This window comes from Aquimarina besae (assembly GCF_042434905.1).
Taxonomy (GTDB): domain Bacteria; phylum Bacteroidota; class Bacteroidia; order Flavobacteriales; family Flavobacteriaceae; genus Aquimarina.
This window is the reverse complement of record NZ_CP170199.1, coordinates 290,858-348,528: the sequence shown is the minus strand read 5'-3', so window position 1 is coordinate 348,528 and position 57,671 is coordinate 290,858. Positions and strand designations below refer to the sequence as shown.

41 protein-coding genes and 1 pseudogene (2 of these 42 running past the window's edge) are annotated in these 57,671 nt (G+C 33.6%); 18 read left to right on the top strand and 24 right to left on the bottom strand.

Going from position 1 to position 57,671, the window contains the following annotated elements; genetic code table 11:
* From ACE94K_RS01525 to ACE94K_RS01505, 5 genes are all read right to left on the bottom strand, one after another.
* Window positions 1–246, bottom strand: the 5' portion of a protein-coding gene (locus tag ACE94K_RS01525; RefSeq protein ID WP_378178950.1) for a hypothetical protein. 54 nt of this gene lie to the left of the window's left edge; only the first 246 of its 300 coding nucleotides appear in the window; the start codon lies at window positions 244–246; its stop codon lies beyond the left edge, outside the window.
* Between the two features lie 125 nt (window positions 247–371).
* Window positions 372–1,751: a mannosyltransferase gene (locus ACE94K_RS01520; protein WP_378184192.1), complete on the bottom strand. Its 1,380-nt coding sequence runs from the start codon at window positions 1,749–1,751 to the stop codon at window positions 372–374.
* Window positions 1,751–3,223 carry a cellulose synthase family protein gene (locus ACE94K_RS01515; RefSeq protein WP_378178947.1) on the bottom strand — a complete coding sequence of 491 codons (1,473 nt, stop codon included), beginning with the start codon at window positions 3,221–3,223 and terminating at the stop codon, window positions 1,751–1,753. Before ACE94K_RS01515 ends, ACE94K_RS01520 begins: the two co-directional genes overlap by 1 nt.
* Window positions 3,223–3,915, bottom strand: a complete 693-nt coding sequence (locus ACE94K_RS01510) for a glycosyltransferase family 2 protein (RefSeq protein WP_378178944.1) — start codon at window positions 3,913–3,915, stop codon at window positions 3,223–3,225. Before ACE94K_RS01510 ends, ACE94K_RS01515 begins: the two co-directional genes overlap by 1 nt.
* Window positions 3,916–4,371, bottom strand: a complete 456-nt coding sequence (locus tag ACE94K_RS01505; RefSeq protein ID WP_378178941.1) for a toxin-antitoxin system YwqK family antitoxin — start codon at window positions 4,369–4,371, stop codon at window positions 3,916–3,918. It abuts the gene before it with no gap.
* A gap of 290 nt (window positions 4,372–4,661) precedes the next feature.
* Here ACE94K_RS01505 and ACE94K_RS01500 point away from each other — a divergent pair, with 290 nt between their 5' ends.
* Window positions 4,662–5,933: a sensor histidine kinase gene (locus ACE94K_RS01500; RefSeq protein WP_378178935.1), complete on the top strand. Its 1,272-nt coding sequence runs from the start codon at window positions 4,662–4,664 to the stop codon at window positions 5,931–5,933.
* A 156-nt stretch (window positions 5,934–6,089) separates the two neighbouring features.
* The gene (locus tag ACE94K_RS01495; protein ID WP_378178932.1) at window positions 6,090–7,373 is read left to right on the top strand and encodes a sensor histidine kinase; all 1,284 of its coding nucleotides are present in this window, start codon (window positions 6,090–6,092) and stop codon (window positions 7,371–7,373) included.
* An 85-nt stretch (window positions 7,374–7,458) separates the two neighbouring features.
* On the opposite strand, the gene ACE94K_RS01490 is transcribed toward ACE94K_RS01495, so the two are convergent.
* Window positions 7,459–9,042: a 4Fe-4S binding protein gene (locus ACE94K_RS01490; RefSeq protein ID WP_378178929.1), complete on the bottom strand. Its 1,584-nt coding sequence runs from the start codon at window positions 9,040–9,042 to the stop codon at window positions 7,459–7,461.
* Between the two features lie 29 nt (window positions 9,043–9,071).
* Window positions 9,072–10,373 (bottom strand): NAD(P)/FAD-dependent oxidoreductase, encoded by a 1,302-nt coding sequence (locus tag ACE94K_RS01485; protein ID WP_378178926.1) that lies wholly within the window; start codon window positions 10,371–10,373, stop codon window positions 9,072–9,074.
* A 319-nt stretch (window positions 10,374–10,692) separates the two neighbouring features.
* Here ACE94K_RS01485 and ACE94K_RS01480 point away from each other — a divergent pair, with 319 nt between their 5' ends.
* The 4 genes and pseudogenes from ACE94K_RS01480 (at window position 10,693) to ACE94K_RS01465 (ending at window position 14,665) form a co-directional block, all read left to right on the top strand.
* Window positions 10,693–11,403, top strand: a complete 711-nt coding sequence (locus ACE94K_RS01480; protein ID WP_378178923.1) for a DUF547 domain-containing protein — start codon at window positions 10,693–10,695, stop codon at window positions 11,401–11,403.
* Window positions 11,404–11,476: 73 nt separating this feature from the next.
* Window positions 11,477–12,363, top strand: a pseudogene (locus ACE94K_RS01475) (hypothetical protein).
* 35 nt (window positions 12,364–12,398) lie between these two features.
* Window positions 12,399–13,409, top strand: a complete 1,011-nt coding sequence (locus ACE94K_RS01470) for a glycoside hydrolase (protein ID WP_378178920.1) — start codon at window positions 12,399–12,401, stop codon at window positions 13,407–13,409.
* Window positions 13,406–14,665 carry an FtsQ-type POTRA domain-containing protein gene (locus ACE94K_RS01465; protein WP_378178917.1) on the top strand — a complete coding sequence of 420 codons (1,260 nt, stop codon included), beginning with the start codon at window positions 13,406–13,408 and terminating at the stop codon, window positions 14,663–14,665. The genes ACE94K_RS01470 and ACE94K_RS01465 overlap by 4 nt, the downstream gene beginning before the upstream one ends.
* A gap of 48 nt (window positions 14,666–14,713) precedes the next feature.
* Here ACE94K_RS01465 and ACE94K_RS01460 read toward each other — a convergent pair whose 3' ends face one another.
* The 8 genes from ACE94K_RS01460 to ACE94K_RS01425 form a co-directional block, all read right to left on the bottom strand.
* Entirely contained in the window at window positions 14,714–14,917 is a 204-nt protein-coding gene (locus ACE94K_RS01460) for a hypothetical protein (protein WP_378178915.1), read from the bottom strand.
* Between the two features lie 122 nt (window positions 14,918–15,039).
* Window positions 15,040–15,612: a YceI family protein gene (locus ACE94K_RS01455; RefSeq protein ID WP_378178914.1), complete on the bottom strand. Its 573-nt coding sequence runs from the start codon at window positions 15,610–15,612 to the stop codon at window positions 15,040–15,042.
* A 13-nt stretch (window positions 15,613–15,625) separates the two neighbouring features.
* Entirely contained in the window at window positions 15,626–16,114 is a 489-nt protein-coding gene (locus ACE94K_RS01450; protein WP_378178912.1) for a hypothetical protein, read from the bottom strand.
* Window positions 16,115–16,116: 2 nt separating this feature from the next.
* Window positions 16,117–16,506: a hypothetical protein gene (locus tag ACE94K_RS01445; RefSeq protein WP_378178910.1), complete on the bottom strand. Its 390-nt coding sequence runs from the start codon at window positions 16,504–16,506 to the stop codon at window positions 16,117–16,119.
* A gap of 123 nt (window positions 16,507–16,629) precedes the next feature.
* A complete protein-coding gene (locus ACE94K_RS01440) occupies window positions 16,630–17,745 on the bottom strand; it encodes a helix-turn-helix domain-containing protein (protein WP_378178907.1) in 1,116 nt (371 codons plus the stop codon).
* Between the two features lie 24 nt (window positions 17,746–17,769).
* Window positions 17,770–18,480 (bottom strand): TIGR04283 family arsenosugar biosynthesis glycosyltransferase, encoded by a 711-nt coding sequence (locus tag ACE94K_RS01435; RefSeq protein WP_378178904.1) that lies wholly within the window; start codon window positions 18,478–18,480, stop codon window positions 17,770–17,772.
* A gap of 66 nt (window positions 18,481–18,546) precedes the next feature.
* Window positions 18,547–19,287 carry a DUF547 domain-containing protein gene (locus tag ACE94K_RS01430; protein WP_378178901.1) on the bottom strand — a complete coding sequence of 247 codons (741 nt, stop codon included), beginning with the start codon at window positions 19,285–19,287 and terminating at the stop codon, window positions 18,547–18,549.
* Between the two features lie 193 nt (window positions 19,288–19,480).
* Window positions 19,481–20,197 carry a DUF547 domain-containing protein gene (locus ACE94K_RS01425; RefSeq protein WP_378178899.1) on the bottom strand — a complete coding sequence of 239 codons (717 nt, stop codon included), beginning with the start codon at window positions 20,195–20,197 and terminating at the stop codon, window positions 19,481–19,483.
* A gap of 231 nt (window positions 20,198–20,428) precedes the next feature.
* Between ACE94K_RS01425 and ACE94K_RS01420 the strand changes: the two genes are divergently transcribed.
* Window positions 20,429–21,664 (top strand): NADH:flavin oxidoreductase/NADH oxidase family protein, encoded by a 1,236-nt coding sequence (locus ACE94K_RS01420; protein WP_378178897.1) that lies wholly within the window; start codon window positions 20,429–20,431, stop codon window positions 21,662–21,664.
* 44 nt (window positions 21,665–21,708) lie between these two features.
* Here ACE94K_RS01420 and arsM read toward each other — a convergent pair whose 3' ends face one another.
* From arsM to ACE94K_RS01385, 7 genes are all read right to left on the bottom strand, one after another.
* Window positions 21,709–22,677, bottom strand: a complete 969-nt coding sequence (gene arsM / locus ACE94K_RS01415; protein WP_378178894.1) for an arsenosugar biosynthesis arsenite methyltransferase ArsM — start codon at window positions 22,675–22,677, stop codon at window positions 21,709–21,711.
* 47 nt (window positions 22,678–22,724) lie between these two features.
* Complete coding sequence (locus tag ACE94K_RS01410) at window positions 22,725–23,537, bottom strand: purine-nucleoside phosphorylase (protein ID WP_378178891.1); 813 nt, start codon at window positions 23,535–23,537, stop codon at window positions 22,725–22,727.
* Window positions 23,530–24,147, bottom strand: coding sequence for a TIGR04282 family arsenosugar biosynthesis glycosyltransferase (locus ACE94K_RS01405; RefSeq protein ID WP_378178888.1), 618 nt, complete (start codon window positions 24,145–24,147; stop codon window positions 23,530–23,532). The genes ACE94K_RS01410 and ACE94K_RS01405 overlap by 8 nt, the downstream gene beginning before the upstream one ends.
* The gene (locus ACE94K_RS01400) at window positions 24,144–24,644 is read right to left on the bottom strand and encodes a rhodanese-like domain-containing protein (protein WP_378178885.1); all 501 of its coding nucleotides are present in this window, start codon (window positions 24,642–24,644) and stop codon (window positions 24,144–24,146) included. Before ACE94K_RS01400 ends, ACE94K_RS01405 begins: the two co-directional genes overlap by 4 nt.
* Window positions 24,645–24,794: 150 nt before the next feature.
* Window positions 24,795–25,475, bottom strand: coding sequence for a DUF2064 domain-containing protein (locus tag ACE94K_RS01395; protein ID WP_378178881.1), 681 nt, complete (start codon window positions 25,473–25,475; stop codon window positions 24,795–24,797).
* 13 nt (window positions 25,476–25,488) lie between these two features.
* Window positions 25,489–26,544 (bottom strand): arsenosugar biosynthesis radical SAM (seleno)protein ArsS, encoded by a 1,056-nt coding sequence (gene arsS / locus ACE94K_RS01390; protein ID WP_378178878.1) that lies wholly within the window; start codon window positions 26,542–26,544, stop codon window positions 25,489–25,491.
* Between the two features lie 51 nt (window positions 26,545–26,595).
* Window positions 26,596–26,931, bottom strand: a complete 336-nt coding sequence (locus tag ACE94K_RS01385) for an arsenosugar biosynthesis-associated peroxidase-like protein (protein ID WP_378178875.1) — start codon at window positions 26,929–26,931, stop codon at window positions 26,596–26,598.
* Between the two features lie 655 nt (window positions 26,932–27,586).
* On the opposite strand from ACE94K_RS01385, the gene bglX reads away from it, so the two are divergent.
* From bglX to ACE94K_RS01365, 4 genes are all read left to right on the top strand, one after another.
* Entirely contained in the window at window positions 27,587–29,902 is a 2,316-nt protein-coding gene (gene bglX, locus ACE94K_RS01380) for a beta-glucosidase BglX (RefSeq protein ID WP_378178872.1), read from the top strand.
* A 3-nt stretch (window positions 29,903–29,905) separates the two neighbouring features.
* Window positions 29,906–32,182 carry a glycoside hydrolase family 3 N-terminal domain-containing protein gene (locus tag ACE94K_RS01375; protein ID WP_378178869.1) on the top strand — a complete coding sequence of 759 codons (2,277 nt, stop codon included), beginning with the start codon at window positions 29,906–29,908 and terminating at the stop codon, window positions 32,180–32,182.
* 140 nt (window positions 32,183–32,322) lie between these two features.
* Window positions 32,323–35,106 (top strand): two-component regulator propeller domain-containing protein, encoded by a 2,784-nt coding sequence (locus tag ACE94K_RS01370; protein ID WP_378178866.1) that lies wholly within the window; start codon window positions 32,323–32,325, stop codon window positions 35,104–35,106.
* Between the two features lie 21 nt (window positions 35,107–35,127).
* Window positions 35,128–36,141 (top strand): LacI family DNA-binding transcriptional regulator, encoded by a 1,014-nt coding sequence (locus tag ACE94K_RS01365; RefSeq protein ID WP_378178863.1) that lies wholly within the window; start codon window positions 35,128–35,130, stop codon window positions 36,139–36,141.
* A gap of 2 nt (window positions 36,142–36,143) precedes the next feature.
* Here the strand turns inward: ACE94K_RS01365 and ACE94K_RS01360 are convergent, their stop codons facing one another.
* A complete protein-coding gene (locus tag ACE94K_RS01360; protein WP_378178860.1) occupies window positions 36,144–38,195 on the bottom strand; it encodes a glycoside hydrolase family 65 protein in 2,052 nt (683 codons plus the stop codon).
* Window positions 38,196–38,356: 161 nt separating this feature from the next.
* Window positions 38,357–39,388 (bottom strand): LacI family DNA-binding transcriptional regulator, encoded by a 1,032-nt coding sequence (locus ACE94K_RS01355; protein WP_378178857.1) that lies wholly within the window; start codon window positions 39,386–39,388, stop codon window positions 38,357–38,359.
* A gap of 693 nt (window positions 39,389–40,081) precedes the next feature.
* Here ACE94K_RS01355 and ACE94K_RS01350 point away from each other — a divergent pair.
* The 7 genes from ACE94K_RS01350 to ACE94K_RS01320 all read left to right on the top strand — a co-directional run.
* On the top strand, window positions 40,082–41,752 hold the full coding sequence (locus ACE94K_RS01350; RefSeq protein WP_378178854.1) for an alpha-glucosidase: 1,671 nt from the start codon (window positions 40,082–40,084) through the stop codon (window positions 41,750–41,752).
* Between the two features lie 285 nt (window positions 41,753–42,037).
* Window positions 42,038–45,136, top strand: a complete 3,099-nt coding sequence (locus tag ACE94K_RS01345; RefSeq protein WP_378178851.1) for a SusC/RagA family TonB-linked outer membrane protein — start codon at window positions 42,038–42,040, stop codon at window positions 45,134–45,136.
* A gap of 11 nt (window positions 45,137–45,147) precedes the next feature.
* Window positions 45,148–46,686 (top strand): RagB/SusD family nutrient uptake outer membrane protein, encoded by a 1,539-nt coding sequence (locus ACE94K_RS01340; RefSeq protein WP_378178848.1) that lies wholly within the window; start codon window positions 45,148–45,150, stop codon window positions 46,684–46,686.
* Window positions 46,687–46,775: 89 nt separating this feature from the next.
* Window positions 46,776–50,099 carry a VCBS repeat-containing protein gene (locus ACE94K_RS01335; protein ID WP_378178845.1) on the top strand — a complete coding sequence of 1,108 codons (3,324 nt, stop codon included), beginning with the start codon at window positions 46,776–46,778 and terminating at the stop codon, window positions 50,097–50,099.
* The gene (locus ACE94K_RS01330) at window positions 50,092–53,415 is read left to right on the top strand and encodes a VCBS repeat-containing protein (protein ID WP_378178842.1); all 3,324 of its coding nucleotides are present in this window, start codon (window positions 50,092–50,094) and stop codon (window positions 53,413–53,415) included. Before ACE94K_RS01335 ends, ACE94K_RS01330 begins: the two co-directional genes overlap by 8 nt.
* Before the next feature lie 22 nt (window positions 53,416–53,437).
* Window positions 53,438–56,704 carry a VCBS repeat-containing protein gene (locus tag ACE94K_RS01325; RefSeq protein ID WP_378178839.1) on the top strand — a complete coding sequence of 1,089 codons (3,267 nt, stop codon included), beginning with the start codon at window positions 53,438–53,440 and terminating at the stop codon, window positions 56,702–56,704.
* Between the two features lie 37 nt (window positions 56,705–56,741).
* A protein-coding gene (locus ACE94K_RS01320) for a vanadium-dependent haloperoxidase (RefSeq protein WP_378184190.1) crosses the window boundary here: on the top strand, window positions 56,742–57,671 show its 5' portion. It continues 414 nt past the right edge of the window; the window shows 930 of its 1,344 coding nt (coding positions 1–930); its start codon is at window positions 56,742–56,744; the stop codon falls past the right edge of the window.

Here is a 57,671-nt window from a genome sequence, read left to right as displayed (position 1 = left end):
AAAACCGTTTTCTTTTTCATCAAAAAGTTTTACCGTATTCGACCCCAATAATTTTAAAATTTCATTATTAAATTCAGAGTAGAAATTTATCAAAAAGGTATTGTCATTATGACGTTCAATTTCAAAATCTCCAGTATCAATTTTTTCTAAATCTTTTACTAATATAAATTTATTTTCTTCAAAATTAATATGATAGGTACAGCTTAATCTACTATCATTGGACTCGCAATAGTGTGTATTTGTCATATATCTGCATAGCTTCCACTCGTTTTGTAGAGAATCTGATACCGCTTTAACATTTTGGCCAAAAGTAAAACTACTAATACATAATACTATAAATAAGCAGTATTTTCTGCGATGTAGTATAGGATTCAATTGTAAATCGATTTTACAGAGATTTTTTTCGTGTTCTTAATGACTTCAAAAATAAAAATACCAAATACAATACTATATTCCAGAGCAACAAACCATAAATTTTCTTTAAAATCAGGATGTATATATGCTGTATAACTCAATATAATAACAAAAGACCACCAAATCGGGAACTTATAGTTGGTAAAAACACAAAGTGCTAATGGAACGGCTAAATACCAAGGATGAACAGTTGTCGATAAGAAATAATAGCTACAAATACCAATAACCATCACCGTAATGAGTTCAGTTGTGGTGTTGTTTTTTCTGAAAAAAGTGAGTAGTAAAAGAATACCTATCACAATCATGGGCAAAATCTTCCCAACCGTCCCAATAATGTTCCATCCAATAGTTTGATAACCAATCCAACGGATGATATAATAAATACTGGCATTGAATTCAAAATTTTGAAACCAAAGCCCAATAGTTTCACTAAAGTTTGTAATAAATTCTGAAGATAGGAAAGGAGCAAAAAGAAGTATTGTCATTAGAATGATAATACCATAAAACCCTATGAGCTTCAGTAATGGGTTTTTAAGGTCGATGTTATTGAATCCAGTGATAAACTTCTGAAAAAATAGTGGTAAAAATAATAAAGGGATTAGTTTAACTGAAACAGAAAGCGCTAGAGCAATAGCTGCCCAATACCAATATCCTTTTTGTAATAAATACAAAGACCAAATAATGAAAAATATCATTACTGCTTCAAAATGAAGATTCCCGGTAAGTTCTATAATAGCAAAAGGATTCAACAGATACCAAAAGATTCTGTTTTCAGGAATATGGAGTATTTGTAAAAGTTTTCTTCCGAAGAAAAAAGTGCCGATATCTGAAAATATGATCAGAATTCTCATCACAATAACAGAACCTAGGATACTTTTTCCGGCAAAAACTCCAGCAATCAGATAACAAAATTGACTAATTGGAGGATAATTGGTATAATGACTACCGTTTAGAGCGCCCATTCCATCATATAATTCTTGAGCTTGAGTAATTGGTGCATTGCCTTGAGCAATCCAGCTTTCTGGTAATGATAGATATGGATTAAATCCTTCTAGTAGCATTCTACCATCCCAAATAAACCGATAAAAATCTTGAGAGAGATTTGGTATGGCAAAAAGAAATAGTATTCTAAATCCTAACGCGATAGCAGCTAAGAATTTGATATTATTAGGATTCGTTTTAATAATCTTATAAGAAAGAAAAAATAACCCTACCCAAAGACCAAAGATTTTGATGAAATCAGTACGTTCTAATTGATAAGCAAAACTCCAATAGAATAAAGCACAAACTATAGTGAAGATAATGGAAAACTTATGGTATTTCCATAAACTTGTCATCACAATTTGGAAGTAATGGATTTAAAAAACACGAATCCAAATCCAAGGAATAGCATAATATGAAATAAAAACAATCCAAAATCCTGAAGCTTAAAAGCACTGTATAAAGCAAATGCGAAATAACACATTAACAAGGCTTCTATTATTGTGTTTCCGGAGATGTTTTTGTTGACATATTTATTTCCTTTCCAGGAATCCTTAAGCGAATTGATATTAAATTTTGGTGTTCTCACAAATTCGCTTTTCTTTCCAAAATGACCTTCTAATACAGCCATAGAATTATGTACAGAAAACCCCATTGCTATAGAGAAAAAAGTAAAAAACATTTTTACATATTCAATAAAATTCCAAAACCCACCGCTGTGGATTTTCTTAAAAGTATGCCAGTAACAAAAGAAAAATATGACTGTACTCAATGCAAAAAAGGCAATTACATTAAAATACCAGCTAAACATAGGATTACTGTTTTTAATATACATTACCGGAACGCTTAATACAGCCACTAGTAATACTAATAAAAACATACTGCTGTTCAGTAAATGAAAGAAGCTATGAAATTTAGTTTTAAAAGAAACTGTTTTATCTTTAAGCAATTTCCAATATAATTTCTGGAAATTTTCTGCAGCTCCTTTATTCCATCTAAATTGTTGAGAACGTGCTGCGCTGATCACCACGGGTAATTCTGCCGGAGTTTCTACTTCTTCAAGATATTTAAACTTCCATTTCTTGAGCTGAGCTCTATAGCTTAAATCCAAATCTTCTGTAAGGGTGTCTCCCTGCCAGTTTCCTGCATCTTCGATACACTTCTTTCTCCAGACACCAGCGGTTCCGTTAAAGTTAATAAAGTGGTCTTTATAATTACGCCCTACTTGTTCCATGGTAAAGTGAAAATCTAATGCAAACGCCTGAATTTTAGTCAACATAGAATAATCTCTATTAATATGGCCCCAGCGAGTTTGTACTACTCCAATATTTTCGTTTTTGAAATATGGAATGGTCTGTAACAGCCATTTCTTACCGGGAAGAAAATCAGCATCAAAAATTGCAATAAATTCACCTTTCGCAGTTTTTAACCCTTCTTTTAAAGCTCCTGCTTTAAATCCTGTTCTATCTTCACGACGAATGTGTTGAATATCTAATCCTGTCTTTTGTAATTTTTCAATATGAGCGGCGGTGGCATCGACTGATTCGTCTGTAGAGTCATCTAATACTTGTATTTCTAACTTATCTTTTGGATATTCTAAAAGAGCAATGTTATCCAATAAACGTTCCATTACATACAATTCATTATAAACCGGCAATTGAACAGTGACATACGGGGTTTCTTCTTCTTTGGAAAGGTCAAAAGTAGGAGAATTGTCATCTAATTTGCTAGCTTTTAGATAGTTGAAAAGCAAATTCAACTGCGCTAAACTGTATAAGAAAATTATTAATAACGCTAATGTATAAATAACAATGATAGCAATATCCATTACTGAAAGCTATATTTAAAAATCCAACTTAAAATCTTAACGCCTGCAAAGATAGCACCTTTTATGGTTCCTGAAACTTTTGAGACACCTATTCTCTTTTTATAGCGAACAGGCACTTCTGTATATGAAAAACTTTTTTTTATGGCTTTTAATTGCATTTCTACTGTCCACCCATAGGTTTTATCTTGCATATTCAGCTCCAGAAGTTTATCATATTTGATAGCCCTAAAAGGGCCAAGATCTGTAAATTTTGCGCCAAAAAACAATCTCATTAGGCTCGTGGCAAGCCAGTTTCCAAAAATTTGAGGAACAGTCATAGAACCAGCTTCTCTTAGTTTTTTATCTCTTGCTCCAATAACTAGATCAATGTCTTGCTGGATAATAGGGGTGATAATTTTAGTCAGTTCCTCTGGATAATCACTATAATCTCCATCCAAGAATACTACAATTTCCGGGGTATTTTTTTTAGATGCAATATAATCCAGCGCTTTAAGACAGGCGTATCCATATCCCATTCTTTCTTCTCTTAGTACTATTGCTCCCGCTTTTTTTGCTATAGATTCTGTGTTATCAGTCGAGTTATTACTGACCACAATAATCTCAGAAACCAAATCAGGAATTTCGTTAATCACGTGACCAATTGATTCTTCTTCATTAAATGCAGGTATAATAACTTTGATAGAGAGATTCATTTATAAGGACGCATTGGGATTGTCTTTTTTAAAACTAAAAACATCAGTCCATTCTCCAGTTTTTTGATCATTGATGTATTTCTCGGCTTTAAAAAGTTTGTCATTTTTGTACAATAGACAGTATCCGTTTTTTTTGTTATTTCTATATTGATATTTTTTTGTAATCTTATCTTTCCGATTACTTGTGGCAATATCGTAAATAATCCACCATTTCTCTGCTTTATCGTTTATAAAATGCCCTTCTTTAATTAGATTGTTTTTTTGAGAATAGAAATACCAATAGCCATCTTTTTTGTTATTTCTAAAATGTCCCTGCTCCATAATATTTCCATTAGGATAGTACGTATACCAATAGCCTATCTTTTGATTTTCAATAATCCAGCCCTCAGCTTTGATTGAGCCATCATTATAAAACTCCTTTTGATATTTCTTTTCCACCAATACTTGACTATTCATAAAAGAATAAATCACTGTAAAAATAATAAGCTTCTGTATCATGGTATCTTTATATGATTACTTAGACGAAAAGCTTTATAAATACCAACAGGTAGAAATAAATAAAACCAATTATAAGTAGTTAAAAATATTCACATTTGTATTATTGACCCTTCTTTTTTAATGATTAATTGTTAAATAAATGCATTTCATCGATTATTTTGTTTGTTTTAACGATATTTTCATATGTTTGCTTACTCGTGATTTATGCACGTTCCTTTTTTATTTAAGATAGTAACCGTGGTGTTGTAATGATTAAACCTATAAACTTTTTAGAAAAAATTACGTACGATAGGATATTGGCACCTTTTTTTTGTGTCATTCTTCCAGGTACTACGCTTCACGGGTATATTGAATATTTAAGTAACGGTTTCAGTTCATATCTATGGAGGGATATAGTTAATGTCTCTATACTGCTCTTGGCAGTAGCTTTAGTAAAGTTTTCCGTGATCACAAAAAAAGGTTTGATTGTAATATCTTTATATACGATTAAACTTGCCATTGATGCAACATTTATTATAGGTTATTTCGATCCTAGTTTTGATTTTATATATAATTTCTTACACGTGCAAATGATTTTTGCCACTGTAATATTTGCAGCTGGTACGTTAATTCAAGCAAGACACCTTTTGATACTCAACTCGATGAATATTTTGTTTATCATCATTTGTGCATTTACAATAGGTAAAGACTATTCGGTTTGGAGATTTGTATTTTGCGCTGTTTTGGTATCTGGTGGAGGTTTTATAGCATATGCCGGGAAAAAATTTGTTCAATCTCTTTTTGTCAAAATAAAATCGGCAAGAGTATTAATCGAAAAGCAAAACGAGGAGTTGAGGAAAATGAATGCTTCAAAAGATCAATTGTTTAGAATTATTGGTCACGACCTAAGAACTCCTTTTCATCAACTTAATCTATTGGTCGAACTTATTGCAGAAAGTAAAGATGAGCAGGAAAGAAAGGAATATGCTGATCTTATTAAAGAATCTGCTTCAAAGGGGAATGAATTATTAGAAGATTTGCTTAGTTGGAGTAAGAAAAATATTGATCAATTGGATGTGAATTTTGAAGAAATTTCTATTGCAAAAGTGGTGGACAAAACTTTTGAATTTTTCAAGTTCAATAGTGGTGTCAAAGATATTCAATTGATTAATGAATTACCACAAGACTTAAAGCTGAAAATTAGTAACGCAATGATGGAGACTGTTTTCAGAAATTTAATAGGAAATGCCATTAAATTTTCTCACCCAAAATCAACCATTATTGTTAATTGTAGCGTAAAGAATGATTATATTGATATATCCGTTGAGGATTGCGGTGTAGGAATAAGTTCGGAACAGTTAGAAATTCTATTTTCTGATGCTCAAGTTGTCTCTACATTAGGTACAGCTGATGAGAAAGGAACAGGATATGGCCTTGGAATTGTAAAAAAACTAGTAGAAAAGCAAATGGGCTCGTTCTCGATTGATAGCGAACTAAAAAAAGGAACCAAAGTTATTCTTACTTTTCCTATGGTAGCGTAAAATTATTTATAACAGCTCTACTTGCATATTCTTACTTTTTGCAAAACATCTAATAAATTTGCTTTTTATCGTATTTTTTGATAACTTTAACGATATATGATGATATAAAATTATTGTATTTCTAATGTTTAACGGGGCTGATTAAATAGATGATTTATGAGTATTACTATGGCATCCCCAAAATTTTCCAAATTATTTCGATTTGATAAGGTGTTGTTTACTGTAATGTTTATAGCACTACCAGGTATTATATTAGATGGTGTTGTAGAGTATAATGAAGGAGGATTAAGTACCTATTTTTATAGGGCAGTGACTACTTTTACTATAGTGACCATTGGTTTGTTACTACAGAAAACAGGCTTGATCAGAAAGTCCAGATTACTTACACTTTCGGTATATACCATTGTCTTGGGTATGATGTCTTCGATTTTTTTCGGAGTTCAGGATTCGAGTTTCAGGTTTGAGTCATTTTTTCTAAAAGTCGAGGTAATCGTTTCACTATTATTTTTTGCAGTAGGAATGCTCGTTCATTTTAGGCATATAATTTTCTTAATATCCATTAATTTTCTTTTCATAGGATTATGTGCGTTTTACTATCCTAATTTTCCTATAGAGAAATTTGCATTCTATTTTGTGATCGTAAGTGGAGGTGGATTAATGGCATATTTTTGTCAACGATTGCTAGTACAATTATCAAAAAAAGTGAAGGAAGCCAATAGATTGATTAGTATTAAAAATGAAGAGTTAAAAGAAATGAATCAATCTAAAGATGACCTTTTTAGAATTATAGGGCACGATTTAAGAACACCGTTTTATCAGCTTAGATCGCTAATTGATATGGTTGAAGAAGTTGATAATGAAAAAGAGCGAGAACGTATTAGGGGTATGATAAAAGAAGCCGCTGATAAGGGCAACAATCTCTTAGAGGATTTATTGGAATGGGGTAATATATATAAAAAACAATCACAAGTATTATTAGAAACAAAAGAAATATCTGTTATCGTTGACAAGGTATTTGCATTTTCAGACCTAAAAACAAAAAATAAGGAAATTAGCTTAATCAACAAATTACCAAAAGACCTTAAGGTTACCATTAATCCTGCCATGATGGAAACTGTGATGCGTAACTTAATTGCAAACGCTATAAAATTTTCTCACCGAGGGTCTGATATTATTGTAAAATCTGAAAAAATGGACAGTCACATACGTATCGCCATAGAGGATAAGGGAATTGGTATGTGTGATCATAGTTTATATAATTTATTTACTACCGAAAAGAATAATTCTACAACTGGGACCGAAAACGAGAGAGGTACTGGTTTTGGATTAAGTATTGCTAAAAAGCTTGTAGAAAAACAAAACGGTATTTTAGAAATAAAAAGTGAACATAATAAAGGTACTACGATTAATTTATACTTTCCTTATACGTTAAGCGCATAAAATGAAGAACCTATTTTATCTAAAATCATAAAAAAACAGCTTGTCATTCAAGCTGTTTTTTTACTGTTTTCTAATACTTATATACTTATTTATTATTTACATAATCCATTAAATCTACATCATTACCTAGTAAAATTTCATTTGAACTAATTCTTCCTTCCAAATTATCATTTTCTAGTTTTAATACTCCTCTCGGACATACAGCAGAACATATACCACAACCTACACAGCTGGATCTTACAATGTTTTCTCCTTTTTGAGCATAGGATCTTACATCAATTCCCATTTCGCAATACGTAGAACAATTACCGCAGGAAATACACTGCCCGCCGTTAGTTGTGATCCTAAATTTAGAGAATAATCGTTGTTGTACTCCCAGAATAGCAGCCATAGGACATCCAAAGCGACACCAAACTCTATTACCCAAGATAGGATAAAATCCAGTTCCTACAACCCCCGAAAATACAGCCCCTATAGCAAAACCGTATGCCTTTTGTAAATTATAATCTTCAATAAAAAAGATCTGATTCCCTTCAGAAAAATGATTTAACAAAAGGATCCCGACAATAGTAATGAGGATAGCTCCTGCGGCAAACTTAGCGTCTTTATTTAAATTTTGACGTTTAAAAAACATAATGCCTGCAAACAATACAGAAAGAAATGCAATAACGCCAAAAATAAACTGATCTCTCGTAAAAACACTTCTATCAGGATTATTACCAATGTATGAATACAGAACGGCAACTGTCATAATTACTGCAAAAACTAAAACGGTATGAATGGACCAACGCTCAAATTTCCAGGCAGATAATTTTTTACTTGATAACTGGCGAAAAGAATCTCCGGCAGTTTCTGCTAAACCACCACAACCACAAACCCAGGAACAATACCATCTTTTTCCGTATTTGTATGTTAGAAAAGGGGATATAACAAAAATAGATACAATCCCAAATAACAGCATTAGAAAACCAATAGACCCACTATCTAAAAAACCATTGATATTCCAGTCATAAAAGAAGTAGTAATTAAGAGGCCACATATTTTTAAAATCATAATATGGATAATTGAGAGCCTGCATGAATTCAGGAATTAAAAAAGCAAATCCTAATTGAAAAAACATGACCGAAACTGTTCTTAATTGTTGATAACGATTATGACGATATTTCAAAATGAATTTGTATCCGAATGCCAATATAGCTATAGTATATAACGTTCCGTATACAAACCATTGACTGGCAGGTTTTCCTTTAAGGAGCATACTTAAAGGATCAAATAAGCCGATTAGTCCGGTATTAGCATCTCCGTTAGCTCCGGCTCCTAATAAACCTTCATAAAAATAAAGAACAATGTAAAAACCAGTTAATACCACACCGGCAATCCAACCCAACATTCCTCTAGAGGAAATAGACTTTAGCCAAACTCCGTCATTTTTAATCCCTTCTAGTTTAGTTAGATAAGCGTCATTTGCAAAGATGATGGTTCCAACTGTAATCAAAACTAGTGATAAAGCCAGAAAAACTCCTTGATTTGGAAAGTTGGTATTTAGTAAGGCAAGTACAAGAATGAAAAGCCCGGTGAAGCCTATGGCTACAGCTATTTTTTGTTTTATAGAAATCCCTTTAGGTTCAGGACTGGCAAGGGACATGCTATGGTCTAATTTATTACTCATATTTCATATTTTTGAAAACCCTGAAGGTTTTATACTGTTTGTAGTTTTGAATTTTTAAATGCCGAAAGGATATTAGCTTCGTGTTTTTTGTAGAGTTCTGGATCAAAGTTCGCTTCAGAAAGGTTTTCTAAAACGTAATCCACATCTCTCTTTTCGGTAAGCCAGCGATCAAATACTTCGTGGCGCATTCTGATACCAAAGTTATTAATACCTAAAAATGCATTGGTGTCTTTGTGATAAGAAACAGTAATACATTTGGTGTCATCTTCGTGTATCCAGTGAAATTGTTCTTCATATTCTTTGGGTTTACCAAACACCCAACCATATGTCTGATATTCGATATCTAAGAACTTGGCACTATTAAACCAATGTCCAGGTTTATATTCGATTTTGTTTCCGCAGATCGTTTGTGCTACCGTTTCTCCCATCATTCTGCCGGTATACCATACCGCCTCTATGGGTCTTCTATTACCAATAGCTTCGTGCTGTTCTGCACAGTCGCCTATCGCATAAATATCGGGAACATTAGTTTCCAGAAAACGATTTACTTTTACACCACGTCCTAGCTCGATACCCGAATCTTTTAAGAAATCAACGTTTGGGGATACACCAGCGGTTAGACCGACGACATCGCAATCGATCACCTCTCCTGTTTCCTTAATAACAACAGATTTTACTTTTCCATTTTCATCTGCAACAATCTCTTTAAGATTCGTACTTAAACGAAGGTCAATATGATGATTCTTAATATGTCTATTGATCATTGCACTTTCACCGGCGGGCAGTACACCGTTCCAAAAACTATTTTCTCTTACCAAAAAAGTTACAGGAATATCTCTGGAGCGTAACATTTCTGCTAATTCAATTCCAATAAGTCCTCCACCAACAATCACAGCTCTTTTACATACTTTTTTATTAGGAGCGTATTTTTCGAGTTTCTCCAGGTCTTGTTTGTGGTACATACCCATCACTCCATTAAGATCCTGACCAGGCCAACCAAACTTATTGGGTTTAGAACCTACAGCTATAATTAGTTTGTCATAAGATAAGTTTTCTCCACTTTCAAAGATCAATTGTTTTTTTTCATGATCCACTTTAGATACATAACCTTTTTTAAGTTCTATTTCATTTTTTTTCCAGAACCAATTTTCATAAGGTTGAGTATGTTCAAATTTCATGTGGCCCATATAGACGTACATAAGTGCCGTGCGAGAAAAGAAATAATCTGTTTCACCAGAAACAATAGTGATTTTTTTATCGGATATTTTTCTGATATGCCTTGCGGCAGTGACCCCAGAAATTCCGTTACCGATAATGACAATGTGTTCCATAAAGATGTGTGTTAGTTGAATTTGATTTTTAGTGTTGAAAATGAAGCTTCTGCCTGTAAGTCGTTTATAAATATAAGAACTTAAAAAGAATTAATAATTTAGAACTGGTCTAAAAAGCTGTGTTTCTGTAAGTTTTAAAAGTGAATTCGACACGCGCACGTGATCCTTAGAACTAAAAATATTGGTTTGAAAACAAATTGAAAATAATTTGTAAGTAGCTTATACCTCCTTCGACTTAATGCGAGTTACCAAGGTAAACGTTAACCTATTTGACTCTTTTTCACCATACTTCTGATAAGGAAGTTTAAAAAATTACATCATGAAAAAAATAATATTAGCTATTGCTTTTCTAATTGGAGCGATTGGCTTTGCTCAAGATACATCTAGTTTTTTTAGGAAGGCGGATGCTTTTTTCAAAAAGTACGTTACCGATGGAAGGGTAGATTATAAAACAATAAAAAATGATCCGGCTTTATTGAATGAGCTGTTAGATATAGCTTCGGGTATCAATGTTTCGAAAGACGACGCAAAGACTTTTCAGGCATTTTATATAAATGCATATAACCTGTCTGTTATTAAAGGGATTGTAGATAATTATCCAACAAAGTCACCATTAGATATTAAGGGTTTTTTTGATAAAACGAAATATTCATTAGGAAGTAAGACCACCACATTGAACGATCTTGAGAATAAAATACTTCGTAACAATTTCCCGACAGAAGCTCGTTTTCATTTTGCTTTAGTATGTGCAGGATTAGGATGTCCTCCTATAATTCCGGAGGCATATCAACCCAATACTCTTGAGGAGCAATTACAGCGTCAAACCATCATCGCATTAAACAATCCTAATTTTATCAAAGTAAGTGGTAAAAAAGTACAGCTTTCTCAAATTTTTGAATGGTATAAAGGTGATTTTACTCAGAACGGCTCAGAAATAGATTATGTAAATCAATACAGAAAAGAAAAAATACCTACCGGAGCTAAAGTATCCTATTATCCATATAATTGGAGCTTAAACGAAATTAAATAAACAACAAGCAACATTTATCCAAGGTAAGGAAATCATAGCCTTACAAGTATTAATCGTATCACATAACTATATTATGAAATCAACTAAGAATATTATATCTATACTTTTTTTATGCCTTACAGTCATTGTCGGATTTGCTCAGGATGATGACAGTCAGGGATCTGTAATTCAGACGCTGACTCCTTCTAAGTTAATCGGAAAAGGTCAATACGATATCAAATGGTTTAACAATTTATATACAGAAACTAAAGATCTTTTTGGTCCAGGAGGAGAAAAAGAGACATTCCCAGAAATACTTTTTTTACCTCTACCTTAGAAGCTTATACTGGTATAGGTAATAACAAAAGGTGGAATATAGGTGCAATTTTAGAATTTAGATCAAATGCTGTTGGAGGAAGAGATGCTTTAGATGTTTTTCAATTTGATGGAGAACGAGGAACTGCAAGATCCGGTTTGACTTCCATAGCACCTTCTGTAAAATTTGTACCTCTTAAAAATGTAAATAATTTCTCTATTCAGAGTTCGTTTTTTATTCCATTAGTAGACAACGAAACCGAGGATGGTGTTTTTTTAGATCAAAATGGATTTATATGGCAAAATAGGTTCTTTTATGACTATACGTTTCCAGGAAACAAATTTCAGATTTTTGGAGAGATCAATTCTGAGTTGAATTTTGGAAAAGAAGAAGATAGTTTTGCTAATAATAGTTTGCGTTTAACCCCCGGTGTATTTTTCAGTTATTTCCCAAGTTCTAAATTTACAGTATTGGCATTGGCGCAACATTCAGAACTCATAGATTTAGGAAGCGATTTTGATCAAAATTTCACCGCTCTTGGTGGCGGAGCCAAGTATCAATTGACTAAAGAATTAAATGTTGAAGCGCTATATACTAATTTTGTAAGAGGCAATAGAACAGGCTTAGGAGAGACTTTTAACATTGGATTAAGAGCTGTTTTCTAAGATAATATTGTATTTTCAGCAGTATAAAAATTAATATGAAACATTTTTTTATACTGCTGGTCATACTGATGAGTAATAGCTGTACTGGACAGCAACCTAAAATAAACGGGATTAGTTTTGTAGGTTCTCCAAAAGAAATAAATGAAACTCATATAGATCCTATTATAAAGGTCAATGCAAACTGGGCAGCGGTGATGCCTTTTGGTTTCCTAAAGAATTTAAAAGAGCCTACCGTTACTTTTAATATAGATCGACAGTGGTGGGGTGAACGAGTAGACGGCGCAAAACGTACGATTGAGTTATTAAATCAGAAAGGAATTAAAGTAATGATGAAACCCCAGATATGGGTTTGGAGAGGAGAGTTTACAGGCAATATCAACATGGATTCTGAACAAAATTGGCAAACTTTAGAGAAGTCCTATGAAGATTTCATCCTTTTGTACGCTCATTTAGCTCAGGAAATGAAGGTTCCAATTTTATGTATTGGTACAGAATTACACACTTTTGTGCAAAAAAGACCAAAATATTGGAGTAGGTTGATACAAAAAATAAGATCCGTGTATAAAGGAAAGTTAACCTATGCAGAGAACTGGGATCAGTTTGACAAAGCTCCTTTTTGGGATCAGTTAGATTATATAGGGATTGATGCTTATTTTCCGGTTTCTGATAGTAAAACACCAACAGTAGAGGAACTAAGAGAAGGTTGGCGATCTCATAAAAGTAAAATTATAGCATTGCAAAGAACCACAGGAAAACCTATTCTTTTTACAGAGTATGGATATAGAAGTGTTTATTATACAGGAAAAGAACCCTGGGATTCTAATAGAGTGAACGGTAATGTCGATCTAAAGGCACAAAGCAATGCCTTAACAGCTTTATATGAAGAGTTTTGGAATGAACCATGGTTCGCCGGAGGATTTCTTTGGAAATGGTATCATAATCATGAAAAAGTTGGGGGAGAAGAAAATAATAGATTTACCATACAGAATAAACCCTCAGAAAAGATTGTAAAAGACTTTTATTCAGCTCATAACACAAAGAAATGATATTTCGGCTTACTCTTATTTTTTTCATCTTGATTGCTCTGGCCACAAATGCTCAGGAGAAGCTAATTTCTAATGTACGGATACAGGGTAATAAAAAAACTAAAACAAAAGCGATAAAAAAGTTGAGTAATATTCGAGAAGGAATGGCGCTAGATTCGTTGGTGATAGAAAAGGATATTAAAAGATTAAAACGATTACCATCGATCGCTCATGCATATTATCAAGTTCACGAAAAAACTGAAGGTTACGAGGTAGTTTATGGTGTTGAGGAGAACTTTACAATCATCCCGGGTATCAATGTATATACAACCAATGATGATGAATTTGCATTTAGAGTTTCCTTATCAGAGTTTAACCTATTAGGTCAGAATATAACGCTTGGAGGATACTATCAAAATGATATCTACAACGCGTTTGGAGCCCAGATTAGAGCTCCTTTTTTATTTAATAAACATCTGGGATTAGCTCTCAACTATCAAAATCTTACTACGCTTGAACCGGTATTCTTAGAGAATGGAACAGCCGATTATAAGTATAACAATACCTCTTATGAAATTAGCGGATTATATCAAATCAATTTACAGCACAGAGTAGAACTTGGAATCAATTATTTCAACGAAGATTACGAGTACAAAACAGGAGTAACGAGTCCTGATGTACCACAAGATTTTGACGTAAATAAGCTACTGTATAAATTTATATATGAGTATAACAATCTAAATTTTTATTACCAATATGTGTCCGGTTTCAGAAGTGTATTGAATTCTCAATATGTAATTAGTACAGAAGATGTACTGCCAGACTTTTTTATTTGGTGGAATGATTTTTTGTATTATCAACGCATAGGAAAACGAGGAAATTGGGCAAATCGTTTACGAGTAGGACTAGCAACAAACGATGACACCCCGTTTGCTCCATTTGCAGTAGACAATAATTTGAACATTCGCGGTGTTGGGAATATTATAGATCGTGGAACCGGAGTGATTGTTTGGAATACAGAATATCGTCATACACTATATGATAAGGATTGGTTTGTGTTACAAAGTAATGTATTTGTAGATGCAGGTAGTTGGAGAAATCCTGGAGGAGATTTTGGAGATTTTGGAGATTCTCAGAATTTTAGAGTATATCCGGGAATTGGCTTACGATTTATGCATAAGCGGATTTTTAATGCGATTTTTAGGATAGATTATGGATACGGAATCACAAGAGATGCGACCAATGGTTTTGTGTTTGGAATAGGGCAATATTTCTAGGATAATTGGGATTCATTAAAAGAATGAACCCCAATTTTTTTACTGATATTATTCAAATATACCTGAAATACACATATGCGTTTCTCTTGTTCCTAAACAACACCCGTTTGGTAGAGGGTATCCTCCACAACCCAAACATTTCTGAGCGTTCACAGGATTTGGACAAGCTCCAAGATTACCACCATTTACAGATCTTTGTTCTTCTTTACTAAGTGCTTGAGCATTTTTTAAATTCAAAATGTTTTTTAACATAATTAAGGTTTTAATAATGATATTTCCCCAAACATTTAAAGACACTTGAGGTTTATGTCTGTAAACATTTATAACGTTAAAAATGGGGAAATTATTACTTTTTGCGTAACGTTCTTTTTTCATTATTCTGAAAACACTAACCTTCCCTCTAGTATAAACTCATCCGCTATTGCATTTTCTTTCATACGTTTAAAAATACTAGGTGAGTTATGGTTAATACCATATTTGGTTCTATCGATAGCATATTTAAATTTCAGAATAATACCAGATTTAGTTCGTTCAATCGTTACGGGAATATTTTCTGTATTTGTTTTTCCTTTGATAGTTAGTTTTCCCATTAAATCTATCGAATCGTTTTTAACAACTGCTTCATTATGAATAGAAAAAGTAGCTTCTGGATAGGTTTTTACTTCAAAAAAGTCTTCGTTTTTCAGATGGTCCTTAAGATCCTTGTTTTCGTGATCAATGCTTTTCATATTAATGATAATGTTTAAATCCGAAATTACAGCATCGGTCATAGAAAGAGTTCCTTTTTTAGGAGCTATCGTTCCTTTTAATGAATAAGAATTAAATGCCGCTTTTCCTGTCCAGAACATTGTTGATTTTTTGGTATTTAATATATAATTCTGACTATGGATTTCTTGCACACCAAGTATAAGGGAAAGAGTGAGAATGATTAACTGTACTATTTTCATTTTGAATATTTTTTCAATTTAAAAGTTTATCTGTTGTTTCTATTTTTTCATATCCGCATACAGTTTCGCCATCTTTTGTAATACCAATAAAATACCACATAGCCCATCCTCCATAAAGTAAGTTGTCTGAACGCCAATTTTTGGCCCAAGTGTAGGGTTCAGACTGTTTCATTACCTCCTTTTTAGTTCCAAAATTTTTGTTTAGTTCTTTTAGAGGATATGTTTTCCTGAGATTCCATTGATTATTGTAAAAAAGGAAGGCTCCATATTCAATGATTTTGATTTCACTCTGCTTGCACAAAATTGTTGTATTATGTTTCCAATAATATCGGTCATTAATTTTTATGGGATCAATAGTTTTAGGAAAGTTATTTACTTCAATTACTTTGCGTAAGCTTTTTAGTTTCTCAGGTAATTCATCGTTAATTGGAATCCCATAATTTATTTGTGCTGAAAGGGAAATAGAATAAGTTAGTAATAATAGTATGATAATTCTTTTCATGGCTATTTAGTTTTTTCGGCTATCCAAACCGCTAAAAACCCTCTATCTACTGCGTGGGTCGAACCATATAGTTTTCCATCTTTATAGTAAAAAGCTGTATTATAGCTTCCACTATTATCACCAGAGATTAGAGCAACGTAAATGATACCTAATTGTGTGTTTACTCTTCCTTCCTTTATTTTTACTCCTTCTCGATAAAAAGTTCCGTGAACAGAGTTGTTATCTATTTTATCTATTTGCATCAAAGCAAAATTGGAATCTGTTGTGTTTTGCGGACTCATATCTAATTTCCATTTTCCGACTATTGACTGTAAATCTATATTGTTTTCTTGTGCTATACTTGAAAAGAAAAGTATTAATAAGAATGATGTTAAGATTAAGGTACGTTTCATTTTTGCTGATTTTAAAATTTATATGACACAAATATTCATCAAATGCAGCAAAAAATCGTTTCAATTGGCTAAATGAGACTGATTTTTAGAAAAATGAACGGATCAATTTTTTAATTGAAACCTTTAATCTTTTGATTTTAGAGCGCTTGGAGGGTTTCCAGTAATTTTCTTTACAGCTCTGTTAAAAGAAGCTTTAGAATTAAAACCTGCTTCATAGGCTAGGGCTAGCAGTGTAAGATTATCATTTTTGGGATTTTCAAGCAATTTTTTTACTTCTTCAAAACGTAGCTCATTGATATAGTCATTAAACTTTTTCTGGTATAAAGTATTTAAACATTTAGTAACCAAATAAGGTTTTGTAGATAGTTGTTTGGATAATGATGCTAATGTAAGTTCTGGATCCCTAAATAACCGTTCTTTTTCCATTTTTGATTCCAATATTTTTGCAATTTTTTGTAGCTGTTCTTTTTCCTTGTCAGAGACGATTGTTATTTCCTTAAAAGCAGATTCTTTTCTTCGGGCAAACCCCTCAAGACCTAACCAGTAAGTTATAATTGCCATTCCAATAAAAACAGGATGCCCGTAAAAGAAATTACTGGCGAAATTGAAAAAGAAAAAATCAATTAATATCCCTAAAACATATAGAATCGAAAATATTTTCATCACTAAAACTACTCTTTTAATCCAATCAATTTTTTCAGGAAGAATTTTATAACCATCTAACTGAATAGTATGACTCAATATTTTTTCAGCTTTACTACTATAGAAAATAATTAATGCTCCAGAGATGACAAACATTGTAGGATAATGCATCCATACTACATACCCCCAATATCCCAACCAAGAAAGGCTTTCGCGAGTGCCGTCCCAATAAAAATTTTGTGCTTTTATAAAAAAGCTCCAAATAAATTCAATGAATACAGGAAGAAAATGGTTCCATTCTTTTTGGTGTAACTTAAATTTTGGATTAACGTAGCTTTTAACAAAAAAGTAAATGAGTGTTCCGTAAATCCAGTTGTATTCTAATAATATATGATACCAGAAATCATAACGCCCTAATCCAAAAATATTTAACGTTTCTACGATTAGTCGATATGAAAAAAAGAATAATATAGCGGCTAGAAATCGATTAGCAATGTAATGTAATCCTTGTTTTTGCCATAGTATAATTCCAAATATAATTCCTTGGATAGCACCAATACAAAGCAAAATGACCAAAAGTATTTCTATAGTTTTCACCTCAATAAAGATAAAGAAGAAGATTTAAGAAACAACTTTTTCCTTATAATACCTGTATAGCTCTTCTGATGAGGCACCCAGCCATCTTCTCATATGGATGTTTAAGAAGTGGTATTGTAACCGCCATACGCCAACTTCTCTGTAACGTCTAGCCGATGTGACCACATATTTCGGGATAATTACAAATTTATTTATTGCAAAGAGTCGGTCTACCAGATCATTATCTTCGTAGACGATATAAGCTTCGTCATAACCTTTAATTTCTTTAAATAAGGAAGTGGTAATGAATTGGCTTTGATCACCTCCACGACAGCGTTTACTTTCGAATTGTGTTAACCAACCCAGAAAACGAAGCCACCAATGATTAGAATCAAATTTCATGCGAAAACAGCCGGCTTCATTTCCATTGTGGATTTCTGCAAGAATATCTTTATCGTACCCATTAGGAGGAAAAGAATCAGCATGTAAAAAGTATAGTATCTCTCCAGATGCTTCTGCAGCCCCGATATTCATTTGTTTGGCACGTCCTTTTTCTGAAGAAATAAGTTGAATCGAAGTTTTTTGGGTATTTGCAAAATTCTCAATAATGTCTTGAGATCCATCTACGCTTCCTCCGTCTACCACAATAATCTCCTGAATGTTTGTTTCAGAATTGGCTATTTTTATCAAATGGGAAAGCAGCTTACAGATAGTAGCTGCTTCATTAAGAATAGGAATGATAATGGATATTTTCAATGTATTAGACGTTTACTTCTTTTATAAATTTACATATTTACTTTTTAACAGAATTGTTGGATTATTTTAATCAAGTACATACCCATCGTATAGAGTTTGAAATTCATTCAAGTTCCAGTTGTAATTTTTATATCCTTTTTCTTTCTGATTTGCAATTTTAATTCTTGCATAACGATTGATAAAACTTATGACATCTCCTCCATTTACCTTAAAATCTCTTCTATACCAGTCGAATATTTTAGAAACACTTACTTCGTATGGAGTTATGGTATTCTTAGTAGGATCATTAATAAATTTTTCGGTTTGACTATCTAGTGCTCTTTGTAAATTCTTTCCTGTATAGGCCCGGTTCCATACGACTGGACAAGAAATAGAGGCGCAATTAATTGCAAAATGAATTCGAGGGTCACCAAATTTTCTTAGGATCTTATGCTCTAGTTCGTTAAGACTAAACCATTCTCCGTCGATTTTGAAGAATTTTTTATCCCAAGGCTTTTTTAAGTCCTTAATACTTTTAACCGGGTAGCTATCAATAATTAATTTTACCGTGTATGCGTTATAGGCATTTATCCAATATGCGATTTTTTCATCTCTTGACCAACTCCTATTCGGTGTATTCTCTGATAGTTCTTGAAAATATTTATAAAGTAGAGAGCTATCCCTCATAAAACCATTATAATTAACATTGCCATCTGCTGAAACATTCAACAAAAGTGCCTGATCCCAAGTATCGTGGATGAACTTTTCTTGGCTAAATCCTAATACAGTAAAAAATATTGTGATGTATAAAGTAGTAATTGTTTTCATTGCGTATTGTTTTTATGAATAATATAATTCTAGTAAGCCAATTCTTTATTAGAATTAAAAACTTACACCAATACTTACGGTCTTGTTTTACTAATGGTTGTGAAAATTATGTTAATATAATTATTTCGATAAAATTACCCGAAAATACCTTTTGGGAGAGCTGCGGTTTTTTGTTATTTCATCTGGTCTAATTTTATTTTTCATTTAAACTCCAATCGTACGTTTTGTATCCTTTCTTTTTTTGTTTGTCTATCTTGATTGTAGCGTATTTATTAATAAAATCTTTTGCATCTTCTCCATTTACCTTAAAATCTTTCTTAAACCAGCTAAAGATTTTTGAGACTTCAACAACTTCTTCTGTAATTGTGTTTCTTTTAGGGTCATTAATAAAATTTCTGGTTAATGTTTCCAGGGCATCGTTCACGTTGTTAGCAGTAAAAGCTCTATTCCAAACAATGGGACAAGAAAAAGATGCACAGTTAATTGCAAAATGGATTCTGGGTTCATCTAGTTTTCTCAAAATTTTATGTTCTAGCTCGTTCAAGCTGTGTAAAACACCATTTATTTTAAAAAACTGCCTGTCCCAAGGATCTTTAATCTCTTTAATGCTTTTTAAAGGATAGTTATCGATGATCAATTTTATGGTATATGCATTATAGGCATTAATCCAATACGCCAGTTTTTCTTCTTTACTCCAATTTTCATTAGGAGGATTATCAGAAAGATATGCGAAATATTGATACAGTTGTGCACTATCTCTCATAAATCCTTTGTAATCTACCTTACCGTCTTCAGAAACATTAATTAATAAAATCTGATCCCAAATAGCGTGATCAAGGTTTTGTTGTGCTTTTGTCTGAAAAGAGATAAAACAGATCAGTATAAATACAATTATTTTTGGGGTTTTCATTTTTTAGTCTTTTAAAAAAACTTCAAATGTTTTTATCTACAAATGAAGGAAGTTCAACTTATAATTACTTTTTGATTATTTAAATAACGAAATCTTTTAATAAATATTCATTAATATCTGGTATTAGTCCAAAGTATATGCCAGACCTTACAAATACATTCTTTTAGGTCTAAATTTTAGGTTTTGTAGTTCACTTCTGATTCCGTATTATTGTGATCGAACTATTTTTATATGATTAGTACAGTTTTAACACTTCCTTGTGGAGCAACATTGAATAACAGGTTAGTGAAATCTGCCATGACAGAGCGTATTAGTAATAATAAGTTTGAACCGACCAAAGGACATGAACAATTATACAAAGATTGGTCAGATACCGGAGCAGGATTATTGATTACAGGTAACGTGGTCATCGATCGAAAACACTTGGAGTCTGCTGGTAATGTATGTTTTGATGATGAAAAGATGTTACCAAAATTAGAGTCGTGGGCAGAGGCAGGAAAAAAACAGGGTAATCATATCTGGGTTCAGATATCTCATTCTGGAAGACAAACCAATCGATTTGGCACCAATAGACCTTTGGCACCTTCTGAGGTGCAGCTAAAAAAATTAGGACTTTTCGGTAAACCTAAAGCAATGACTGAGGACGACATTCTGGATGTAATCCAGCGCTTTTTAAAAGCAGCCAGGCTTGCCAAAGAAGCTGGTTTTACCGGAGTTCAAATTCACTCGGCACATGGATATTTATTGAGTCAGTTTTTATCTCCTGTTACAAATATGAGACCCGATCGTTGGGGCGGAAATATTGAAAACAGAAGTCGCTTACTACTTACAATTCTTAGAGAAGTAAGAAAAGCTGTTGGACCTGATTTTCCCATTTCAGTAAAGTTAAATTCTGCCGATTTTCAGAGAGGTGGATTTACTGAAGAAGAATCGCTGGAAGTTATAAAAATGCTTGATCAGGAAAAGATTGATCTGCTGGAAATATCCGGAGGAACCTATGAGAAACTGGCTTTCTTTATAATGAATGAAGAAGGAGCTACTGTAAAAGAGAGTACAAAGAAACGAGAAGCATATTTTATTGATTTTGCTAAAAAGATAAGAGCTATTAGCAAGCTACCTCTTATGATCACTGGTGGTTTTAGATCTTATGATTTCTGTAATGAAGTTTTGATTAATGGCGAAGTCGATCTAATCGGTATGGCGCGACCGTTTATCACTAATAGAGAAGATATATCTTTGTTTCTCAAAGGAGAATTGACAACTCTTGAAAATCTGGTACTTCGTACTGGATTAAAGCAATTTGATGACGCCGCAGAAGGAGGTTTTTATGCCAGACAAATCATTCGCTTTTCTAAAGGAAAGAAATTAAAGACTACAATGAACCCACTTTGGTGTTCTATATTTTTGATTTTATATGAATTCAGAAAGGCAATGGCTAAGAAATTCACTCGAAAAAATAATCCCTAAAATAGTAAGCTACTTTAGGGATCTAAAATTATTACTTTTACACTCTAACAACACCCGCCGCCATCATAATGGTAGGTAGATTCACTAATAAAAATATCATCTCTTCCTAAATTTGCAATAGCATTGGCAGTCTTATCACAAACTGCAAGTGGCTGATTTTTTAGCAGTATGTGCCCTTTTTTATCATCAAAGTAATCTTGATCACCATAATAAATGGCGGCTTTACCTGTAAATATACACGGTCCATCATCTGGCATTGGATCTTTGATCGCAGCAACTTCTATAGACTCAATGTATATTAATTCATCGGTTTCATAGTTTTTAGGATCCAAAATTCGATAAGGCTTACGAGCTCTTATTTCTATGGTGCCAAAACCAACATCCGTTAATGCTTTAACGTATTCGGCTATGGGTAAGCTGCCGCTAAGACATAAAGCTCTCAGTCTTTCATCATTTCTTAGGGTGTCATTCATAGGCTGTTCACAAGTAGGGTCGCTCATCACTAATCTCCCGTGAGGTTTTAAAACACGATACATTTCTTCAATAGCTTTCTTCAGATCGTCTGCTTTAAAAATATTGAACAGACAGTTTTGAGCAGCAACATCGATACTATTATCTTCTACAGGAAGGTTTAATGCATCACCAAATCTAAGATCTACAAAATCACTCTTAAACCAATCATTTTGCTCTTCGGCTTCTATAAAATTTTTGCGAGAAGCTTCTAACATTTCTTGTACAACATCAATGCCAATAACTCCACCTTTTTGACGGGAGAAGTAAGAGAATTGTAATAATTCCATTCCTCCACCAACACCCACATAAAGAATTTTGGGATTATTGGTCAAGTCACGAGCGTTTACAGTGCTACCACAGCCATAATTCATCTCTTGCATGATTTTTGGGATTTTCAATCCCGGTAGTTCCCAAATCGGATTCGTTGTACAGCATAAACCTACATCAGGAGTTAATGCTGCTTCTTTGTAGACATCGTGGGTAGTTTCTAAATAACTCATATATTTTTATTTCTTCGTTTAAAAGTGATACGTTTTGATTGGTTTTACTAAAGAGATTTTATCAATTCTTTAAATAATAAAATCATTTCCGGTTCTGCTTTTCCGGCCATTGCTATGATTTCATCAATATCTACAGGTTGAAGATTGTCTGGATCACATTCATCAGTCAGAACAGAAACTGCGGCAACAGGAAGATGCAGGTGATTTGCAACAATAACTTCAGGAACCGTACTCATTCCTACGGCATCTGCGCCAATAATTTTTAAATAACGATATTCTGCGCGAGTCTCCAGTTGAGGTCCAACAACCGAGGCGTACACTCCTTTATGCAGATTGATTTTGTTTTCTTTGGCAATAGAAACTAGTTTATTGTTAATTATTTTGTCATAAGGAGCACTCATATCTGTAAAACGGGTTCCCAATTGTTCTACTCCTTTGAAAGCTAATGGAGAACCACCTTGAAGATTGATATGGTCATCTATAAGCATCAATTCTCCTTTTTTAAAGTTTAAATTAATAGCACCAGATGCATTAGATACAAGTAAGGTTTTAATACCTAATTGATGCATCACCCGCACGGGATAGGTTACGTCTTGTAGCGAGTAGCCTTCATATAAATGAAAACGGCCTTGCATCACTACGACCATTTTATTTTCTAGTTTCCCGTATATTAATTTCCCTTTATGGAATTCTACCGTAGCTGTTGGGAAATTAGGAATATGATTATAGCTTACTTCTTTGATAATTTCGAGTTCATCTATAAGTTGTCCTAATCCTGTTCCTAAGATGATACCTATTTCTGGATTATCAAATCCTTTTTCTTGTAAGTATTCGGTTGTTTCTTTAATGTATTTAGTCATTTTGATAGCTTAATAAATGTTGAAAAACGGGGATGCCTTTAATATCTTCATAATAATCAACATCATTACGTTCTTCTAATAATTTGATATTGGTTTGTTCTAAATCGTTTAATGTGTTCTTTAATACTGTAGCTGTCCCCCAGGATTTATTATTAAAAACCTGTGAATTTAGAGTTTTCATTCCTAATAAATAATAACCCCCATCTTCTGCAGGACCTATGACATAATCATGCGTTTCTAACATATCAAATGCTTGTTCCAAATCTGCTTGGCTTAGATCATACATGTCACTTCCTATAATAATTATATTGGTGTATCCAGCTTTAAATCCGTTTTGGAATGCATTATACATCCGATCACCAAGGTCTTCCCCTTCTTGTTGCTTTTTATCATAGCTATGAGAATCCCAGATATCGTTATCTCTAATCTTTTCAGAATAGTGAACCTCTTTGGTTAATGCCAGGTTTTTAGTAATCGTTACCGTGTGCTTTAGTAAAAGCTCATATACTTCTAAAGCGGCTTCATCTCCTATAGTTCCTGCTAGTCGGGTCTTGCATTTACCCAATTCCGGATTTCGGGTAAAAATCATTAGCAAATTACGTTTCTTCACTTTTTGTATACTTTTTTTCCATTATATAACCATTTTCCCCATTCTCTAGAAAATGCATGAACTTTGTTTGTTTCCTTTCCTTTAGAATCAACTACTTCAAAATCATTATTTTTCCATTCAAATATTCCTCCGTATAGATTGAATACATTATGATAACCAGCCTCTTTTAATTTTTCTGAAATATCTTCTGATCGTATTCCTAAGCTACAATAGACAACAATTTTAGATTCCTTTGTAATATTTTGATCAGATACAGTTTTTAATTTAAAATGATCATATCCTACATATATCGCACCTTTAAGATGACTTGTTTGGTATTCGTCAATTTCTCTGGCATCCAGTAGAATAACCTCATTTTGTATTTTATTTAGTTCTTTAACCGATATATAAGGTATACTCTCATTATTATACTGATCAAGCAATTCATCAAGTGAATCCTGACTCATAACCAAAAATGGCAAGGAAATAAATAGTAGTACTGAGGTTATTTTTCTCATATAAAAGTATGACCTATTATTGTCGCTATACAATGTATTATAATATTAAAATAAAGTTTAGCTTACAGAAGTCGATGATTTAAACTACATACGAATTTTTTATATAAGCTTGTTTTGATAGGAAAGGGCCTGGTTAGAATTGAAATGACCTTAGGCCCCGCAAAGAGGAGAACCCTTGTTATAAAAAGAAGGGAGATGATTATTATATTTTAGTATCTCTGTATATTTCGGTATCTCTATGGGAGAATGACAAATATGATATATAATTGCCCGAAGAGCATTTGAAAAAGTAAAACTTAGTCTACAAATTGATTTTAGATCTTCGGGATTGTCAATGTCTTGTAAAACTTCCAGCTGTGCTACTTCGATTTTTGCAGTTTTAATCAAAAGCGATATGCTCTTGGCTAAGTTTTTGGATTGCCAGGGAAGTTTTAAAAAAGTACTTAAACTAAATTGAGATTTATGTAATCCCATGAGATAAAATCCACCATCTACAGAGGGGCCAAGCACAAATTTATCATTTTCTAGTTGTCTGGCACTTTCTAATAAATGATGCTTCCTTAAATGAGGAGTGTCATTTCCTATTGTGATTATATTTTCGAATCCAAGATCATAGGTGGTTTGGATTGCATTAACAAAACGTTCCCCAAACGTTTTTCCATGCTGATCTTTTTCTGTAGAAATAAAATAAGGAATCCCCGAATTTTCTACAACTGCAATTGTTTTTTTAGTAAGCTCGGTAAATAGTTTTTCACCTCCAATAATAGGTTTATGCAGAAGCTCTTCCTTAGAAGAGTTCGCAAAAACTAATATGGCGGTTTTTTTGTTCATCTATCGATGTTTATTATGCTACGGTTCCTTGACAACTACTTCCTGCACCGGCAGTACAACCATAACAGTGCTGAGAAATAATAATATTTCTGTTTTGTAATAATTCTTCGTTATACTCACTAATATGTTTTACTTTACTTGCCACTTTAAGGTCTAACATTTGGTTAAAGTCACAGTCATAAAGCCAACCATCCCAACTTATCGAAATCGTATTGGTACACATTACATTTGCAACAGCAGATGGATTATACGCTTCTACAAGAGCGTACATATAATCCTCATAATTTTCTGAAGCAATCAAATAATCCAAAAATCTACTGATGGGTAAATTAGTAATTGCAAACAAATTATGAAAGTGAATTCCAAAATCTTCTAATAGCGCTTTTTTAAAATCCTTCTCCATAGAAGCCTGATCCCCTGGTAAAAAAGCACCCGAAGGATTGTAAACCAAATCTAATCTTAAATCGCTATTCGGCATGCCATACCCTCGCTCATTAAGTTCCTGTAGCGCTTTGATGGACTTATCAAAAACGCCATCTCCTCGTTGCTTGTCGGTTTTACCCCTTGTCCAATGCGGCATGGATGAAACTACATGAACATTATGCTTTTTAAAAAAATCAGGGAGGTCATAATATTTTTTGTTTGCTCTTATGATGGTAAGATTGCTTCGAACAATAAAATCTTTGATTCCGGCTTTACTTGCTTCTTCTACAAACCATCTAAAATTAGGATTCATCTCTGGTGCTCCTCCGGTCAAATCTAATGTGTGCGCTCCAGTTGTTTTTATGACCTCGAGACATTGTTGCATCGTCTTTTTTGTCATGATTTCTTTTCGGTCTGGACCTGCATCTACATGACAATGTTCGCAAACCTGATTGCACATATAACCAACATTGATCTGTAGAATTTCTAATTTATTCGGGCGTAATGGGTGATGTCCAATTTCAGAAATTTTGTCGGCAAATTTTGGCAATTCTCCATTTGCAAAGATTCCGTTATTCAGAATTTCTAATTGTCTGTGAGAATCAGCCAGTTCATTATTTCTTTTTTTTAGTGACTTAGTAGCCATATATTGCATTTAAGGGTGACTTCTCTTATGTGTAATAGATTTCGTACTCTATTACATAGAGAGTTTTTCATATTTATTCATCATTTGCACACCGTGTACCAGTGTAGCTCCACTTTCAATAGCTGCCCCTGCGTGCACGGCCTCCATCATTTCTTCCTTTGTAATTCCTTTCTGGAGACCATCTTTTGTGTAAGCGTCAATACAATAAGGACATTTTACTACGTGTGAAACTGCAAGAGCAATTAATGATTTTTCGCGTGCAGAGAGTGCGCCTTCTTCAAAAACTTTTCCGTAGTAATCAAAGAATTTAGTGCCTAGCTCTTCACTCCATTCTGTTATTTTTCCAAATTTTCTAAGATCATTAGGATCATAATATGTTTTAGACATGTTTTGTCAATTTTTAGTGGTGGGAATTCATTGTTAGTCGTACATCAAAGATCAAAACTTACAATGAATCAAATAATTTTTAATTAAGACTAAAGTCTGCATAATGAATTTAAAATAAAAGTTAATGTTAAATTATTATGTATTTTTTAATAAAAATAGCTTTTGTAAGACTTAAAAAAGTAAGTTAATCCGAATTGTTTTCTGGGTACTTTTTATCAAACATACTTACTAAATTCTGTTTAGAATGTTAAGAAAATATCCCTGATTGACGAAGGACTAAGATATGTTGATTCGTTAAAAAATGATAGAATGCAAATCTTTATTGTATTTAAATAATCTTTACTAGCCTTTATTTTTCTTGTTTATCTAGTTTTAAATAAAACACATTATTTTATATTCATACATTTGATTATTAGTATTTTATAATGTGTTTTGTTTAAAAATTAATACAATTGTAAAGTATTTGTAAATACAATGTTAAGATTAATACGTTGTTATTTGTAGTCCTGTATTGTTGTAAATTTATCCACGGTAGTATTTAAAAATCTAAAATATTTATTTACGTTACCGATGATGGCAGAGTAAATACAATGTAGGTATGGTGTGTAATATGTTTTTATTTAGATAATTTATTAATTAATAAAAAAGAAGATCTGTGAAAGCTTTAAAAAAATGGAGATTAAAGAGTATTAATTTGGCAATAATTGCAGGACTTTTTTTTATGACACCTGAGTTTAATTTCGCTCAAAACTCGGAAAATAAGAAATCATCTGTTGATATTGAAAAGAAAGTAGATAGTGTACTTTCTTTAATGACAATAAAGGAAAAAATAGGGCAGCTGGTATTATATAATGGGAGTTGGGACGTAACCGGACCACCTTCAGATGTTGGTAATAAAGAAAAGTATCAAAAGCTTAAGAACGGAGAAGTCGGGGCTATGCTTAATGCGACTTCAGTGGCTGGGACAAAAGAACTACAACGTACAGTAATTGAAAATTCCAGGTTAAAAATACCTTTACTTTTTGGTTATGATGTGATACACGGTTTTAAGACTATGTTTCCTATCCCCCTTGGAGAGAGTGCCAGTTGGGATTTGGAGGCAATTACCAAATCTTCAGCCATAGCCGCAAAAGAGGCGACTGCTTCTGGTATAAATTGGGCATTTGGACCCATGGTTGATATTTCTAGAGATGCACGTTGGGGAAGAATTATGGAAGGAGCCGGTGAAGATCCATTTCTGGCTTCAAAAATTGCAGTAGCCAGAGTAAACGGTTTTCAGGGTAGTGACTTATCTGATAGTAGTACTTTGGCAGCTTGTGCAAAGCATTTTGCAGCCTACGGTTTTGCTGAGGGAGGAAGGGACTATAATACCGTAAGTATAGGTGAATATGAATTGCATAATACGGTTTTGCCTCCGTTTAAAGCAGCGGTGGATGCTGGAGTGGCTTCTATGATGAGCGCTTTTAATGAGATCGATGGAATCCCTGCCACTGGTCATAAAGAACTACAAAGAGATATTTTAAAAAATAAATGGAACTGGGATGGGTTTATAGTTTCAGATTGGGCTTCTATTGCAGAGATGATATTCCACGGATATGCTAAAGATAAAACTCACGCAGCAGAATTAGCAATGAAAGCTGGTAATGATATGGATATGGAAGGCAGGGCCTATGAAACAGGTCTAGAGCAACTGGTAAAAGAAGGAAAAATTGATAAAAAATTAATTGATGAAGCAGCTAAGAGAGTCCTTCGTGTCAAATTTAAGTTAGGATTGTTTGATGATCCATTTAAGTATTGTGATGAAGAACGTGAGAAAAAGGAGATCTATACAAAGGAACATCTTGATGCTTCTAGAGATGTAGCGAGAAAATCGATTGTTTTACTAAAAAACGAGCGGAATATATTGCCTCTAAAAAAGGATTCAAAAAGTATTGCCGTTATTGGTCCATTGGCTGATGATAAGGATACTCCAATTGGTAGCTGGAGAGGAATGGCAACACCTAACTCTGCCATATCATTATTAGAAGGAATTAAAGCTACTGTAAATCCAAATGTAAAAATTTTATATGCTAAAGGAGTAGAATTAGGACTCGGAGAAAGAAGTTTTGTGCGTGATTTAAAGGTGAATAGAGATGATTTTAAAGGTATTGAAGAAGCTTTAAAGATTGCAAAAGATGCAGATGTTGTGGTTTTAGCAATTGGAGAAGAAGCTTTTCAATCAGGAGAAGCTAGGAGTCAGGTGAGTATTGAACTTACCAAACCGCAGCAAAAGCTATTCGAAGCTGTATATGCAGCCAATAAAAATATTGTGGTTGTTTTGATGAATGGCCGCCCAATGGCAATTAGTGATATTGCAGAAAAAGTACCTTCTATATTAGAAACATGGCATTTAGGATCGGCATCCGGAAATGCTATTGCAGATGTTTTATTTGGGGATTACAACCCTTCAGGAAAATTACCAGTTTCTTTTCCAAGACACGTGGGACAGTTGCCGCTATACTATAATGTAAAAAATACCGGAAGGCCAACAAATTCTGATGGAATGGTATTTTGGTCACATTATACCGATGAAAAAAATGATGCTTTGTTTCCTTTTGGACACGGGTTAAGCTATACAAATTTCGAATATAAAGATATAAAAATAAGCGCTCCGTCCTTTTCTGCCGGAGGTAAGATATCAGTTTCGGTAACGCTTACAAATACAGGTGAAAGAAAAGGAAAAGAAGTGGTACAGTTGTATATAAGAGATTTGGTTGGGAGTTTAACACGACCGGTAAAGGAATTAAAAGGATTTGAGTTAGTTGAGTTGGCTCCTAAAGAGAGTAAAACGGTCTCTTTTGAGATCAATGAGGAGACTATTAGATTTTATACAGCAAATAAAAAGTGGGAGGCAGAACCAGGGGATTTCAAAGCGTTTATAGGCGGAAGTTCAAAAACAGATCTAGAAATTGATTTTACTTTTAAAAAATAAAGAATGCGAAAATTGTATATAGTTTTAGTAACACTTATCGTGGTAAGTTGTACATCAGAAACAACTAATAATGAGAATAATAAATCTATGTCAGAAAAACCAGTAGAGAGCACAGAAATTGATAAAAAAGTAGCAAAGTTACTTTCTGAAATGACCTTGGAAGAAAAAGTAGGTCAAATGACACAGATTACACTAGACGTAGTAACCAAAGGTGACAATCAATATAGTTCATCGCAACCGTATCAATTAGATTCAGCCTTGGTGCATAAAGCAATTCATACATATAAAGTTGGATCTATTCTTAATACTCCCGGTATTCCTTTGTCAAGAGAAGAATGGTATCGTACCATTAAAATTTTTCAGGATGAGGCAGCAAAAACTCCAAGGCAGATTCCTATTATATATGGGATTGATGCAATACACGGAGTCAATTATACCACCGATGCTACTTTGTTTCCACAACAAATAGGGTTGGCGGCAACTTTTAATAAAGATTTGGTAAAAGAGGTAGCAAAAATTTCAGCTTATGAAACCAGAGCGTCTTCAATACCATGGAATTTTTCTCCGGTTTTGGGCTTAGGGCGAAATCCTTTATGGCCACGATTATGGGAAACTTTTGGAGAAGATGTTTATTTAGGAAAAACAATGGGAGTATCTATGGTAGAAGGGTACCAAGGCACATTGGGGGATCCAAACACAGTAGCCTCGTGCATGAAGCATTATCTAGGTTATAGTGTTCCACTTTCTGGTAAAGATCGTACTCCCGCTTGGATACCCGAAAGAGAATTAAGACAATATTTTTTACCGGCATTTAAAGAAGCTATAGATGCTGGGTCAGTCACATTAATGATCAATTCTGGTGAGATTAATGGAATTCCTGTTCACGCTAGCAAGTTTTTACTTACAGATGTATTGAGGAATGAATTAGGTTTTGAGGGCATCGCAGTTACAGATTGGGCAGATATAAATTATCTACACACAAGGCATAAAGTGGCAGAAACGATCAAAGATGCGATTAAAATGTCTGTCAATGCTGGAATAGACATGAGTATGGTACCGCACGATTTTGAATTTTCTGAGTTGTTGGTAGAATTGGTAAAAGAAGGAGATGTTTCTGAAAAAAGAATCAATGATGCTGTTGCAAGAATTTTAAAGGTTAAGATGCAATTGGGGTTGTTCGAGAAACCTGTTACAAATCCTAAGGATTATCCGGATTTTGGGTCTGATAAATTCGCTGCTATAAGCAAAAAAGCTGCCATAGAATCTTTTACGTTACTAAAAAATGAAGAGAATATATTGCCTTTGAAAAAGGGAACAAAAATAGTCGTAACCGGTCCAACTGCTAACACTATGAGATCTCTTAATGGAGGATGGTCTTATAATTGGCAAGGCAGTGAAGCAGATAATTATGCAAAAGATAAGAATACAGTAGCAGAGGCCTTTATGAATTTTGATAATGCTACGTTCGTCCAAGGTGTTTCTTTTGAAGGAAAAAATGATATCACAGCAGTTGTTAAAGCCGCCAGACAAAGTGAGGTGGTGTTACTATGTTTAGGCGAAAATTCGTATACAGAAACACCAGGTAATACAAATTCTATTCTGATGCCTAAGGATCAAGTAGAACTTGCAAAAGAATTAGCCAAAACCGGGAAGAAGATAATTCTGGTTTTATTAGAAGGAAGACCTATTATTTTTAATGAAATAGAACCTTTAGTTGATGCTGTTTTTATGGGCTATTTACCAGGAAACTATGGGGCAGACGCATTAGTGGATTTAGTTTATGGGATTGAGAACCCATCGGGTAGGTTACCAATAAATTATCCGAAACACCCACATGCGTTTGTAAATTATAATCACAAGCATTCTGATAATATTTCTGTACCTAATTATTATGAAGCTGACTACGATCAACAATATGAATTTGGTGATGGATTATCTTATACAAATTTCGAATATTCGGATTTATCACTGAGCGCCGATGAAATGGATCAGGATGGCTCTATCGAGGTTTCTGTGAATGTTACGAATACGGGTAAAACAAAAGGTAAAGAAGCAGTTCTGCTATTCATTAGTGATTTGTATGCAAGTATTACACCAGAGGTTCGTGCTTTAAAAGGTTATGAAAAGATTCTATTAGAGGCCGGAGCCTCTGAGAAAGTTTCATTTACAATCACAAAAGAAGAGTTGTCTTTTGTAAACGCAAAACTGGAAACGATCGCAGAGCCTGGTGATTTTGAGATTAAAGTAGGAGACTTAAAGAAAAAAATTAAGCTTAAATAATAATCATACGATGTGATATCTGAAGTTTTCAATAAATTAATACAGATCACTTATTAATAAGTTGTGAACTACTTGTCAGCACAAGTTGTTAAGATTTTAATGGTATATTTGATAAGCTTGCTTATGTAAAAACTCATCTAATGTATCGTATTTTTTTAATATTTTATTGTGTTTCCTTATCGGTTTTTTCACAGTCAATAAGAAATAAAACCCTGCCAAAAATTACCCATTATGATACAAAAAATATGGGGTTTAATGCTCAATCCTGGGATATTAAACAAGATGAAAATGGTCTGATATATATTGCAAATGGGCAGCAAGTATTAATATTTGACGGAACCGATTGGACTTCTGTGGCAACCAATCCCGAAATGGTCAATAGAAGTCTGTTTGTTAAGAATGAAGACACTATTTATTTTGGAGCAGATGGGCATCATGGGATATTAATTAAAAACAACAATAATTATACTGTAGAACCATTACGAAATAACAAGAAGGATGTTGCTGCAGATATAGAAGAATACTGGAGAACGCATTATATAAATAATGAAATTGTTTTTCAGACATTTAGAAACTTATATGTTAATCAGGGAAATATCATCACCAAAATTCCTGCTCCTTATCGTTTTAAATGGAGTTATAAGGTAAATGATCAGATTTATGTAAATGATCTGAAATACGGGGTGTTTAAGCTGCAAGAAACTAATTTAATACCTGTAGTAAGTGATCCTGATTTGAATGAACATATCATTGGGGTGACGAAGATCAATGATCAATTGATTGTCATAACAGATACCAAAGGGCTTTACAAGCTGATAAATGAAGACTTACTTCCCATTGATTTTACTACATCTAATGAAGTAGAGAAAGCACAGATTTTTTCCTTTCTTAAGCTTAGCGATAACCGCGTAGCATTGGGTACGGTATCAAATGGTCTTTATATTTTAGACTTAAAAACAGGCAAAACCGAGAATATTAATAAACGAAACGGGCTACAGAACAATACCATTCTATCTATATATCAAGATGATGAAGATAATCTTTGGTTAGCTTTGGACTATGGAGTTGATCACATAAAACTCAATTCCCCTCTTACTTATTATTATGATTATTATGGAACCTTAGGCACTACATATGCAGTTCTCAACGAGGGAAATCTTTCTTATTTAGGAACTAATCAAGGGCTTTATGTAGCTTATAATGACCCTTCGAGTTCAGAGAGCGAGTTTGAGTTATTGTTGAATGGGCAGGTGTGGAATATTGAAAAAGTTAAAGGTAAAATATATGTGGGGCACGATAAAGGGGCATACACAGTAGAAGGAAAGGTGTTGACCAGAATGGGAGAAGATTTAGGAGCGTGGAATTTTAGAAGCTACAAGCTTCCTAATGGAGAAGAAGTCATTATTTCTGGTAATTATAATGGAGTTTCTGTCTATAAAAATAATAATGGAGAATGGAAAGGATACAAACTGAAGGGTTTCGAAAAATCAGGAAGGTATCTGGAAGTGGATGAAGATAATAATATTTGGGTCGCACTTTCTACAGATGGTGTATTCAAATTCGGCTTAGATTTAGATAAAAAAGAATTGATTAGTCAAGCTTTTTATTCAGTAAGTGATTTTAATGGAAAAGGAATATCGCTCTCAAAAGTTGAAAACAAGATTGTCGTAACGTCAAATTTTCATTCCTACACATACGACAGTAAAGAAAATGCTTTTATTAAATCAGAAATAGGCGCAAATCTTGGATACGCTCCTCGAATCTTGAAAAAAGGAGAAGAAACCTGGTACTTGCATAACAATAGAGTAGTTGTAGAAGATAAAGATGGTTTAACAATACTTCACGAAATTAAAGATCAGTTAGTTCCGGATGTACTTAATGTTTTTTCGTTAAGCAAGGAACATAAAATTATTCCTATTTTTAATGGTTTTGCGATGTACTCTAAAAATAGGAAGTCAAGCTCAGAGAGTATAAGAAGTGATATTCTTATTCGGGATTTTGTTTCTGTTAATAGTGGTAAATCTTATCGTTCGGGTTCTGAAATACCATTTTCGGATAATGATCTTAAGATCAAATATGCATTGCCTATCTACGGACAACAAATCGAATATCAGACCAGCCTTAATGGAAAAGAATGGAGTGAAAAAACTACAGCTACAGAGAAAATATTATTCAATCTTATAGAAGGAGATTATACTTTTAAAATAAGAGCAAAATATAATGGAGAATTTAGAGAAAGTAATTTTTCTTTTAGTGTAAAACCACCTATTTATAGAACTCCTTTAGCATATATCTTGTATTTAATTTTATTTGTTTCACTTATCATTTCGGTAATAGGAATTAATAAGTATAAAATGAAGAAGCAGGAAAGAATTTTATTAGAGCAAAAAGCAGAAAAACTTCAGAAACAGGAAGAAGAACATAGAGCCCAGAAGTTAGAACAAGAACATCGAATTATTGAATTGAACAATTCTAAGCTTCAGGATGAAATAAAGGCAAAAAGTAGGGAGCTAACTCAGATTGCATACGTGAACCTGAACAAAAATAAAATCCTAAAGAAAATAAAAGATAAAATAATAAAAGTACAAGATGCCTCACCTCAAAAACTACCAACCAACAGCTTTAACGAATTAATACGATTAGTAGATTATTATATAACTGATAAGGAAAGCAAGCTCTTCGAAATTAATTTTGATAAATCGCATCAGGAATTTTATGAAAAACTTTCAAAAAATTATCCCAATCTCACCTCCAAGGATTTAAGGCTTTGTGCATATCTTAAAATGAATCTTTCCTCGAAAGAAATTGCACCATTATTAGGAATAAGTTCACAAAGTGTAGACGTAAGCAGGCATAGATTGAGAAAAAAGCTTAATTTAGGCTCCACAGATAATTTGACTAATATTCTTATAAGTCTTAAGTAAGAAATTTCTAATAGTAAGGTCATGAGGAAAAAGGTTACCCTAAAACAGCTTGCAAAAGAATTGAATTTATCGATATCAACGGTTTCGAAATCTCTAAAAAATGATTCTGAAATTAGTGAGAAAACCATCAATAGAGTTCATGAACTAGCTAATTTCTATAATTATAAACCTAATGCACTGGCCGTAAGTTTAAAAAGTAATAAGACAAATACAATAGGAGTATTACTACCTGAAATTTTAAATCATTTTTATGCTAAAGTATTATATGGAATTGAGCAAGAAGCATCAAAAAATGGATACAAGATTGTAACTTGTATTACAAACGAGTCTTATGAAAAAGAAGTAGAGTATATTGAAATGCTAAATTATAGCAGTGTAGATGGTTTTATTCTTGCTTTAAGCAAAGAGACACAGATGCTCAATAAACTTGACCATTTTAAAGATTTAAAAAGAGACAATGTACCATTGATCATGTTTGATAGGGTAAGCGACGAAGTAGATTGTGATAAAGTAATTGTAGATGATAAGGACGCATCAAAAACAGCAATTCGACATTTTATTAAAACAGGATGCAAAAAAATTGCTGTCATCTCTACTATATTTGATTTAAGTGTTGGTAAATTAAGATTAGAAGGGGCACGTGAAGAAGTTTCTTCTAATGTCGGAGTGTCATTAATGGAGTTACCAATAAATAATATAGAAACGGAAGAAAAAGAGATAGAATCATTTCTTAAAAAGAATGAGATTGATGGAGTGCTGGGATTAGATGAGACGGCCGCTGCAATAGCTATAAACATGTCTCATAAATTAGGGTATAAAATACCAGAAAAAATTTCGGTAATAGGCTTCACTGACGGATTGTTGGCTAAGCATTCATATCCAAAGTTAACCATCATATCTCAGCACGCAGAAGATCTAGGCGCCAAAGCAGCAAGAATGTTATTGGAGCGTTTGTCTAGTCCCTCGGAGAATAATTATAAAACAAAAACAGAAATTGTAAAGACTTCATTGATTTTGAGAGATTCGACAAATTGATTTTATTCAATTACAAATGTTTTCTGTTTTGGGCCAACCCCTGTAATCGTCAGTTTTTTCCAAGTTTTGGGTAATATAGGATTTTTTTGAACGATTCCTTGGTCTGTAAGATGTAATCCACCAAAACCAAATATTACAGTTTGCAGCATACCTCCTGCACCAGTGGCAAAATACGGATTATTACTTGTGGCAGCCTCTGCCAGAGCGCCAAAAGGGGGTCTTTTATTAGGCTCATAACTTCTTTTAAAAAGTCTAAAAGCATTTTCAGCGTCTCCTAATCGAGCATAAATTACGGCAAATACACTTTGCGCCATAGCTGGACCTTCTTCGGCTAGTTTAGGTTCATAATAAGATAAATCTTTTAGTAGTCTTTCCCGATCAGAGATAATATTCAAAGGATAAGCCAATAAATTTACATCTGCCTGTTTTATTCTATCTCCATCATATTTGCTATGTTCTTTAGTTGTTCCATCCTCAAACTTATGAATCGTAATATTTTCTGCAACCTCATTCCAGATATCTTTTGGTGTTAATCCAATTTCTTTTGCTGCAATTGAGGCATATTGCAGACAAGTAATGGCAGAGCCATTGGTAAAAGCATTATCATCAACATTAGGAGCAAATTCGTTGGCGCCTACTACGTTTTTAATAGAATAGGATCCATCACTATTTTTAGTGGATCGGCTTACCCAAAAATCTGCTACTTCTTTCAGTAAAGGATAACCACGTTCCTGTAGCCATTTCTTGTCCTTTGTCACTCTGTAATAGTTCCAAAAAGCAATGCCTACATCGGCAGTGATGTGGTGTTCAAAAGTTCCGGTTAATGCCCAGGTAGGAGTTGCTTCCTCTCCGGTGTCATCACTTTCCCAAGGAAACATTGCACCTTTATATCCAAAATTGACAGCTTTTCTTTTGGCAACATCAAGTCGATCTGACCTATAGTTAACCAAAGAGCGGGCGATATCCTGATTTAAAACTAGTAATGGTGGATACATCCATAACTCTGTATCCCAAAAAATATGTCCGTTATAGTTTTGAGAACTAAGTCCCATCGGAGCTATGCTGAGATTCGAATCTCCTCTGGAGAATGCATAGAGATGATAAAGTGCCAATCTTACATCTAATTGTGATTGTAAATCGCCTTCTATAATGATATCTCCTTTCCAAAGATCATCCCATAAGAATTTATGTTGAGATAAAAGGTCTTTTCTAGGCGTAAGTAAATTGAATATGACAAACCTTTCACTCTCACTTTGTGGATCAAAAAAATCTTGTGTAGAACATTGTGCAGCTGTCCACGCAAACTTATAATTTTCTCCTTTAGCTACCTTTTTTTCAAATGATAACTGATTATCATATTCAGAGATTTTTTCATGAATCAATTCTGGGCGCTCATTTTCTCTTGTAGAGTTAATATCGTGCCATATAAAGGTGGCAGATGTGCCTACGGTATGCCTACCTAATCGACTTTTTGCTACGGTCTGTAAAATTGGCATGGTAGTTTCTGCGTCTCTTAATGTTCTAAAAGTACTCAGAGGGTTCTGATATTCATCTGGAGTTTGAATTTTTCCAACTACTCTAAGATCAATATCCTTTAGTGTTTTTATTTCGAAATCAATATAAGCTGAATAAGGAACGTTTCTTAAGGCGTATAAGGTATAAGAGATTTCGGCATTTGAGTTGTAAGTAAATGAAGTCGTAAAACTTCCTTCTTTCATATTCAAAGTTTGTTTCCAATTGCTAATATTGTCATTAGTTAATTTGGAGTTGTTAATATATAAATCCAAATTTCCAAAGTTCATTCCTAACAGTATCCTGCTTACACCAAGCGGAGATTCTTTGTCGTATACATTATTAAGGATGATCTTATCAGTTCTTAAAATAGTTGCTGACGGAAGGATCCCAATTCTACCATTGGCAGAAACAACACCGGTGTAATTCTGGTTATTAGTGGTAGTTAAGGTCCAACCATTTTTTTGAGCTATCCCTGAAAATGGAGTGGAGAAAAGTATCCATATGAATACAAAAAGAGTTTTGGTAATCTTTAGCAACATAATAATCCGATTTTGTGAAGTAAAAAGCGTATGTATCTATTTGTAAATCTATTACACAATGTACTAAACAAAATTTGAAAACTGAAATATTATCAGTCTATACACTAAAACAACCGTTTGTATATTTTCTTTTTAAAAGAATGATAATAATATCACAAATTTTAAGTGCTTTCTCTTTCTGTAAGTTTTGTTTTAAGACGGACTATCTTTTTCTGATGATCAACTTCATCAGGTTCGTTAAGTTGGTTGATGAGAAGTTCAGCTGCTTTTTGTCCCATCTCGAAACTGGGTTGCGATACACATGTTAGGGTAGGAACAAATACTTCTCCAAGTCCTAGGTCTCCAAAACCAATCACAGAAACTTCCTGTGGTATTTTTTTACCCATTTTTAATAAAGTCTTCATAGCTAGTAATCCATAGTTATCGGTACAAGCAAAAACAGCATCAGGAGTTATATGTAAACGTTTGAAAAAGTCTAAGATTTCTTTATCTTCAAATTCCCGATCGAGAGAGTTACAGTGTAAAATTAATTCTTCGTGCACTGGTAGGTTATATTTCTCTAATGCAGCGATAAAACCTTTGTATCGATCCTGAAAGACTTTTTTTTGTTTTATTCCTCCAATAAATGCAATTTTTTTCTTTCCTTTTTTTATCAAAAACTCCACTGCAGAGAATGAGGCCTTGTTATCATCGATTATCACATGATCAGCTCCAGAAACTTCTTCTCTTATGTTATCAAATAACACCATCGGAATTCCTTTATTAACCAAATCATTTAAGTGAGTTACATTTTCAGTTTCATGAGTTGGAGATAGAATAATCCCATCAACCAAACCTCTCTCAAAAGAAATTAGGTTTTCTTTTTCAAATTCATAAGAATTTCTTGATGAGCTAATCAGGATTTTATAGTTGTGCTTTCTGGCATATTGATCAATACCTCTGCAGACCTCAATAAAGAACGGTTCGTCGTATCTGGGGATTAAAACACCAATGATATTTGTCTTGCCAGAACTTAGGCTTTTTGCAATCTGATTGGGCATATATCCCATCAAACTTGCCATGTTAAATACTTTTTCTCTAGTACTTTGTTTTACTCTTGGATTTTCATCTAATGCACGAGATACAGTTGCAATAGAAATATTTAATTTCCTTGCAATATCCTCAAGTTTTACCCTTCTTTTTTTAAAACCCATTAAAATTAGTATTAAAAAATTATCAATGAATCTTTAATTTTACTAAAAAAACAATAATACAAACGTTTGTATTTTTTTTAGTAGAAGATTTGCTTTCCTGAGATACCAATTGTTATGTAATTTGTAATAACATTAATATGTAAATAATAAAGTAATGTAAAATTTACTAAATAAATACATTTTAAGAAACCCTCCCCAAAATCAATGATGCAAATATCCAGTTTGAAACACCTAGGCTAATTTATAATAAATAATGTTAAAATATTTATTTTTTTAAGAAATTGAAAACTAGTTTGATAAGAAGATTAAGAGGTGTCTATGGATCATTGTATAGAGAAATGTTAAAGATTTGTCTATATAAAATCTTTACTTAATCGATTAAGTAAGATTTAATATGCTTTTTGATATATATTAACATTTGAAAATAAATAACTGATAATCAATAATTTAATTTGTTTTAAAGATAATGTTTATCAGGTTGTATAGGTAATGTAAAGATTTAGATATAAGAAATTCTATATGAATAATATTGTAGATTTGGTAAAAAAACGGTTTTAATCATATCAATAATGCGTTTGTTTAACTGTTTTTTTGAGAAATCTATTTTCTGTGTTGTTTTCTTGAATAAATGATGTAAGGATGTCTAAATTCATTGTAAAAGTTAAAGATTATTAAAGACTAAAATTATTTTGAGTGAAACTTATTTGGTTTAGAAAAGGAACTATCTATCAGATATATCCTCGCAGTTTTAATGATAGCAATAACGATGGCGTTGGTGATCTAAGAGGAATTATCGAGAAATTGGATTATCTGAAAAGCTTACATATTGATATTATTTGGCTGAGTCCAATTTTTAGCTCTCCCAACGATGATAATGGATATGACATAAGTGATTATTGTTCCATTATGCCTGAATTTGGAACAATGGATGATTTTGATGAATTGTTAAAAGAAACTCATAAAAGAGGTATTCGATTAATTTTGGATTTGGTAGCTAATCATTGTTCTGATGAACATAAATGGTTTACAGAGGCTAAAAAATCTAAGGATAACCCATATCGAGATTACTTTCATTGGAGAAAGCCGGCATCAGATGGTGGTCCTCCTAACAATTGGAAATCCTTTTTTGGAGGAAGCGCTTGGGAACTTGATAAGGAGTCGGGAGAATATTATTTACATCTTTTCACTAGAAAGCAACCTGATCTCAACTGGGAAAACCCAAAGGTGAGAGAAGAGATCTATAATGCTATGCGCTTTTGGTTAGATAAAGGAGTTGATGGATTTAGAATGGATGTTATTCCTTTGATATCTAAACCTGTAGGATATCCTGATGCACCGGATGTTGGTTTTAGAAAGATCATTGAAGAAGTGTATGCAAATGGTCCAACGGTACATAAATACTTAAAAGAGATGAATGAAAAAGTGATATCACGATATGATGCTTTTTCATTGGCCGAAGGTGTTGGGATTAATGAATCCATGGCAGGACTTTACGTCAATGAGGACAGAAAGGAATTAGATATGTTGTATCATTTTGATATTCTCGAATGTACCATCGTCAACGGAAAATTTGAAGAAGTTTCTCCATTTGATCTGGTTCAGATGAAGAAGATTTTTAAAAAATGGCGAGACGCGGTTCATGAAAAAGGCTGGATAGCAAACGCTATGGGTAACCACGATTTTGCACGTATGGTTTCAAGATTTGGTGATGATAAGAAGTACCATTCAGAGTCCGCTAAGATGTTGATTACTATGTTGTCTACGCAAAATGGCACATTAAATATCTATCAGGGTGATGAGATAGGTATGACTAATATTTCATTACCGCATATTGATGAGGTAAGAGATGTACAATCTTTAAATTTTTATGAGGAAAATAAAATGTCCCAAAGATATTCTGAAGAGTTAGCTTTAGAAATGATTAATAAAGAAGGCAGGGATAACGCTAGAACTCCAGTGCAATGGAGCGACGAAATAAATGGAGGTTTTTCTACGAAGGAGCCTTGGTTAAAAGCAAACCCCAATTATGTAAAGATTAATGTAGAAAATCAGGACAAAGATCCAGACTCTATTTTAAACTTTTATAGAAGTTTATTGAGTACAAGAAAGAAATATGATGTTTTTGTACATGGTAATTTCGAAGAGATAGAATTTAATAATCCAAAGCTATATGTTTATAAAAAGACACTTGATAACAGTAAAATAATGGTAATACTGAATTTTAGCAAGGCTATAGAAACGTTTGACTATAATGGTAAATTAGAACAGATCGATATTATTATAAATAATTATAAAAACCTTCAAACAGATAATAATGAGATCATTTTACAACCATATCAGGGAGTGGTATTGGATTTAAACTAAAATAAGGTCATAACAAATATGAATCGAGTAGAAAGTGAAATTAGTTTTTGTTTGTTAGCGAAGGAGTTTTTCTGATAGGACTCCTTTAATAGAAGTAACGTAGGGGCATCTTAAAATTGTAACTTTTGTTTTAAACATTTTATTTAGAGTTACCGTTGTGTCAATTGTTCTAGTTAAGACTAAGATGCCCCTGTTACTTAATTTTTTGAGAAAAATCAAAATTTTTAACGGTAAAATCAGCAATATTAACAACTAAATATTTAAATTTAAATCAAACTCTAAATTATGAAAAGTATGATACTTAAAAAACTCTTGTTTCTTTTAGTATTTATCTCGGGGAATATGATGTTTGCACAAATCACAGTCACAGGGGTGACTTCTGATGCAAACGGTCCAGTACCTGGGGTAAATGTTCTTGTAAGGGGAACCCAGAATGGGGCAGTTTCCGATTTCGACGGAAACTATACGCTAAACAATGTACCGGAAGACGCTACACTGATTTTTAGTTATGTTGGGTTTCAAACAAAGGCTGTTGATGTTAATGGCCAAACAGTAATTAACGTTACCATGACAGAAGATGCAGCCGAATTAGAAGCTGTAGTGGTAATTGGTTATGGTACACAATCCATCAAAGATGCTACAGGGGCGGTAGCAGTAGTTACCTCAGAAGATTTTAATCAGGGAGCAATCGTTTCTCCGGAGCAATTGATTCAAGGTAAAACAGCAGGGGTACAGATTACTCAGGCCAGTGGAGAACCAGGGGCTGGCGTAGCGTTGAGAATTAGAGGTACAACCTCTGTTCGATCTAACAACAATCCTCTGTTCGTTGTAGATGGAGTGCCTTTGGCAGGCGATGATACCGCAGCGGGTGGTTCTGATTTAGGAATAGGAACCAGCTCTGCTAGAAACCCATTAAATTTCTTAAATCCTAATGATATAGAAAGTGTAAGTATCCTTAAAGATGCTTCTGCTACGGCAATTTATGGATCAAGAGGGGCAAACGGTGTAGTAATAATCACTACAAAAGCTGGAAGAGGTTCTAAAGGCGGTATTTGGGAGTTTTCAAGTACGTTAAGTGTTGCCAAAACAAGAAAAAAATTAGATTTATTAGATAGAAACCAGTTCTTAAATGCTCAAACTGAAATAGGTAATACCGCTTCTGATTTAGATTTTGGTGCAGATACAGACTGGCAAGATGAAATTTTAAGACAGGCAGAATCTACGATTAATAGTTTATCATATTCCAACAATTATAAAAATGGTAACGTAAGAGCATCTTTTGGTTACGGAAATCAGGTCGGAATTGTTAAAAAAAGTTCTTTAGAAAGAATAACGGGAAGACTGAATGCTACCCATAGATTTTTTAATGAAAGACTAAAATTGGACTTACAAGGTACATTGTCGAGAGTAAATGATGAAGCACCTCCAATTAGTAATAATGCTGGGTTCCAGGGAGATTTGTTAGGAGCAGCTTATAGTGCCAATCCAACCTGGCCGGCAACTCCTGATTTTGATATCGGTGGATCTACTATTAATCCACTTAACTTATTGGCAAATACACAAAATGAAACTAGTACAAATCGTTATTTGATTAATTTTTCTGCAGAGTATGAGATTATTGAAGGATTAAAAGCTAAAGTTAGTTTGGGTTATGATAATTCTGAATCTACTGCTATTGGTGTAATTTCAAGAGATGCCAGAAATCTAACTAATGGAGGTACTTCTGGAAATGGTCGAGCTACGGTAAACGATATAGAGGTAGAAAACAGACTTTTAGAAGCTACCTTAACCTACAATACAGAAATAGGTAATTCTACTCTTGAACTATTAGGAGGTTATTCTTTTCAGGATTTTGGAAGAAAAGGACGTAATGTACAAGGTTTTGGTTTTTCCAGTACGAACTTAGACCAGATTGGACAGCAACTAGAAGATGCTGCTGATGCTATTGAAAATTCTATCGAAGGATCATTCCAACAATATGCAGTAGCACCAAATGATGCATTTATTAACAGACTGTTTCCTGATGTAGTTACAAACACATTTAACAATGTCCCTACCATTGCACCTACGTCAGTTTTTGGAGATACCTTTGATTTTACTGACGAGCTACAGTCATATTTTGTAAGAGGAACATATACAATTGCTGATAAATATATTCTAACAGCAACTGTACGTGCCGATGGTTCATCACGATTTGGACCAGATAATAAATATGGATATTTCCCTTCTGGGGCGTTTGCGTGGAAACTAGATCAGGAGGATTTCATCGGAGATGCTTTTTCAACTTTAAAGGTTAGAATTGGTTACGGTATTACTGGTAATCAAGACGGGTTAGGATATGGTAATTTTACCTTTAGACAGCGATATAGTGGCAATGGAATTCAACAAAATGGAAATATAAATAGAAATGGAGCGCCGTTTGTTTCTTTTCCAAACACTGAATTAAAATGGGAATCAACTTCACAAGCCAATATCGGTTTCGATTTTGGTTTTATGCAAGATAGATTAACAGGTACTATTGATGTATATCATAAAAATACAGAGGATTTGTTGTTACAAGCTCAGACTGCACAACCTAGCCCGACACCTTTTACATTTACAAACCTCGATGCTAATATCATTAATCAGGGAATTGAGTTTTCTATAAATTATGCTATTATAGAACAAGAAGACATCAGTTGGGATTTTGGTTTTAACATTGCCTACAACAAAAACGAAGTACAGAATTTTTCTGGAGTTATTCCAACAGGTGCACTTAACGGACAGGGATTGACTGGTGTAAATGTTCAACGCTTGCAAACAGATCAACCTTTATTTTCTTATTATTTAAGACTTTTCGAAGGATTTGACGAGAATGGACAAGGTGTATATACCAACGGAGTGGATTTTAGGGATTTTGTAGGAAAAAGTGCTTTGCCGGATTATAATGTGGGGATCAACACTTCTTTTAGATACAAAAACTTTGATGCTTCGGTGTTTTTTGCCGGGCAGTTTGGTCATTATATTTATAATGCCACGCAAAATGCATTTTTTACAGCTGGATCATTGGGTGCAGGACGTAATGTAACCGCAGATGTTCTTGGCAATGGTGAGGATAGATCAAATGCGCCGGAACCTTCCACTCAATTTTTAGAAAAAGGAGACTTTTTACGTCTACAAAATGCTAGTATAGGATATAACTGGCCTTTGTCTGGAGAAGGTCTATTTAAAAGTCTACGTTTGTTTGTTACAGGTCAAAATCTATTTGTAATTACTGACTATAGCGGCTTGGATCCCGAAGTAGATGTCGCAGCATCGGCAAATGGAATTCCATCTGCAGGAATTGATTATACCTCTTTCCCAAGGCCAAGAGTGTATAATTTTGGTTTTAATGTAACGTTTTAAAAAAAATGATTATGAAAGAAAAGAAAATTAAGTTATTAACGCTTCTTTCGGTACTTTTAATAGTTTCTTGTACCGATTTGGAGATTGAAGGAACAGACTCAGTAATTGTAAACCAAACTGGTGAATTTACTGGAGTAGATGCGAAGTCTGCTATAAGTCAAATAATTAGCGATTTAACTAATGAAATTGGAAATCAGGCAGATTTATATGCATTAAATGAAGTAACTACCGATGAGTTATTAGTGCCAACAAGAGGTACAGACTGGTCAGATAATGGTCAATGGAGGGTATTACATGAACATAATTGGGGATCACTTAATCAATTCGTTTTGAATACCTGGAACAATTTAAATAGGAATGTTTTCGGAGCAACAACTGCAATCGACCCGTTAAGTGGTGCTACCGATGCAGAATTGGCACAAGCTAAATTTTTAAGAGCTTTTAATATGTGGTGGGTGATGGATATGTTTGGTCAGGTACCGTTTAGAGACCCTAAAGATCCTTTAGATCAAAACCCATCTGTACTTACAAGGGTAGAGGCATTAGATTTTATAATTACCGACCTAACAGAAGCTTTGCCGGATTTACCTGATGTTCAGGATATATCTGCTGGTTCGGATGGGGAGGCAAATATAGATTTAGCCTCCAGAGCGGCAGGCAATTATTTGTTAGCAAAAGTTTTATTAAACAAACATATTTATAATGGAACAGGAACACCTGATCCGGCTGATATGACTGCGGTAATCAATGCGGTGGATGCAATTGCGGCAGATGGTCACGCATTGCAAGCAGGATATTTTGATATTTTTAGACCGGGTGCAGATACTGAGACAGTAATGTTCGTAAATGCAAATACAGGAAATAGAATATGGAATGGGTTGCATTATAAGCAAAATGCTACGAGTAATCCTGGTGGTGGTTGGAACGGATGGTCTACCCTGGCAGAGTTTTATGATCTGTTTGAGGGAGACCCAAATACGAATGTACCAGGAAGTGGACAAGAAGAAAGAAGAGGTTTTGTACCAACGGATGGATCAAATCAGGGAATAGGTTTTGGTTTCTTGATAGGGCAACAATATGATGAAAATGGAGCTCCTTTGACAGACAGACCAGGTAACCCACTGGTTTTTACCAGAGATTTTACAGGAATTGTAGGTAATGATGAAAATAAAGGTATTAGAACCATTAAATATCATCCGGATTTTCAGGATAGTCATGAAATTGTATTTAGATATGCAGATGCACATTTGATGAAAGCAGAAGCATTGTTTAGAAGTGGGAATACTGGTGATGCATTGACACTAATTAATGAATTAAGAACGATTAGAAATGCAACTCCTTTTACGAACCTTACCGAGCAAGATATTTTGGATGAAAGAGGAAGAGAATTGTATAAGGAATTTTGGAGGCGTAATGACCAAATCCGTTTTGGAAAATTTACCGAACCTTGGGGGCTGAAAAGTAATACAGAGGAATTTAGGGTATTATTTCCTATTCCTGCTACAGCGCTTATTTCTAATCCTAATTTAACACAAAACCCTGGTTACTAACATATTAAATTGCTAAGATTTGTTAGATCAGAGCCCTTCAATTATTGAAGGGCTCTGCTAATTAAGGCATTTCAAACTAAAGGTTACGGTTGATCATTTTTTTTAAAAATATTGGTATTTACACGCTACTGTTACTTCTTTTTATATGTTGTAAAAGGGAGGAGAGGATATATCATTTTCAATTATTATCAGAGGAAAAAACTGGGATCAATTTTCAAAACAAACTAGAAGATACTCCAGAATTAAATATATTAACATATCTGTATTATTATAATGGAGCTGGTATTGGAGTTGGGGATTTCAATAACGATGGTTGGGAAGATTTATATTTTGTTTCTAACCAAAATGAAAATCAATTATATATAAATCAAAAGAATTTTACATTTTCTGAAACAACTTCAGATCTTCTTAAGGATAATGAAGGATGGTCTACGGGCGTTACTATAGTAGATATTAATAATGATGGATTGTTGGATATTTATGTATGTAAAGTTGGAAATTATAGAGGAATAAAAGGAAAGAATAAACTCTTTGTAAACCAAGGATTGGATACTAAAGGTGTGCCATATTTTAAGGAACAAGCAGAAGACTATAATCTGGATATATCTAGTTTTTCTACACAGGCTAGTTTTTTTGATTATGATCGTGATGGAGATTTGGATATGTATCTTCTAAATCACTCAGTTCATCCTAATCGCACCTATGGAAGAGGAGTTAAGAGAAATCAAGTAGATTCTCTATCCGGTGATCGATTATATCGTAATGATAATAATCTCTTTGTAGATGTTTCTAAAGAAGCAGGGATTTTTCAGGGTTCAATTGGATATGGTTTAGGAATAGCTACTAGTGATGTTAATAATGATGGATATCCTGATATCTATATCGGTAATGATTTTTTTGAAAATGATTATTTATATATCAATCAAAAGGATGGTACTTTCAAAGAGATAATCTCTTCGGAATCAGATAAAATTAAGCACACCTCTCACTTCTCTATGGGAACAGATATTGCGGATATTAATAATGATGGGTTAACTGACATTATATCTTTAGATATGCTACCAGAAGATTTAAGTACTTATAAATCATCGGGAACCGAATACGGATTTACAATTTACAATCAATACCTTAAAAACGGATATCGACCTCAATACATGCAAAACGCATTACAACTAAACAGAGGAGACGAAAACTTCAGTGAAGTAGCGTTTTTTTCGGGAATTGCAGCAACAGAATGGAGTTGGGCATCTTTATTAGGCGATTATGATAATGATGGGTTTAAGGATATTTTTATTTCTAACGGAATTAAAGGTGCTACCAATGATATGGATTTTATAAGCTTTATCGCTAATGATAACATCCAAAGGCGTATTGATGCAGGAATGACTAAAGAAGATCTCGCGTTAATTGAAGAGTTGCCTAATAAAAAAACTGTAAATTACTTTTACCGAAATAACGGGGATTTGACTTTTGAAAATGTTTCTGACATCTGGTCATTGCAAGTGCAATCTTACAGTAATGGTGCTGTTTATGCAGATTTAGATAATGATGGAGATCTAGATATAGTAACCAATAATATTAACGAAAAAGCCTTTGTTTATCAAAATCAAGTAGATATATTACAAGATAATAACTATCTAAAAATACAATTACAAGGATCATCAAAAAACATTAACGCTATAGGCGCCAAAGCAACTATTTATACGAATAAAAAACTGCAAACTGCTGAGGTGTATACCACCAGAGGATATTTATCTTCTGTTTCTTCAACGATGCACTATGGATTAGGCAATCGCTCTACTATAGACTCAATTAGCATACAGTGGCCGGATGGGGATACTTCTTTACATAAAAAGATACAAATAAACACCACTATCACTATAAAAAAAGATAGTGTGACTAGTAGCACTTTGAATGTTGTTAAAAAAACTCGGCCATTATTTGAAAATGATTCTTTAGTGATACAATATAAACATCAGGATTACGAGACAAAAGATTTTAGTATAGAGCCTTTAGCTCCTTACGCTATTTCTAATGAAGGGCCTCACATTTCGGTACAAGATATAAATAACGACGGGTTAGAGGATGTTTTTATACCTGGAGGAAGGTTTAAACCTGGAACATTGTTTTTACAAGAGAAATCAGGAAAATTTCATAAAACAGAGCAACCTGATTTAGAGCTGTATAAAAAGTACGAAGATGTTGATCAACACTTTTTTGATGCAGATTCGGATGGAGATTTGGATTTGATTACTATTTATGGAGGGAATGAAAATTATACCGGATATGAGACGGCTCCTGTAATATTCATTAACGAAAAAGGTGAGTTCAAGGCTAAACCCGACACTTTTCCCAACATAATAATAAATGCCTCTGTAGTGATCAGTTCGGATATTGATCAAGATGGTGATATGGATATTTTTATTGGTAGTAATAGTGTTGCAGGTTCTTATGGGGAGTCGCCAAAAAATTACCTTTTCGAAAATAATGGGGAAGGTATTTTCAAGGAGATAACGACAACAAGTGCCTCAGAGTTGTATACTATTGGTCAGGTATTCGACGCAAAATTTGTGGACGTTAATAACGATAATTTTCCCGATCTGATACTAGCTGGGCATTATATGCCGATAACAATAATGATTAATGATGGAAAAGGAAATTTTAGAAAAAAAGAGACACCTTCTTTAAAAAACACCAATGGTTGGTGGAATTGCATTGCGGTTCAGGATATGGATAATGATGGTGATATGGATATCATCGCAGGAAATTGGGGACTAAATAGTCGCTTAAAAGCTTCGGTTGAAGAACCTATACAACTATATCTTAATGATTTTGATGATAATGGTAAAGTAGATCCGATTGTAACCTATTTTTATCAGGGAAAAGAAACTCCGATTGTCACTAAGGATGAGCTAACAAAACAAATTCCTCAACTTAATAAAAAGTTTCTATCCTATAAAGCTTTTGCAGAAGCAGATTTTAAAGATTATTTTTCTAAAGAAAAGATAAGTCAAGCTGAAAAAAAACAGGTATCCACGCTTGCTACCTTATATTTTGAAAACAAAGGCGATCTTGAATTTATAGAACATCAATTACCTTGGGAAGCGCAGATTTCCTCTGTACATGATATCTTAGTCCAGGATCTAAATGATGATCAATATCCTGATATCATTCTTGGGGGTAATACCTATGAGATAAACACCCAATTGAGTAGATTAGATGCCTCTTACGCAGAGGTGTTTCTAAATGATACTAAAGGAAACTTTAACAGTGTTAAAAATACAGGCTTAAGCGTGAAAGGAGCAGTAAGATCTATAAAATCAATAATGGTTAAGGATTCAATGTATTTTCTATTTGGTGTCAATAATGATAGTATCCAAGTATTTAAAAAATTAAAAAAAGAACATGAATAAGCTTTTGTACATTGCTTTTGTAATATTCGTATGTATTTCTTGCGGAGAGGATAAACCTGAGGAAAAATTAATTAAAAAAAAGGATGTTTTATTTACTAAGTTAAATCCCGAAAAGACACATATTGATTTTATCAATCAAGTAAATAACGAAAAGGATTTTAATATTTTCACCTATAGAAATTTCTATAATGGTGGAGGAGTGGCTATTGGGGATATAAATAATGATGGATTACCTGATATATATTTAACAGCTAATAGAAAAGAAAATAAGCTCTATCTTAATAAAGGAGATTTTACATTCGAAGACATTTCTGAATCTTCCGGTACAACCGGCAAAAATTCCTGGTCCACAGGAGTTGTGATGGTAGACATTAACGCAGATGGATTATTAGATATTTATGTATGTAATGCAGGTAATGTAGAAGGCGATGATCAAAAGAATGAACTTTTTATTAATAATGGCCCATCAGCAGACTCTGGAACCATCACATTTACCGAAAAAGCAGAAGAATACAATCTTGCTGATAGCGGTTTTACCACACATGCCGCATTTTTTGACTATGATAAAGATGGTGATTTAGATGTATATATATTGAACAATAGTTTTATTCCGGTAAGTAGCTTAGGGTATGTAAATAAGCGAAATCTGAGAGCAAAGGATTGGGATATTCCTGAAATCTTAAAAGGAGGCGGAGACAAGTTGTTGAGAAATGATGATGGAGTCTTTATCGATGTTAGTGAAGAAGCAGGGATATTTGGAAGTTTGATTGGTTTTGGATTAGGAGTTACCATAGGAGATGTCAATAAGGATTTATTGCCGGATATATACGTGTCTAATGATTTCTATGAAAGAGATTATTTGTATATCAACAAAGGTGATGGAACATTCAGCGAAGAAATTAAGGATTGGGTAAAACACCTTAGTATCTCTTCGATGGGAGCGGATATGGCAGATGTTAATAATGACGGATATCCCGAGATTTTTGTTACCGATATGCTTCCCGAAGGAGATCAACGATTAAAAGAAACCAGTTCTTTTGAAAGTTATGATGTTTATCAATTAAAGAAAAGCAGGGATTTTTATAATCAATATATGCAAAATTCATTACAGCTAAATAATCAAGATGATACGTTTTCAGAAATTGCTTTTTATAGTGGTGTAGCAAAAACAGATTGGAGCTGGGGAGCTTTATTATTTGATATGGATAACGATGGGTATCGTGACATTTATGTTAGCAACGGAATTTACCACGATCTGACGGATCAGGATTTTATGAACTTTTTTGCCAACGATATCATACAGAAAATGACATTAACAGGTAAAAAAGAAGAAGTAGATTCGATTATTAATAAAATGCCCTCCACTCCCATTTCAAACTACGCATTTAAGAATAATGGAGACCTAAGTTTTGTGGATACCACAAAAGATTGGGGTTTTGAAGAACCTACATTTTCGAATGGATCCGCTTATGGAGATTTGGATAATGATGGTGATTTAGATTTGGTGGTTAATAATCTAAATATGCCAGTCGCTATTTATAAAAATAATAGCGAAAAGAACGGTAATAACTTTTTGAAAATCAAAATCAATGGGGACGTTAAAAATACCTTTGCGATCGGTAGTGTAGTCGAGGCATATATTGACGATACTATAATTAGACAAGAATTGATTCCTACTAGAGGTTTCCAATCTTCCGTTGAATACATCATGACCCTTGGTTTGGGTAACAATAACAAGATAGACTCTTTACGGGTTATTTATCCGGATGGAAAATCTCAACTAATGCAGGAGGTAGCATTAAATAAACAATTAGAATTTAGTTATCAAAATGCCGATCTGGATTTTACATACGCTCAGAAAAAAGAAGACAGATATTTTGAAGAAATCCCGCATACCTTGTTCCAACATAAAGAAGATGCATATGTAGATTTTGATTATGAAGGATTAATCTATAAAATGCAGTCCAAAGAAGGTCCTGCCCTGGCAATTGCAGATGTAAATAATGATGGTAATGATGACATTTTTATAGGTGGAGCATTTAATCAGACCGGAAAATTATATGTGCAGGATGATACAGGCAAATTGAAAGCGACCTCATTCGAAACTGAAGATATTTTTGAAGATGTAACAGCTGTTTTTGAAGATATCGATGGAGATCAGGATATGGATTTGGTTATTGGTTCCGGAGGAAATTTTAAAGGTGCCAGAACGGGTGTTAGAAGTTATTTGAATGATGGTAAAGGAAATTTCTCAAGAGGAAGCGTTATAAAACCAACCAATACCAATATTTCTGTATTAGCAGCTTATGATTATGATCAGGATGGAGATGTCGATATTTTTGCAGGAAGCCATAGTATTATAGGAACCTACGGAGTTTCACCACAAAGCTATCTTTTAGAAAATGATGGTAAGGGAAACTTTATAGATGTAACAGCAGCAAAGGGAAATGAAATTAAAACTGTCGGAATGGTTACGGATGCCACCTGGAACGACATAAATTCAGATGGTAAGAAAGATCTTATTATTGTTGGAGAATGGATGTCTCCTAAGATATTTATAAATGATGGGAATACACTAACTCTTGCCAAGACAAATCTGGATATGACTTCAGGTTGGTTCAATACGGTAGAAGCAACTGATTTAGATGGTGATGGAGATATAGATTTAGTTCTGGGGAATCGAGGGTTGAATTCGATATATCAATGTAGTGCAGACGCTCCAACCAAAATGTATATCAATGATTTTGACAATAACGGTACAGTAGAGCAAATTGTTACGCAAACTATAAATGGAAAAGATGTTCCAATACATTTAAAGAAGGAAATAACAGCTCAAATTAATGTGTTGAAGAAACAAAATCTCAAATTTTCTGAATACGCAACTAAATCTATAGATGAATTATTTCCCAAAGAAATTTTGGACAATACGACAATTAAAGAGGTAAACAATTTCGCAAATTTAATAGCTTTGAATAACGGGGATATGACTTTTGAGATTAGAGAACTTCCTAAAGAAACTCAACTATCTTGTATCTGCGATATTGAAACAGAAGATGCCAATAACGATGGTCATTTAGATTTAATCGTAGCAGGAAACAATTATAATTTTAAACCGCAGTTCTCCAGACTGGATGCCAGTCGTGGAAATGTTTTATTAGGTGATGGCAAAGGAAACTACACAGATCAAAAGTTTTCAGGATTTTTGGTAGAAAATGAAGTTAGGGCGATGCGTTGGGTGAAAAACAGAGCAGGAGAGAAATATTTACTGGTGGCGATTAATAATCAGACTCCAAAAATATTTAAAAAGAATAAATAGCAGAAGTTTAGATTTCGACAGAATGATCAAGAATATAATCATAGTAACTTTTGGGCTTTTACTCTTATCCGGATGTAAGGAAAAAAAACCATACCAAGGAGAAGTGTTTAATAAAGTTACTTCTGAGATTACGAATATAACTTTTCAAAATACGCTTAACCCTACCGAAGAACTCAATATTTTGGATTATCTATATTACTATAATGGTGCTGGAGTTGCGGTAGGTGATATTAATCGAGATGATTTAGTTGATGTGTTTTTTACTTCTAATCAAGGTAAAAATAAATTGTATCTCAATAAAGGAAACTTTCAATTCGAAGATATAACAACCAAAGCTGGAGTAGCAGGAAATGCTGACTGGAATACAGGAACCGTAATGGCAGATATTAATGGAGATGGTTATTTGGATATTTATGTCTGTGCAGTCGTTGGTCTTCAGGGCTTAAAAGGCAAAAATGAATTATTCATCAATAACGGTGATAACACATTTACAGAAAAAGCAGCTGATTATGGGTTAGATTTTAGAAATTATTCAACTTCTGCAGCCTTCTTTGATTATGATAATGATGGGGATTTGGATATGTATTTATTAAATCACGCAATTCATACTCAAAATTCTTTTGGCAGAGCATCACTAAGAAATAAAAGAAGCCCTGAGAGTGGTGATAAATTACTACGCAATGACGGTGATATTTTTACAGATGTTAGTGCCGAAGCAGGAATTTATGGTGGTGGAAATGGGTACGGTTTGGGATTAGCAACATCAGATTTTAATAACGATGGCTTTACCGATATTTATGTTAGTAACGATTTTCACGAAGATGATTATTACTATATCAATAATGGTGATGGAACGTTTAGTGAGTCTCTTAAAGAATATTTTGGTCATACCAGCCGTTTTTCAATGGGTAATGATGTAGCCGATATCAATCACGATGGATATACGGATATTCTGACCTTGGATATGACTCCAGAGGATGAAACTGTTCTTAAAGCCTCAGCAGGAGACGAGACGGTAGATATGTTACAAATGCGTATCAATCGTTTGGGGTATCATTATCAATACGCTCGCAATATGCTTCAGATCAATCAAGGAGACTATTTTTCTGAAACAGCCTTATTGAGTGGTGTCGCAGCCACAGATTGGAGCTGGTCTGCGTTGTTTGCAGATTATGATCAAGATGGTGAACAAGATGTATTTATCTCTAATGGAATTCCAAAAAGGCCTAATGATCTGGATTATATAAAGTATATTTCTAACGAAAAAATCCAGAAAAAACTAAATAGTTCTAAGTTAGTAGACAATGAGGCGTTAAACATCATGCCTTCAGGAGAAGTACAGAATTATGTTTTCAAAGGAACTAATGGAATAAACTTTATCGATAAGTCTTCAACCTGGCTTCCTTCAGAAAATACTGCTTCAACAGGAAGTGCATATGCAGATTTTGATAATGACGGGGATTTAGATATTGTAACCAATAACATCAATGCACCTGCCTCTTTTTATCAGAATAAGACAAACGAAAAAGGTAATTTTTTAAAACTGAAGTTTAGTTTTAAAGATCAAAACAAATACGGGATTGGAACCAAAGTAATCTCCTATCATCAAGGGATTGCACAATACAAGCAGTTATTTACTTCCAAAGGTTTTCAATCTTCTTCAGAACCTGTGATTCATTTTGGGTACGATACCATAGCAACGATCGATTCATTAAAAATTATATGGCCGGATAATACCATTCAGATTGCAGAAAATATCGCAACCAATCAAACGTTGACCATCAAATTATTGCACAAAAGGAACGTAGTTGATTATGAAAAACTATTCCCAAAAAAGAAAGGTTGGTTTAAAAAAATGGATTCTATTCCTGGATTGCAGTATATTCATAAGGAGAATAACTATACAGATTCTAATCGTCAGAAGTTAATTCCATATAAAATTTCTGATCGAGGACCAGCTACCGCAATTGGTGATTTAAATAATGATGGGAAAGATGATGTTTTCTTCGGAAGTTCAAAGCTGGAGGCATCTAAAATATATATTCAAACTGCTACTGGTTTCGAAGAGCTGTTATCTGAGGTTTTAACAATGGATAAAAAGAAAGAAGACGTTGTGGCGATTATTGAAGATCTAAATAACGATTCAAAAAACGATCTGCTAGTGGTATCTGCTGGAGGAGAATTTTTTGGCACATCTAAAGAATTGGTGGATAGATTGTATCTTAATTCTGATAAAGGTTTATCTTCAGCTGATTTTCCGGAATTATATGAACATGAATCAGTAGTGAAACCTTACGATATGGATGGTGATGGAGACCTCGATCTTTTTGTTGGGGGTTATGCTGTTTCCAATGATTTTGGCAAAACGCCCAATTCATATCTTCTGATCAATGATAATGGAAGCTTTAGCGTTAAAGAACACCAAGGCTTACAGCAAATAGGAATGGTAACAGATGCTCTTTGGACTGATTTTAATGGTGATGGTGTAAAAGATTTAATCGTTGTGGGGGAATGGATGGCACCTCATTTTTTTAAAAATGAAAACGGTAATTTAACTGATGTTACCAAAGAGATTTCTAAAGAAAAATTAAAAGGACTTTGGCAATCAATCATAGATTTTGATATTGATAATGATGGCGATCCGGATTATCTATTAGGTAATTTTGGGCTCAATTCTAAACTTTCAGCATCGTCAGACTTTCCATTAAGATTATATTATGCTGATTTTGATAATAATAAGAAAACGGAAACAATTTTAGCATTGCCAAAAGGTGGTAAATACTATACTGCATTGGGATTGGATGAGCTCTCGGGTCAGTTAAATTATCTAAAGAAAAAATTCACCACCTATAACAGTTTTGCCGGTAAAACGGTGGAAGAGATTTTTGGAAAAAAAGCATTAGAAAATGCAGAGTTGTTGGAGGTACATCAGTTAGCTTCGGGGTATTTAAAAAATGATAACGGAACTTTTACTTTTGTTCCTTTTAAAAATTCACTTCAAATAGCACCAATAACCTCGATGCTTCGATATGATTTTGATAAAGATGATAAGGATGAAGTGCTACTGGCGGGTAATTATTTTGGAGTGATTCCATATCATGGCAGATTTGATGGGTTTGCCGGGGCTGTATTAGGATCAGATACAGAAGTGATTGAAGCCAGGGAATTGAATATTAACCTAAGTAAGAAGTCGGTTAGAGGTTTAAATATTATTAATTTTGTAAACAAGGATTATTTACTAGTCACTATAAACAATGGAAAAGCAGAAATTTATGAAATGCTTCAGTAAATCAGAAAATAAAATATTAGTTGCTATCAGTAAAGCTATGCCTATACTATTGTTGCTTTTAGTATTATCTGTTTCTTGCCAAAAGGAAGTAAAAGAAATCGAGATTACCTCTGATGATTATCATAAAGCGGTTGATAAAGTAACAGAAGTGATGGTGCATGATATATTTTCTCCACCTGTTGCAAGTCGGATATACAACTATGCTAATATCGCAGCGTATGAGGTGATAAGACAAGAAGGAAACAATTACAAAACTTTAGCTAGTCAATTAAATGAGTTAAGACCCGTGCCGAAAGCAGATACCACAAAAAATATCAACTATAAACTTTCTGCGCTGGTAGCGTATTTAGAAGTAGGAAAATCATTACTTTTTTCTGAAGATCGTATAGAGGCGTATCGGGATAGTTTATATAACTCTTGGAAGTTGCAAAATGAGGAAACATTTAGTGATTCTAAAACATATGGTTTGCAAGTGGCAGAACATATCAAAAACTGGTATGCTTCTGATAATTATGCCCAGACCAGAACCATGCCTAAGTTTTCTGTAAATACAGATGATCCTTCCAGATGGCAACCCACGCCACCGGATTATATGGATGGTATTGAACCTCATTGGAAAGAAATAAGACCTTCAATAATCGATTCTTCATCACAGTTCAAACCAGCTAGATATCCTGATTTTTCACTCGAAAAAGACACTCCATTCTACAAAGAACTGATGGAGACTTATGAGGTTGGTCAGAAAATTAAAGAAGAAGGAGAAGATTCAGAAAAACTGGAAATAGCGCAATTTTGGGATTGTAATCCTTATGTTTCAACGCATAAAGGTCATTTGATGTTTGCAACCAAAAAGATTACACCAGGCGCACATTGGATTGGAATCTGTAAGATAGCCTGTAAAAAAACCAATGCTGATTTTGCGAAAACCGTTTTTGCGTATACCAAAACATCCATTGCCATCGCTGAT

What these genes read in the sequence shown, in the direction of transcription:
- ACE94K_RS01520 (WP_378184192.1), bottom strand. Translation starts at nt 1,751, where the DNA reads ATGACAAGTTTATGGAAATACCATAAGTTTTCCATTATCTTCACTATA.
- ACE94K_RS01515 (WP_378178947.1), bottom strand. Translation starts at nt 3,223, where the DNA reads ATGGATATTGCTATCATTGTTATTTATACATTAGCGTTATTAATAATT.
- ACE94K_RS01510 (WP_378178944.1), bottom strand. Translation starts at nt 3,915, where the DNA reads ATGAATCTCTCTATCAAAGTTATTATACCTGCATTTAATGAAGAAGAA.
- ACE94K_RS01505 (WP_378178941.1), bottom strand. Translation starts at nt 4,371, where the DNA reads ATGAATAGTCAAGTATTGGTGGAAAAGAAATATCAAAAGGAGTTTTAT.
- ACE94K_RS01500 (WP_378178935.1), top strand. Translation starts at nt 4,662, where the DNA reads ATGATTAAACCTATAAACTTTTTAGAAAAAATTACGTACGATAGGATA.
- ACE94K_RS01495 (WP_378178932.1), top strand. Translation starts at nt 6,090, where the DNA reads ATGAGTATTACTATGGCATCCCCAAAATTTTCCAAATTATTTCGATTT.
- ACE94K_RS01490 (WP_378178929.1), bottom strand. Translation starts at nt 9,042, where the DNA reads ATGAGTAATAAATTAGACCATAGCATGTCCCTTGCCAGTCCTGAACCT.
- ACE94K_RS01485 (WP_378178926.1), bottom strand. Translation starts at nt 10,373, where the DNA reads ATGGAACACATTGTCATTATCGGTAACGGAATTTCTGGGGTCACTGCC.
- ACE94K_RS01480 (WP_378178923.1), top strand. Translation starts at nt 10,693, where the DNA reads ATGAAAAAAATAATATTAGCTATTGCTTTTCTAATTGGAGCGATTGGC.
- ACE94K_RS01470 (WP_378178920.1), top strand. Translation starts at nt 12,399, where the DNA reads ATGAAACATTTTTTTATACTGCTGGTCATACTGATGAGTAATAGCTGT.
- ACE94K_RS01465 (WP_378178917.1), top strand. Translation starts at nt 13,406, where the DNA reads ATGATATTTCGGCTTACTCTTATTTTTTTCATCTTGATTGCTCTGGCC.
- ACE94K_RS01460 (WP_378178915.1), bottom strand. Translation starts at nt 14,917, where the DNA reads ATGTTAAAAAACATTTTGAATTTAAAAAATGCTCAAGCACTTAGTAAA.
- ACE94K_RS01455 (WP_378178914.1), bottom strand. Translation starts at nt 15,612, where the DNA reads ATGAAAATAGTACAGTTAATCATTCTCACTCTTTCCCTTATACTTGGT.
- ACE94K_RS01450 (WP_378178912.1), bottom strand. Translation starts at nt 16,114, where the DNA reads ATGAAAAGAATTATCATACTATTATTACTAACTTATTCTATTTCCCTT.
- ACE94K_RS01445 (WP_378178910.1), bottom strand. Translation starts at nt 16,506, where the DNA reads ATGAAACGTACCTTAATCTTAACATCATTCTTATTAATACTTTTCTTT.
- ACE94K_RS01430 (WP_378178901.1), bottom strand. Translation starts at nt 19,287, where the DNA reads ATGAAAACAATTACTACTTTATACATCACAATATTTTTTACTGTATTA.
- ACE94K_RS01425 (WP_378178899.1), bottom strand. Translation starts at nt 20,197, where the DNA reads ATGAAAACCCCAAAAATAATTGTATTTATACTGATCTGTTTTATCTCT.
- ACE94K_RS01420 (WP_378178897.1), top strand. Translation starts at nt 20,429, where the DNA reads ATGATTAGTACAGTTTTAACACTTCCTTGTGGAGCAACATTGAATAAC.
- arsM (WP_378178894.1), bottom strand. Translation starts at nt 22,677, where the DNA reads ATGAGTTATTTAGAAACTACCCACGATGTCTACAAAGAAGCAGCATTA.
- ACE94K_RS01410 (WP_378178891.1), bottom strand. Translation starts at nt 23,537, where the DNA reads ATGACTAAATACATTAAAGAAACAACCGAATACTTACAAGAAAAAGGA.
- ACE94K_RS01400 (WP_378178885.1), bottom strand. Translation starts at nt 24,644, where the DNA reads ATGAGAAAAATAACCTCAGTACTACTATTTATTTCCTTGCCATTTTTG.
- ACE94K_RS01395 (WP_378178881.1), bottom strand. Translation starts at nt 25,475, where the DNA reads ATGAACAAAAAAACCGCCATATTAGTTTTTGCGAACTCTTCTAAGGAA.
- arsS (WP_378178878.1), bottom strand. Translation starts at nt 26,544, where the DNA reads ATGGCTACTAAGTCACTAAAAAAAAGAAATAATGAACTGGCTGATTCT.
- ACE94K_RS01385 (WP_378178875.1), bottom strand. Translation starts at nt 26,931, where the DNA reads ATGTCTAAAACATATTATGATCCTAATGATCTTAGAAAATTTGGAAAA.
- ACE94K_RS01375 (WP_378178869.1), top strand. Translation starts at nt 29,906, where the DNA reads ATGCGAAAATTGTATATAGTTTTAGTAACACTTATCGTGGTAAGTTGT.
- ACE94K_RS01370 (WP_378178866.1), top strand. Translation starts at nt 32,323, where the DNA reads ATGTATCGTATTTTTTTAATATTTTATTGTGTTTCCTTATCGGTTTTT.
- ACE94K_RS01365 (WP_378178863.1), top strand. Translation starts at nt 35,128, where the DNA reads ATGAGGAAAAAGGTTACCCTAAAACAGCTTGCAAAAGAATTGAATTTA.
- ACE94K_RS01360 (WP_378178860.1), bottom strand. Translation starts at nt 38,195, where the DNA reads ATGTTGCTAAAGATTACCAAAACTCTTTTTGTATTCATATGGATACTT.
- ACE94K_RS01355 (WP_378178857.1), bottom strand. Translation starts at nt 39,388, where the DNA reads ATGGGTTTTAAAAAAAGAAGGGTAAAACTTGAGGATATTGCAAGGAAA.
- ACE94K_RS01345 (WP_378178851.1), top strand. Translation starts at nt 42,038, where the DNA reads ATGAAAAGTATGATACTTAAAAAACTCTTGTTTCTTTTAGTATTTATC.
- ACE94K_RS01340 (WP_378178848.1), top strand. Translation starts at nt 45,148, where the DNA reads ATGAAAGAAAAGAAAATTAAGTTATTAACGCTTCTTTCGGTACTTTTA.
- ACE94K_RS01330 (WP_378178842.1), top strand. Translation starts at nt 50,092, where the DNA reads ATGAATAAGCTTTTGTACATTGCTTTTGTAATATTCGTATGTATTTCT.
- ACE94K_RS01325 (WP_378178839.1), top strand. Translation starts at nt 53,438, where the DNA reads ATGATCAAGAATATAATCATAGTAACTTTTGGGCTTTTACTCTTATCC.